Annotated in this window: 47 protein-coding genes and 1 pseudogene (2 of these 48 cut by a window edge); 26 read left to right on the plus strand and 22 right to left on the minus strand. The window is 73.7% G+C overall.

The genetic code is table 11. The features are described 5' to 3' along the window. On the minus strand, positions 1–2,515 hold the 5' portion of the coding sequence (locus ACIQ9P_RS21300; protein ID WP_402358131.1) for a polymorphic toxin-type HINT domain-containing protein. It extends 2,069 nt beyond the left edge of the window; only the first 2,515 of its 4,584 coding nucleotides appear in the window; the start codon lies at positions 2,513–2,515; its stop codon lies beyond the left edge, outside the window. Between the two features lie 150 nt (positions 2,516–2,665). After that, positions 2,666–4,675, minus strand: coding sequence for a trypsin-like serine protease (locus ACIQ9P_RS21305; RefSeq protein ID WP_402358134.1), 2,010 nt, complete (start codon positions 4,673–4,675; stop codon positions 2,666–2,668). 574 nt (positions 4,676–5,249) lie between these two features. On the opposite strand from ACIQ9P_RS21305, the gene ACIQ9P_RS21310 reads away from it, so the two are divergent. Further along, positions 5,250–5,723, plus strand: coding sequence for a phage tail protein (locus tag ACIQ9P_RS21310; protein ID WP_402358137.1), 474 nt, complete (start codon positions 5,250–5,252; stop codon positions 5,721–5,723). Positions 5,724–5,786: 63 nt separating this feature from the next. Here the strand turns inward: ACIQ9P_RS21310 and ACIQ9P_RS21315 are convergent, their stop codons facing one another. Next, entirely contained in the window at positions 5,787–6,137 is a 351-nt protein-coding gene (locus ACIQ9P_RS21315; protein WP_402358140.1) for a DoxX family protein, read from the minus strand. A 95-nt stretch (positions 6,138–6,232) separates the two neighbouring features. Between ACIQ9P_RS21315 and ACIQ9P_RS21320 the strand changes: the two genes are divergently transcribed. Then, positions 6,233–6,655, plus strand: coding sequence for a winged helix-turn-helix transcriptional regulator (locus tag ACIQ9P_RS21320; RefSeq protein ID WP_402358143.1), 423 nt, complete (start codon positions 6,233–6,235; stop codon positions 6,653–6,655). 14 nt (positions 6,656–6,669) lie between these two features. On the opposite strand, the gene ACIQ9P_RS21325 is transcribed toward ACIQ9P_RS21320, so the two are convergent. From ACIQ9P_RS21325 to ACIQ9P_RS21335, 3 genes are all read right to left on the minus strand, one after another. Further along, positions 6,670–7,281 carry a chloramphenicol phosphotransferase gene (locus ACIQ9P_RS21325; RefSeq protein WP_402358146.1) on the minus strand — a complete coding sequence of 204 codons (612 nt, stop codon included), beginning with the start codon at positions 7,279–7,281 and terminating at the stop codon, positions 6,670–6,672. A 258-nt stretch (positions 7,282–7,539) separates the two neighbouring features. Next, a complete protein-coding gene (locus tag ACIQ9P_RS21330; RefSeq protein WP_402358149.1) occupies positions 7,540–8,046 on the minus strand; it encodes an ATP-binding protein in 507 nt (168 codons plus the stop codon). Between the two features lie 133 nt (positions 8,047–8,179). Then, a complete protein-coding gene (locus ACIQ9P_RS21335) occupies positions 8,180–8,569 on the minus strand; it encodes a hypothetical protein (protein ID WP_402358152.1) in 390 nt (129 codons plus the stop codon). 480 nt (positions 8,570–9,049) lie between these two features. Here ACIQ9P_RS21335 and sigK point away from each other — a divergent pair, with 480 nt between their 5' ends. The 7 genes from sigK to ACIQ9P_RS21370 all read left to right on the plus strand — a co-directional run bounded on the left by sigK (position 9,050) and on the right by ACIQ9P_RS21370 (position 24,311). Beyond that, a complete protein-coding gene (gene sigK / locus ACIQ9P_RS21340; RefSeq protein ID WP_402358155.1) occupies positions 9,050–9,634 on the plus strand; it encodes an ECF RNA polymerase sigma factor SigK in 585 nt (194 codons plus the stop codon). After that, positions 9,631–10,452: an anti-sigma factor domain-containing protein gene (locus ACIQ9P_RS21345; protein WP_402358158.1), complete on the plus strand. Its 822-nt coding sequence runs from the start codon at positions 9,631–9,633 to the stop codon at positions 10,450–10,452. The genes sigK and ACIQ9P_RS21345 overlap by 4 nt, the downstream gene beginning before the upstream one ends. 193 nt (positions 10,453–10,645) lie before the next feature. Then, positions 10,646–11,578, plus strand: coding sequence for a phosphorothioated DNA-binding restriction endonuclease (locus ACIQ9P_RS21350; RefSeq protein WP_402358161.1), 933 nt, complete (start codon positions 10,646–10,648; stop codon positions 11,576–11,578). 62 nt (positions 11,579–11,640) lie between these two features. Then, entirely contained in the window at positions 11,641–13,182 is a 1,542-nt protein-coding gene (locus tag ACIQ9P_RS21355; RefSeq protein WP_402358164.1) for a hypothetical protein, read from the plus strand. Positions 13,183–13,189: 7 nt separating this feature from the next. Then, on the plus strand, positions 13,190–17,803 hold the full coding sequence (locus ACIQ9P_RS21360) for a hypothetical protein (protein ID WP_402358167.1): 4,614 nt from the start codon (positions 13,190–13,192) through the stop codon (positions 17,801–17,803). Between the two features lie 441 nt (positions 17,804–18,244). Continuing rightward, positions 18,245–23,179 carry an RHS repeat-associated core domain-containing protein gene (locus ACIQ9P_RS21365; protein ID WP_402358170.1) on the plus strand — a complete coding sequence of 1,645 codons (4,935 nt, stop codon included), beginning with the start codon at positions 18,245–18,247 and terminating at the stop codon, positions 23,177–23,179. A gap of 103 nt (positions 23,180–23,282) precedes the next feature. Continuing rightward, positions 23,283–24,311 (plus strand): hypothetical protein, encoded by a 1,029-nt coding sequence (locus tag ACIQ9P_RS21370; protein WP_402358173.1) that lies wholly within the window; start codon positions 23,283–23,285, stop codon positions 24,309–24,311. Between the two features lie 76 nt (positions 24,312–24,387). Here the strand turns inward: ACIQ9P_RS21370 and ACIQ9P_RS21375 are convergent, their stop codons facing one another. Further along, positions 24,388–24,720 carry a hypothetical protein gene (locus ACIQ9P_RS21375; RefSeq protein ID WP_402358176.1) on the minus strand — a complete coding sequence of 111 codons (333 nt, stop codon included), beginning with the start codon at positions 24,718–24,720 and terminating at the stop codon, positions 24,388–24,390. Between the two features lie 288 nt (positions 24,721–25,008). Here ACIQ9P_RS21375 and ACIQ9P_RS21380 point away from each other — a divergent pair, with 288 nt between their 5' ends. Next, positions 25,009–25,434 (plus strand): nuclear transport factor 2 family protein, encoded by a 426-nt coding sequence (locus ACIQ9P_RS21380; protein ID WP_402358179.1) that lies wholly within the window; start codon positions 25,009–25,011, stop codon positions 25,432–25,434. After that, a complete protein-coding gene (locus tag ACIQ9P_RS21385) occupies positions 25,431–26,279 on the plus strand; it encodes an NAD(P)H-binding protein (RefSeq protein WP_402358182.1) in 849 nt (282 codons plus the stop codon). The genes ACIQ9P_RS21380 and ACIQ9P_RS21385 overlap by 4 nt, the downstream gene beginning before the upstream one ends. Before the next feature lie 58 nt (positions 26,280–26,337). On the opposite strand, the gene ACIQ9P_RS21390 is transcribed toward ACIQ9P_RS21385, so the two are convergent. Together ACIQ9P_RS21390 and ACIQ9P_RS21395 are read right to left on the minus strand one after the other, a co-directional pair. Next, positions 26,338–26,988: a response regulator gene (locus ACIQ9P_RS21390; RefSeq protein ID WP_402358185.1), complete on the minus strand. Its 651-nt coding sequence runs from the start codon at positions 26,986–26,988 to the stop codon at positions 26,338–26,340. Then, positions 26,985–28,196, minus strand: coding sequence for a sensor histidine kinase (locus ACIQ9P_RS21395; RefSeq protein WP_402358188.1), 1,212 nt, complete (start codon positions 28,194–28,196; stop codon positions 26,985–26,987). Before ACIQ9P_RS21395 ends, ACIQ9P_RS21390 begins: the two co-directional genes overlap by 4 nt. Before the next feature lie 153 nt (positions 28,197–28,349). On the opposite strand from ACIQ9P_RS21395, the gene ACIQ9P_RS21400 reads away from it, so the two are divergent. The 3 genes from ACIQ9P_RS21400 (at position 28,350) to ACIQ9P_RS21410 (ending at position 32,119) form a co-directional block, all read left to right on the plus strand. Further along, positions 28,350–28,832, plus strand: coding sequence for a hypothetical protein (locus ACIQ9P_RS21400; RefSeq protein WP_402358191.1), 483 nt, complete (start codon positions 28,350–28,352; stop codon positions 28,830–28,832). A gap of 102 nt (positions 28,833–28,934) precedes the next feature. Then, entirely contained in the window at positions 28,935–31,133 is a 2,199-nt protein-coding gene (locus ACIQ9P_RS21405; RefSeq protein WP_402358194.1) for an MMPL family transporter, read from the plus strand. Between the two features lie 128 nt (positions 31,134–31,261). Beyond that, entirely contained in the window at positions 31,262–32,119 is an 858-nt protein-coding gene (locus ACIQ9P_RS21410) for an S-methyl-5'-thioadenosine phosphorylase (protein ID WP_402358197.1), read from the plus strand. On the opposite strand, the gene ACIQ9P_RS21415 is transcribed toward ACIQ9P_RS21410, so the two are convergent. Then, complete coding sequence (locus ACIQ9P_RS21415) at positions 32,085–32,588, minus strand: hypothetical protein (RefSeq protein WP_402358200.1); 504 nt, start codon at positions 32,586–32,588, stop codon at positions 32,085–32,087. The genes ACIQ9P_RS21410 and ACIQ9P_RS21415 overlap by 35 nt on opposite strands. Then, complete coding sequence (locus ACIQ9P_RS21420) at positions 32,585–33,721, minus strand: molybdopterin-dependent oxidoreductase (RefSeq protein ID WP_402358864.1); 1,137 nt, start codon at positions 33,719–33,721, stop codon at positions 32,585–32,587. The genes ACIQ9P_RS21415 and ACIQ9P_RS21420 overlap by 4 nt, the downstream gene beginning before the upstream one ends. A gap of 228 nt (positions 33,722–33,949) precedes the next feature. Between ACIQ9P_RS21420 and ACIQ9P_RS21425 the strand changes: the two genes are divergently transcribed. The 3 genes from ACIQ9P_RS21425 (at position 33,950) to ACIQ9P_RS21435 (ending at position 36,696) form a co-directional block, all read left to right on the plus strand. Next, positions 33,950–35,287, plus strand: coding sequence for a glycosyltransferase 87 family protein (locus ACIQ9P_RS21425; protein ID WP_402358203.1), 1,338 nt, complete (start codon positions 33,950–33,952; stop codon positions 35,285–35,287). Positions 35,288–35,351: 64 nt separating this feature from the next. Then, complete coding sequence (locus tag ACIQ9P_RS21430) at positions 35,352–36,065, plus strand: molybdopterin-dependent oxidoreductase (RefSeq protein ID WP_402358206.1); 714 nt, start codon at positions 35,352–35,354, stop codon at positions 36,063–36,065. Beyond that, the gene (locus ACIQ9P_RS21435) at positions 36,049–36,696 is read left to right on the plus strand and encodes a cytochrome b/b6 domain-containing protein (protein WP_402358209.1); all 648 of its coding nucleotides are present in this window, start codon (positions 36,049–36,051) and stop codon (positions 36,694–36,696) included. The genes ACIQ9P_RS21430 and ACIQ9P_RS21435 overlap by 17 nt, the downstream gene beginning before the upstream one ends. A 56-nt stretch (positions 36,697–36,752) precedes the next feature. Here the strand turns inward: ACIQ9P_RS21435 and ACIQ9P_RS21440 are convergent, their stop codons facing one another. The 3 genes and pseudogenes from ACIQ9P_RS21440 to ACIQ9P_RS21450 form a co-directional block, all read right to left on the minus strand. After that, positions 36,753–37,424 (minus strand): SAM-dependent methyltransferase, encoded by a 672-nt coding sequence (locus tag ACIQ9P_RS21440; protein ID WP_402358212.1) that lies wholly within the window; start codon positions 37,422–37,424, stop codon positions 36,753–36,755. After that, positions 37,421–38,065: a DUF2064 domain-containing protein gene (locus tag ACIQ9P_RS21445; protein ID WP_402358867.1), complete on the minus strand. Its 645-nt coding sequence runs from the start codon at positions 38,063–38,065 to the stop codon at positions 37,421–37,423. Before ACIQ9P_RS21445 ends, ACIQ9P_RS21440 begins: the two co-directional genes overlap by 4 nt. A 6-nt stretch (positions 38,066–38,071) precedes the next feature. Further along, positions 38,072–38,800: pseudogene (locus ACIQ9P_RS21450) on the minus strand (glycosyltransferase family 2 protein); the annotation flags it as partial. A gap of 311 nt (positions 38,801–39,111) precedes the next feature. Between ACIQ9P_RS21450 and ACIQ9P_RS21455 the strand changes: the two are divergent. Together ACIQ9P_RS21455 and ACIQ9P_RS21460 are read left to right on the plus strand one after the other, a co-directional pair. After that, positions 39,112–39,870, plus strand: coding sequence for a response regulator transcription factor (locus tag ACIQ9P_RS21455; protein ID WP_402358215.1), 759 nt, complete (start codon positions 39,112–39,114; stop codon positions 39,868–39,870). Then, positions 39,867–41,024 (plus strand): sensor histidine kinase, encoded by a 1,158-nt coding sequence (locus ACIQ9P_RS21460; protein ID WP_402358218.1) that lies wholly within the window; start codon positions 39,867–39,869, stop codon positions 41,022–41,024. Before ACIQ9P_RS21455 ends, ACIQ9P_RS21460 begins: the two co-directional genes overlap by 4 nt. A 51-nt stretch (positions 41,025–41,075) precedes the next feature. On the opposite strand, the gene ACIQ9P_RS21465 is transcribed toward ACIQ9P_RS21460, so the two are convergent. The 4 genes from ACIQ9P_RS21465 to ACIQ9P_RS21480 form a co-directional block, all read right to left on the minus strand. Then, positions 41,076–42,131, minus strand: coding sequence for an NAD-dependent epimerase/dehydratase family protein (locus ACIQ9P_RS21465; protein ID WP_402358221.1), 1,056 nt, complete (start codon positions 42,129–42,131; stop codon positions 41,076–41,078). Positions 42,132–42,264: 133 nt separating this feature from the next. Then, positions 42,265–43,236, minus strand: coding sequence for a glycoside hydrolase family 6 protein (locus ACIQ9P_RS21470; RefSeq protein WP_402358224.1), 972 nt, complete (start codon positions 43,234–43,236; stop codon positions 42,265–42,267). Between the two features lie 230 nt (positions 43,237–43,466). After that, the gene (locus tag ACIQ9P_RS21475; RefSeq protein ID WP_402358227.1) at positions 43,467–44,387 is read right to left on the minus strand and encodes an NADP-dependent oxidoreductase; all 921 of its coding nucleotides are present in this window, start codon (positions 44,385–44,387) and stop codon (positions 43,467–43,469) included. A gap of 167 nt (positions 44,388–44,554) precedes the next feature. Continuing rightward, a complete protein-coding gene (locus ACIQ9P_RS21480) occupies positions 44,555–45,631 on the minus strand; it encodes a Gfo/Idh/MocA family protein (protein WP_402358230.1) in 1,077 nt (358 codons plus the stop codon). Positions 45,632–45,917: 286 nt separating this feature from the next. Here ACIQ9P_RS21480 and ACIQ9P_RS21485 point away from each other — a divergent pair, with 286 nt between their 5' ends. Next, on the plus strand, positions 45,918–47,450 hold the full coding sequence (locus tag ACIQ9P_RS21485) for an AMP-binding protein (protein WP_402358233.1): 1,533 nt from the start codon (positions 45,918–45,920) through the stop codon (positions 47,448–47,450). Positions 47,451–47,576: 126 nt separating this feature from the next. On the opposite strand, the gene ACIQ9P_RS21490 is transcribed toward ACIQ9P_RS21485, so the two are convergent. Next, positions 47,577–47,951, minus strand: a complete 375-nt coding sequence (locus tag ACIQ9P_RS21490; RefSeq protein WP_402358236.1) for a hypothetical protein — start codon at positions 47,949–47,951, stop codon at positions 47,577–47,579. A gap of 276 nt (positions 47,952–48,227) precedes the next feature. Between ACIQ9P_RS21490 and ACIQ9P_RS21495 the strand changes: the two genes are divergently transcribed. Beyond that, the gene (locus tag ACIQ9P_RS21495; RefSeq protein WP_402358870.1) at positions 48,228–48,722 is read left to right on the plus strand and encodes a hypothetical protein; all 495 of its coding nucleotides are present in this window, start codon (positions 48,228–48,230) and stop codon (positions 48,720–48,722) included. Positions 48,723–48,772: 50 nt separating this feature from the next. Here ACIQ9P_RS21495 and ACIQ9P_RS21500 read toward each other — a convergent pair whose 3' ends face one another. Then, on the minus strand, positions 48,773–49,267 hold the full coding sequence (locus ACIQ9P_RS21500; protein ID WP_402358239.1) for a DUF1269 domain-containing protein: 495 nt from the start codon (positions 49,265–49,267) through the stop codon (positions 48,773–48,775). A 274-nt stretch (positions 49,268–49,541) separates the two neighbouring features. On the opposite strand from ACIQ9P_RS21500, the gene ACIQ9P_RS21505 reads away from it, so the two are divergent. Next, entirely contained in the window at positions 49,542–50,465 is a 924-nt protein-coding gene (locus ACIQ9P_RS21505; RefSeq protein WP_402358242.1) for a polyphosphate kinase 2 family protein, read from the plus strand. 72 nt (positions 50,466–50,537) lie between these two features. Here the strand turns inward: ACIQ9P_RS21505 and ACIQ9P_RS21510 are convergent, their stop codons facing one another. After that, positions 50,538–50,777, minus strand: coding sequence for an amphi-Trp domain-containing protein (locus ACIQ9P_RS21510; RefSeq protein WP_402358245.1), 240 nt, complete (start codon positions 50,775–50,777; stop codon positions 50,538–50,540). A gap of 309 nt (positions 50,778–51,086) precedes the next feature. Here ACIQ9P_RS21510 and ACIQ9P_RS21515 point away from each other — a divergent pair, with 309 nt between their 5' ends. Beyond that, positions 51,087–53,684 carry a collagenase gene (locus ACIQ9P_RS21515; RefSeq protein WP_402358248.1) on the plus strand — a complete coding sequence of 866 codons (2,598 nt, stop codon included), beginning with the start codon at positions 51,087–51,089 and terminating at the stop codon, positions 53,682–53,684. Between the two features lie 215 nt (positions 53,685–53,899). On the opposite strand, the gene ACIQ9P_RS21520 is transcribed toward ACIQ9P_RS21515, so the two are convergent. Beyond that, on the minus strand, positions 53,900–54,691 hold the full coding sequence (locus ACIQ9P_RS21520; RefSeq protein ID WP_402358251.1) for a class I SAM-dependent methyltransferase: 792 nt from the start codon (positions 54,689–54,691) through the stop codon (positions 53,900–53,902). 240 nt (positions 54,692–54,931) lie between these two features. Between ACIQ9P_RS21520 and ACIQ9P_RS21525 the strand changes: the two genes are divergently transcribed. The 3 genes from ACIQ9P_RS21525 to ACIQ9P_RS21535 form a co-directional block, all read left to right on the plus strand. After that, positions 54,932–55,276 (plus strand): 5-carboxymethyl-2-hydroxymuconate Delta-isomerase, encoded by a 345-nt coding sequence (locus ACIQ9P_RS21525; protein ID WP_402358254.1) that lies wholly within the window; start codon positions 54,932–54,934, stop codon positions 55,274–55,276. 267 nt (positions 55,277–55,543) lie between these two features. Next, the gene (locus ACIQ9P_RS21530) at positions 55,544–55,951 is read left to right on the plus strand and encodes a hypothetical protein (RefSeq protein ID WP_402358257.1); all 408 of its coding nucleotides are present in this window, start codon (positions 55,544–55,546) and stop codon (positions 55,949–55,951) included. A gap of 632 nt (positions 55,952–56,583) precedes the next feature. Then, positions 56,584–57,353: the 5' portion of a hypothetical protein gene (locus tag ACIQ9P_RS21535; RefSeq protein ID WP_402358260.1), read on the plus strand. It continues 454 nt past the right edge of the window; the window shows 770 of its 1,224 coding nt (coding positions 1–770); it begins with the start codon at positions 56,584–56,586; its stop codon lies off the right edge, out of view.

A 57,353-nucleotide genomic window follows, 5' to 3' on the forward strand; every position in this document is an offset into this window, starting at 1 on the left:
CGCTGACGCGGGCCTGGGCGGCGTAGGTCGCGGCCTCGCCGGCGGCGCCGCGTGCGGTGGCGTAGGACCGGGCGGCCTCCAGCGCGTACCGGCGGGCCTCGGCCACTTGGCCGTCGATGGCGGAGAGGTACGACTGGACGGTGGCCACGTGGGTCGCGGTCGTCGCGTCGCGTTCCTGTGCCTCCAACCGGCCGCTCTGCAGGAACGGTTCGAGCCGGTCGGCCGGGCCGGACAGCACGGCCTGGGCGGCCGCTCTGACCTCGGGTCCGCCGGTGGCCAGGGTCTGGGTGACCAGGACCCGGTTGTCGTCCTCCCGGGCCCGGTACTGACCCGTCTCCAGGAACGCCCGGACGTCGGCGACGGTGCCGTCCAGGGCCTTCCCGGCGGCCTCCTTCACCCCCGGGCCGCCCACGGCCATGATCTGCGCCAGCAGCACCCGGTCGTCGTCGTCCTTGCCGGGGTACTGGCCGGTGGCGAGGAACGCGCGTACCGCCTCCGGTGTGCCGACGGCGGCAGTCTCGGCCGCGAGGCGCTTCTCCGGCTTGCCGGGGCTCCGGGCGATGGCCATGACGCTGGTGCGGTCGTCGCGGTCGCGGGCGAGGGGCAGACCGGAGGCGAGGAACTCGCGGACGGCGCCGGCGTCGCCCTCCAGGGCGCCCTGGGCGGCGGCCCTGACCCACGGGCCGCCCGCGTCGAGCAGGCGCAGGGCCGCCCGGCGGCCCTTGAGCACGGCGACCTCGGGGTCGACGCCGGGCGCCGTGGCGTCCTTGACGAGCTGTTCGGTGTCGGCGGCGAGCCGGGTGACCCGGCCGGCCTCCCAGGCGGCGGTCCTGGCCTTGAGGTCGGCCGCGCGGGCGGCCTCCTCGGCGGCGGCGCTCTCGACGGCCTGCTGGGCGTCGAGGCGCTCCTGGTCGGCGGCCCGGGCGATGTCCGTGACCTTGTGGGCCTGCGCGGCGGCGTTCGCCGCGGTGTCGGCGGCGGCCCCGGCCGCGGTGGCGGCGGCCTGGCTGGTGGTCGCCCACCTGGACGCGTCGCCCGCGTGCGCCGCCGCCTCCTCGGCCGCCGCGGCCGCCGCTTCGGCGTGCGCGGCGGCGGCGTTGGCGGCGCGCTGGGCGTCGCCGGCGGCCGAGGCGGCCTCCCGGGCGATCCTGACGGCGGCCTCGGCGGCGCGCCTGGACTCGGCGGCGGCGCTCCTGGCCCGGGCCGCGGCCTGGCGCGCCCGGTAGGCCGCGGTGTCCGACACGCCGGCGTAGCTGGCCGCCTCGGCGGCGGCGTCGGCGGCGACGGTGGCGTTGGTGCCCGCCGAAGCCGCGGCCTGGGCGGCCGCTCCGGCCTGGGAGGCCGCCAGTCCGGCCCACTGGCTCGCCTCGGCGGCGGTACGGGCGTTGACGGCCGCGTCGCGGGCGGTGACCGCCGCGGCACGGGCGAGGGCGGCCTTGCCAGCGTCGCCCGCGGCCTCGGCGGCCGCGGCGCGGGCCCGGGCGGCTGCGTCGCCGGCCTTCGTCGCCGCCGAGGCGGAGGCGGCCGCCGCACCGGCGGCCTGGCGGGCGGCCTCATTGGCGGCCCTGGCGGCCGTGGAGGCGGTCCTGGCCGCGTCGGCGGCCCGGCCGGCGGCGTCGGCGGCGCGTGCCGCCGCGTTGGAGGCGGCCCCGGCCTGGCCCTGCGCCTGCTTCGTCTCGGCCGCGGCCCGTTCGGCGGCGGCCTTGGCGAGGGCGGTGGCGTCGAGGGCACGTCCGGCCGCTTCCCTGGCGGTCCGGGACTGCCGGCCCGCCTGGGTGGAGGCGTTCCTGGTGAGGTCGGCGAGCTGGGCGACCGTCAGGGTCTCCTGGTCGTGGGCGGCGGCCGTCTCGTAGCCGTACTGGAGGAACCACTGGACGTCCTCCGTCCCTCCGTCCAGTGCGAGGCCGGCGGCCCTGCGCACCTCGGGGCCGCCGGTGGCCATCAACTGCACGAGGCGAATGCGGTCGTCGTCGTCCTGCGCCTTGGACCGGCCTTCGGCGAGGAAGGCGTTGACGTCGTCGACCGTGCCGTCGAGCGCCTTGCCCGCGGCTTCCCGGACGGCGGGGCCGCCGTCCGCCATGACGTTCACCAGCTCCACCCGCTGGTCGTCGTCGAAAGCCTTCTGGGCACCGGCGGTGAGGAACTTCTGCAGGTCGGCCGCGGTGCCGTTCAGCGCGGCCGTGCCCGCCTCGCGCACCCCCGGGCCGGCCGTCGCGACGAGTTCCTCGATCCTCGTCCGCAGGTCCTGTTCGGCCGCGGCGGCCTGACCGGTGGCCAGGAACACCCTCGGATCGTCCGGGGCGCCGGTCAGCGCGCTCTCCGCCGCCTGCCGGACCGCCGGACCGCCCGACTGCCGGGCGGCGACCGTCCGCACCCGGTCCGGGTCCGGCCCGGTCGCGGGTGCGGCGTGTGCCGTTGTGGCCGGGACCGTGAGCAGTCCGGCCAGCAGACCGCCGAGCACGAGGCCGGCCGCGGCGCGTGATCTCCGGCGTCGGGGGACCGATGGCACTCTCATCGCGTTCGCCGTCCTGTTCTGTGCTCGGGCAACGGAGTTCCGGCCCGTGCCCGCCGAAAGCGGGCACGGGTACGGCGGGGCGGGGACGTCCGGTTCCCCGTCGGGGAGTCGGCAGGGGAACCGGACGCGGGACCGGACGCGGGACCGGGGTCAGTGGCCGCCGGTGACGGCGGTCCCGCTGTGGTCGCCGCCGGGTACCCCGGTCAGGTTCAGGGGGGTGGCGGTGTCCCACGCGGTGGAGCCGGTGTAGCGGCGGGTGAGCAGGACGCGGTTGTCGGTGGTGGTGACGGTGAGGAACGCCTCGGCGGGCACCGGGGTGCCGAGGCTGATCGAGGTCGCGCGGATCCCGGGGAACACGGCGCTCAGGGGCCGGAAGAGCTGCCAGGTGCCGCCGGGGGAGCGGAGGGTGTGGAACTGCGCGCCGGTGTCGGTGACGACGGCGAGGTTCAGGCCGTCCGTCTGGGAGGCCAGAGCGAGGGAGGTGACGCGGCCGGGGGCAGTCGCCTGGGCCTCGACCGAACTCCACGGTCCCGCTTCGCCGTTCTGGTCGAGGCTGGTCCACTGGACGTGGCCGCCGGCGCTGACGGCGAGGTGCGTGGTGGCCCCGTCCCCGGCGACGGCGAGGGCGGTGACGTCGGCGGCGGCTCCGGCCGGGGGGAGGACGGCGGAGAAGCCGGCCCACCACCCGCCGCCGGAGGTGTAGCGGAGGCTCTCGTACAGCAGACCCCCGGCGAGGACGACGACCCGGATGTCGTCCCCGACGGCGGCGACGGCTACCCGGGTGACGCCGGTGATGTTCCCGGCATCGCGGTTGACGTCGCTGAAGGCGCTCCAGCTGCCGTCGGGGGAGCGTACGGCGTGGTGCAGGCGGCCGTCCCCGCCGAGGGCGACGACGTGGGTGCTGCCGCGGACGTCGGCGGTGCCCATGGTCCGGATCCCGCCGATGTCGCCGGCCTGGGCCTGGACGTCCTCGTACGGTGTCCACGCGCCGTCGACCAGGCGGGTGGCGTGGAACAGGCCGGTGCCGCTGGTGACCAGGGTCTGGAGCTTGCGGCCGGGTGTGGTCGCCCGGACCTGCTGCACCCAGCCGGCCACGTCGTCGACGCGGGTGGCGGTCACACCGGCGCGGGTCTCGCTCGGGGGTACGCCGACGCAGCCGGCCTGCCAGGAGCTGCTGGCGATGGCGAAGAGTTCGTACGAGTCCTCGTTGTCGCGGATCAGCGGGGCACCCGCGTCGCCCAGGCAGATCGGGGCGGCGGCGCCGCTCCCCGCGAGCACGGTGTCGACGGTGGTGGCGCCGACGGCGGCGACCGTGTGCGCGCTCTCGTGCGCCTTCGACGGCATCCAGCCGGTGGCGGACCGGCCGAGGCCGACGTAGGTCGCGAGCCCGCCGGTCCTCGGCGTGGCCGTGCCCACCTGGAGGGTGATGGTGCTCGGGATCGGGGTGGCCAGCCGCAGCATCATGAGGTCGCGCTCGCCATGGGGGACGAGCTGGTCCACGGCGACGTTCTGCTTGGGCGTGACGACGCGGGTCCGGCCCATCGGCGCGGTCAGGCCGGTGAAGCAGCTCGCGGCGGTCAGGACCCAGGACTGGTCGACGAAAGTGCCGGTGCACGACCGCGCGCCGAACCCCGGCTGGCCGATCGTGACTTTGGCGACGGCCGCGGGCGGCCACTCGTCGGGGACCGCCGGGCCGCCCCAGGCGTTGAGCTCCAGCAGGGTGGTGCTGCTGCCACCGGGATTGCCCTCGCCGACCTGGGTCCAGGCGTTCTTGGGCACCGCGACGTACACGGGGTTGCCCTCGCTGGTGAAGGTGGCGGTGACCGAGTGGTCGGCGTCGCCCTTGATGGAGTAGACCTTGGGGATCTCCAGTTGGAGGCTCCCGGTCGCCCCGGTGATCCTGAAGCACGTCTCACTGGGCGTCGCGGCACGGCTGAACAGGCGTAACAGGTTCGAACCGGCCGCGCAGTCGACGAGCTGGATGTGCCCGTCACCCGACCTGACGGTGATGTGCCGGTCCGCGAGGATGCTAGCGGCACCCGGGTGGACGTAGTTCTCCACGAGTGCGGGGGCGTCGCTCGCCGAGGCCGAGGCCGGCGACGGTGCCGCGGTGGCGAGGCCGGTGGCGAGCAGGGGTATCGCGAGAGCCGCACCGATCAAGGAGGAAAGTCTTCGGACGGTATGCATCAGAACTCCCGGAAGGGTCGCCCGGGAGACGTCGAGCCGCCCCCCGAGCCGCTGACTGATGAAGAAGAACCTGGGCGGACGGTAGGAGCCGGAATGTTTCGTCGTCAAACAGGATGGCCGTGATGCGGCCACAGTTCCGACCGGAGAAAAGCCCCGTGGCGGCGCCGTCGCGGTGTGCGCAGCGGGACGGTATCGACGCGCGCGGGAACCACCGATGAACGGGGGGCAACCGCGGCGGAACCTCTTCCGACGGTTCTCCCGTCGTTCTCCGGTGGCGGGATCACCGCGCGCCACTCCCACCCCACCCGCGCCAGGTGCCCCCGGTCGGTCGCACCCCGGGAGATCGACGCGTTCTCACCGGACCGGCTGGGGTCGGGCGCCGGGAGGCGGCGGCATGGACGCCGAGGGGTGGCGGCGTGCCGCCGAGGGGTGGAAACACGCGTCCGCCCGGGCCCGAACGTCCCGCCACCACCGGGGCGGCGGCATAGGATCACCGCCCGGAAGGCCCTCGCCCGCCCCCGCCCACGCTCCTGCGGAGGAACCCGCCATGACCCACACCGTGGACTTCGAGACGGTCTCGACCGTCGGCCTGGAGTCGTCCCCCGTCGCGGACGCGCTCGCCGGGCTGCGGGCGAACGAGGCCCGGTACTTCAAGAACAAGTACGACCACACCTTCACCGTCGAGCCCGCGGCCGAGGCCGCCGGAGCCGTCGACTGGGTGCACCGGATCCTCCGGGAGGAACGCGAGATCGTGATCGAGTCCCGGCCCCTCGAAGCCACCGCCTTCGAAGTCGACGGCATCAGGATGGCGTATGTCTTCTACGAGAGCGGCTTGTCGGTCAATGTGATGTACACCGTCGAGGACGCCAAGAAGCGGGCCGTCGGATTCAAGCTCTCGGACGGAATGGAGGTCCCGGCGGAACTCGCCGAGCGATTCAAGTTCGCCCGTCAGAAGTCCAAGCTCGCCGGGACCATCCGCGGCTCGTTCTTCGTCATCAAGAACGAATACGGCGACCTGTGAGGCGCGCCGCGTGCGCGTGGCCGGGCGCCGTGGCGCCGGCACACGTCGTCACGGCGGAGCGGATCAGAGGGTGACCGCGCGCAGCACGATCAGGGCGAGGGAGGCCAGGGCGAGCAGCGCCGCCGGAGACGCGCCCCCGCGGTCGCCGACGCGCAGGTGGAAGGTGACCGCTCCGGCGAAGTAGAGCGTCAGGCCGATCGCGGCCGCGATCCCGACGCTCCCCCACCGGAGGCCGGCGATCGTCCCGGCCGCGCCCGCGATCTGAGCGCCGATCAGGAACGCCATCATGCTCTGCGGCACTCCGAGGGTGGACATCTGCTCGGTGATGTGGCGCGTCCGCAGGGACTTGGCCCCCGCCGATATCAGGAGCAGCGCCGACATGATCACGGTGGCGACGAGAAGGCAGACGAACACGGCTGGACCTCAATCATGCGAGATGCGAGTAAGGGTGTGTGCGCACCTCGACGACGATAGGCGGCCGACAGGAACCTCCAGGTAACCTTCGCGGCATGAGCCTGCGACCCGGAATCGCCTTCCTCGCCGACTGCCCCGCCCTGCTGGCCATGGAGCTCATCGCCAGCAAGTGGTCCATGGTCACGCTTTTCGCGCTCACCGACGGCCCGCTGCGCCACGGCGAGTTGGTCGAGCTGAGCGGCGGCATCTCGCGCAAGGTCCTGACCCAGACGCTGCGCCGGCTCCAGGCCAGTGGGCTCGTCGAGCGGCACGCGTACGCCGAAGCGCCGCCCCGGGTGGAGTACGCCCTGACCGAGCTCGGTCGGACCCTGGAGGAGCCGATCAGGATGCTCACCGCATGGGCGCGGGAGAACGGCGAGGCGGTCGTCGCCTTCCGGGAGGCGGCCGGGCCGACCGGCGCCGACGGGGCGGACCGGACGGGCCCGGTCGGGACCCCTCCTGGTGGTCCGGGCAGGTGACCGTCGGCCCGCGATCACGCCTCCGGATACTCCTGGTCCAGCCAGCGGCACACGAACGCGGCCACCTCGGCGGCCGACATACCGCTCGTCTCGACGACGAGATCGGGTTCGGCGGCCTGCTTGGGAAGGGTGTTCTGATGGAGTGCGAGGCCGACCGGGTGGGCGTGACGACGCTGCCGGTCGGCGAGCGGCTCGTCGCTGACCGACAGCTCGATGACGGCGACCCGGGCCAGCCCCCGTGCGCGCAGGTCCAGGAGCCGGGTTTCGAGGTCCGCGTTCACGACGGGCTCGAACGCCTGACCGTCGACGATCACACCGACGCCCGCGCCGAGGATTCCGACGATCCCCGCGTTCATCGCGTGGAGCATGGCGATGGCGTCGACGCCGTTGTCGATCCGGCGGGCCCCGGGCATCGACGGGACGTCCTGGTAGGTGAAACCGCGTTCGGCGAATCTGGCGTCCGCAACGCCACCGGCCCACTGTCCGGGCACCATCCGGTAGAACTCGTCCACTCCGAACCGCAGGAGGGGCTCACGGGCGTGCTCCTGGACGGCGGTCGCCAACGTCGACTTCCCGGCAGCGGAAGGTCCGGTGATGACGACGCACAGTGGGGGCCTGCCATCCATACGAGAACCCTTCGTTCCGATGCTCAGGAGGTGCGGGCCGGGCCCCTCGGTGAGGATGGACCGGCCGTGGGCCGACTCGCCGTTCGGCTGCGGTCCGCGGGGCGCGGTCCGTGAGGCGCTCCGGCGTCGACCGTACCTCCTTCGACGCTCGCCGGACACGACTCCGGTCCTGGAACGGCGGCGGTCTCCTGGCACGGCGTCACCCCGGCCTCCGCCGTGCGCGGTTGTTCCCGATCGTGGGTCGGTCTCGCCGCCCCCTCACCAGGTCCGGTGGGCGCGCGGGCCCGCGTCCGGGTCGGGCGCGGACGGTGTTGTCGAGGGATCGGGCAGGTGGGCGTGGACGGTCTTGCCGCTGCCCGGGTCGAGGGTCAGGGTGAGGCTGTCGGTGAGCGCTGCCACCAGGGCGAGCCCTCTGCCGTGGAGGTCCTCGGGGGTCAGCGGCGCGGGGGAGGGCAGGGCCCGGCTGGTGTCGCTGACGTCGATGTCCAGACCGTGACGGTGGGCGGTGAGGGTGAGCCGCCCCGGTCCGTCGGTGTGTTGGACGACGTTGGTCGCGAGTTCCGTGACGACGAGGAGGGCGTCCGCGAGCAAGGTGCGGTGGTGCGGGTGGGTACGCCGTAGGAAGGCCGAGGTGGCCGAGCGGATCGCGGCCACGCAGGCCGCGTCGTTGGGGAACGACAGACAGGTGCTGTCCGTCGGCGGACGGGGGTTCTTCCGGCCGGGGTTCTTCCGGGTGATGGACGGGGACTCGATCGCGGTGTTCATGGTCGGCGGGTCCTTCGGGGCCCGTCCGTCGGGCCGGGCGGGCGGAGGCGGTGATGCGTGCGGCGCGGCCCCCGGGGCGGGGGCCGCGCGGTCGCGAGGACCGGGACGGGAGGGCCCGGTCGGCGATGGCGTTTCAGTGCTGGCAGGTCCAGTAGCCGTTGTGCCAGACCTTCTCCCAGTGGGCGGGCTGCCAGACGTTCTTCCAGCCGGCGTCGTGCCAGACCTTCTGCGAGTGGCCGTGGTGCCACTGGTGGTGACCGTCCCACCAGCCGGCATGCCACTGGTACTGCCACCAGCCGGGGTGCCAGTCCTTGGACCACTGCCCGGGGACGAGCTTGTTCTCCCACCAGCCGGGGTGCCAGGTGCACGCGCCATGGCCGTGCTGGTGCGTCTGGACGGTCGAGGTGACGGCCGCGGTGGGGGCCGCGGAGGCCGAGGTGGCGGTGGTGAGGGCGGCGCCGCCGGCCAGCATGGCGCCGGCCATGGCGACGGCCAGCGAGCGCCGGGTACGCGTTGCGCGCATGGGGGTACACCTCCTTTCTGGGACGTGGGTGACGAGGTGAGCGGTCGGAATCCCGGCCTTCGCGGGTCGCGGGTCGCGGGTCGCGCGTCCTGGACGCGGTTCGCGGTTCGCGGTTCGCGGTTCGCGGTTCGCAGTTCGCGGTGCCCGTGTGCTTGCCGGAGCTCTGTCCGGAGCGGCCGGTCTCCCGGGGACTTCCTGCCCCTGATTCGCCGTGGCCGAGGGTGTGGATTGGACGAGCCGTTCGTGGGCCCCGGCGCTCGGCGGACCTCTCCGGACGGGTGGCCGCGCGGGCCGGACCCGGGCCGGGCAATCCGCCCGGGCGCCGGCTGCGAATACGGTGCGAGTGATGGACGAGAGTCCCTACGATCCGAACAGCACCCGGGAGGCCGCCATGCGTGCCGCGCCCCGTCCCGTCGGCAACCGTCCGAGGAACCGCCGCCCACCCGGTCGCGGACGCGACCGGGGCCGTAGGCGGGAGCGGTGAACTCCGTCGTTCTCCTCCACGGCCGCCCCGAGCCCCCCACCGACCTGAAGACGGTCATGGCGCAGGTCACCCGGGGTGATCACCAGGCGTTCGCCGAACTGTACGACGCGGTCTCGGGCCCCGTCTTCGGACTGGTCCGCCGAGTCCTGCGGGACGAGGCCCAGTCGGAAGAGGTGATGCAGGACGTGATGCTGGAGGTGTGGCGCGCGGCGGCCCGTTACGACCCGGACCGCGGCGACGTGATGCCCTGGGTGATGACCATCGCCCACCGCCGGGCCGTGGACCGGGTGCGGCGCTGCCGCGCGGCCGCCGACCGTGACCGGAAGGCCGCCGTCGGCGCGCAGGACATTCCGTTCGACGACGTCGCCGAACGCGCCGAGGCGCACCTGGACCACCAGCAGGTGCGCCACTGCCTGCGCCGTCTCACGGACCTGCAGCGTGAGTCGGTCCTGCTGGCGTTCTACGCGGGCCTGAAGTACCGGGAGGTGGCCGAACGGCTCCACACCCCGCTGGGCACCGTCAAGACCCGCCTGCGCGACGCCCTGATCCGCCTGCGCGACTGCCTGGGAGCCCAGCCATGAGCACCTCCGCCGACGACAGCCTCCACCTCCTCACCGGCGCGTACGCGCTCGATGCCGTCGACGACGACGAACGCGCGGCCTTCGAGGCCCACCTCTCCGGCTGCGACGTCTGCGAGGCGGAGGTCGCCGGCTTCGCCGGGGCCCTGGCCCGGATCGCCACCGCGCAGGCCGTCCCGCCCCCGGCGGACCTGCGGGCCCGGATCCTGCTGCGGCTGGGCCACGAACCCCAGCTCGCACCGTCGCCCCGGCCCGCGCCGTCGCCCCGGCCGGCCGTGCCGGCACCCCCCGCACCCGTGGCCCCGCCGCGGACGGCCCGTGGGCGGCACCGGTGGCAGCATGTCGCCCTGGCCGCTTCCCTCACCGCCGCGACCGCCCTGGGAGCCCTCGCCGTGCAGCAGCACGAAGAGGCACGGCAGGAGCGCGCCGCGGCCGAGCAACTGCGCTCCCAACAGGTGGCCTTCGGGGAACTGCTGACCGCCCCCGACGCCCGGGTGAGCACGTCCACCGCGGCCGCGACCGAACCGGGCACCGCCGGCACGGGCACCGTGGTCTGGTCCGCCAGCCGCAACCAGGCCGGCTTCCTGGCCGCTGGGCTCCCCGACCCCGGCCCGGACCGCGTCTACGAACTCTGGCTCGACCACAACGGCACCCTCACGCCGGCGGGCCTGCTGCCCGACGGCGACGGCGCCCTCGTCCTGAGCGCGCCGCTCGACGGCGCGCGCGCCGTCGGCGTGACCGTGGAACCGGCGGGGGGATCCGATCGGCCGACCACCCAGCCGGTCATGGCCCTGCGGCTGACCCAGAGCCGCTCGGCCTGAGCGGAGCTTCCGGCCGGTCGGTCGCGGCGAAGCCCGGCCGGTCCCCGTGCCGGTCGGACCACGGCGTCGGCCGGCGAGCAGGCACAGGTGACGAGGACCGGACCGGTCGGTGTCCGAAGGCGACACCGGGACGGTGCCCGGCCGGGGACCGGGGCCCGGGTGGTGTCCGGGGCCCGGAATAGGCTGGGCGGCCATGGACTGGCTGGAGCGGGTGGCGAAGCTGAGACGGTGGACGAGCAACGACGTTCGGGCGCCGCACAAACCGTTGCTGCTGCTGTACGCGCTGGGCAGCTTCCAGCGCGATGCCGACGGCGAACTGCGGTACAGCGCCGTCGAGGAGGAGCTGAAGCGGCTGCTGGAGGAGTACGGGCCGTCCCGTGCGACCACTCCCGCGTACCCGTTCCACCATCTGGTCAGTGACGGCGTCTGGGAGGTCAGGACCGACCAGGGGCTCGGGAGCCCGGGGAGCGGTGTGCGGGTCCTGCGCTCCAGCGGTGCGGCCGGGAGGCTCGCGCCCGAGCTGCGGGCGGCCCTGCGGAGGGATCCGGCGCTCCTGGGCCGGCTGGCGCGGGTGCTGCTGGACTTCCACTTCCCGCCGTCACTGCACACCGACCTCTGCGAGGCCGTCGGCCTCGACCTGGACCCGGCCGAGGCCGCGGGCGTCACCGGAGGCGGCCCGGGCGGGACGGGGCGTGCGGCGCGACGGCAGCGGGACCGGCGGATGCGCGAACTCGTGCTGACCGCGTACGAGTTCCAGTGCGCCTTCTGCGGCTACGACGGGATGCTGGGGGCGAGCACGGTCGGCCTGGAGGCGGCGCACGTGCGCTGGTGGTCGTACGAGGGTCCGGACGAGGTCGACAACGGTCTGTGCCTGTGCTCGCTGCACCACAAGCTCTTCGACAAGGGCGTGCTGGGCCTGGGGGAGGGGCGCCGCATCCTCGTCTCCCAGCGCTTCGTCGGGCGCGGCGAGGCCAGCAGGCAGCAGGTGCTCGCGTTGGCCGGGCGGCCGGTCATCGGCCCGCAGGCGGGGGTCCCACCGGTCGCGGGCCGGCACCGGCAGTGGCACGCCGAACAGGTCTTCCGGGGCGTACCCCGAGAATCCCTGAGCCCCGCGCCGACCCGCTGACCGGGCGGTGTCTTCGGCGAAGTCCCCGCCCGGGCCGGGGTGTTCCCCTACCGTCGGGTGGCATGGGGACTGTGGGGGACGACGGGTCGGGGTACGGGGTGCCGTACGCGGGGGTGCCGCCGGTGTTCGACGACCGCACCGGGGACGCGTGCGTCGTCGTGCCGGGCATCATGGGGAGTGTGCTCCAGGACGCCGCGACGGGCCGCGCGCTGTGGGGAGCGGACCTGTCGATGCTCACCGACCCGCTGCTGGGCCGGGGCCTCCTGGGCGCGCTGCACGCCGACGAGCGGGAACGGGCCGCCGACGCGGACACCGTCCGGCGGGCGCCGCTGGCCCGGATCCGGGCGACCGGACTCGTGTCGAAACCGTGGTGGCTGCCCGTGCTGGCGGGCCTGGAGCCGTACACCCGGCTGACCACGGCCCTGCGCGGGGTCACCCTCGCGCCGGAGGCGGTCCTGCCGTTCCCGTACGACTGGCGCCTGGCCGTCGCCTACAACGGGGCGGTGCTGGCCCGGACGGCCCGCGCGCACCTGACACGGTGGCGCGAGCGGGCCGCCGCTCGACCCGGGTGGCGGGCGGCCGGGGACCGGGAACCGCGGCTGCTGTTCGTGGCGCACTCGATGGGCGGCCTGGTGGTGCGCGCCGCCCTGGAGCGGGATCCGGAACTCGCCGCCGACACCCGGGCGGTGATCACCGTCGGCACGCCGTTCCTGGGCTCGGCCGCCACGGTCCTGACGCTCAACCTCCTGCACGCCGAGGCCCGGCCGGGCTGGCTCCAGCGGCAGGTCCAGGCGATGGCTGCGACGCTTCCGGGCGTGCACGATCTGCTGCCCGGCTACCGGTGCCTGGACCTGGGCCTGGACGTCGAACGCCTCACCCCGGCGGACGTCGCCCGCTTCGGCGGAGACCGGGACCTGGCCGCGCGCTCCCTCGCCGAGCACACCCGGCACTGGGAGCGGCCGTTCCCGCTGCCCGGGCACCGGGCGATCGTCGGCGTCGCCCAGCCCACCGTCCAGACCCTGGACGAGCAGCGGCGTTCCGGGCTCGCGGTCGTCGTGGGCCGCCACCACGCCTTCGACGTCGACGACGACGGCGAACTCCTGCGCGACCCGCACACCGGCATACCCGCCCGCCGCAACACCTACGGCGACGGCACCGTCCACACCCCCTCCGCGCGGACCGGCACCGACGCCGTCGCCTACGTGTACGGCCAGCACGGCACCCTGACCTGCCACGACGAAGTCCTGCGCCAGGTGCGCAACATCGCCCTGGAACGTCGGCCCGGCGGGCGCCTGGCCGGGGACGGTCCGCGGCCCGGACTGGAGACGCCCCCGCTCGGCGGGACGCTCGGCGCCCCGCTCACCCTCGCGGTCACCGGCCTCGCCACCCCGGCCGGGGTCACCCTGGGCGTGCGCTCCGCCACCACCGGCCGACCCGGTCACCCCCTCACCCTCGCCCGCGAGCCCGACCGGGCGGACGACGCCCTGACGGCCCGGTTCACCGCTGACGCGCCGGACCTGTACCGGGTCACCCTGGAGACCGGCACCCATCCGCCGATCACCCAGCTCGTCCTCGTCGGCCCGCCCGACACCGGAACCCGGTAGCCCGGCCATGACCGGATCCGACATCCCGTCCGACTCCCCGTCCGACACTCCGGCCGACAGCTGGTCCGACACCTGGGACACGACCGCACCCGGTCAGGGGGACGCGGACGGGGTCGAGTTGTTCCCGGTGAACTTCACCGCCTACCGCCACCATCCCGACCTCGACACCGAGGAGCACGTCACCGCGATCGCAGAACTGCTCGCCCCGTTCGGCCCCCGGCTGCGGCGGTGGACGGTCTCCGGTCACGAGCGGAACCGGCAGGCGGTCGAGGACCGGCTCGCCACCTGGAAGCGACCCGCCGCCAGCCACGGCAACTCCCTGCTGTACTGGGTCGGCCACGGCAGTTCCGACCACCTCGCCCACCACCGCACACCCGCCCCCATCGACGACGGCGTCCTGCCCCAAGAAATCGCCCACGCCATCGGCGGCCGACAACTCCACCCCGACAGCGCGGACAACTGGGTGATCGTCGTCCTCGACGCCTGCTTCTCCCAGGAGTTCGCCCGAAACGTCCACCTCGCACTCCTGGACCGGCACCGCGCCGCCGGCCGGTACCTGCTGCTGTCCACCGCCGCCCGCGGCTACGCCGAACTCGGCGCCTTCACCCACGCCCTGAAGCGGGCCCTGACCGTCACCTTCCGGGGGAGGACCGCCATCGGGCTCGCCGAGTTCGGGCAGGAACTCGCCCGCGACCTGGGCGGCTACAGCGGCACCAGCGCCGACGACCACCGCGACCGGCTGCTGCGCCTCGACGACGACATCGCCTCCGCCGTCTCCGCGCCCCTCGATCAGCTCGACGAAGTCCAGGCCGTCATCGACCAACTACCCACCGACGAGCGCCGCCACTTCGTGCCCAAGGCATCCGGCGCCGAATTCGGCGAACTGGCCTGGTACTTCCACGGACGCACCCTCCAACGCAACCAGATCCTGCAGTGGCTCACCACCGCCCACCGTGGAGCCCTGGTCGTCACCGGCCCGGCCGGCGCCGGCAAATCGGCCCTCCTCGGTCACCTCCTCCTCCACACCAACACCCGCCTGCGCGACACCCTCCTGCGCCACGGCCACCTCACCCCGCTCCCGGCCGGAACCCCCTGCCCCGACGACCCGTTCGACCTCACGGCCCACCTCGCCGGCCTCACCCTCAACCGCACCGTCCAGCTCATCGCCGACGCCGCCGGCCTGCCCGACCTCGCCCACGACGCCGCCCAGGGCCAGCCGGTCGGCGCCCTCGCGAGCCGGCTGGTCGCCGAGCTGCGCGTCCGGCCGACCCGCCTGACGCTGCTGTTCGACGCCCTCGACGAGGCCGACCAGCCCCTGCTCATCGTCGACACCCTCCTGCGCCCGCTCGCCGCGCTGCCGGGCGTCCGCCTGGTCGTCGGCACCCGCCGCTCCACCCGCGAAGGCCCCGACCGGCCCGCACCCGCCGACACCGACCTGCTCGACGCCCTTTGGCCCCGACCCACCGGCGCCGACCCGGTGCCGGGCCCGGTCCTGGTCGAGGTCGGCCAGGACCAGGAGGCTCTCGCCGGATACCTGCGGGCCAAACTCACCGCCGCCAAGCACCGCGGCGCCCTGGACGCCGACGACACCGACATCGCCACCGCCGTCCACCGTCTGGTCACCGACCACCCCCGGGGCGGCGGCGAGCCGCAGCAGTTCCTCTACGCCCGCCTCGCCGCCCACGAACTCCTCCACGACCCCCGCCTGATCACCGACCCCGCGCCGCTGATCGGCCGCACCCACCGCCAGCTCTTCACCCGCGCCCTGGAACGCCTCCACCGCGCCGACCCCCACTACGGGCCTCTCCTCCAGGCCCTCGGCCTCGCCCAGGGCCGCGGCCTGCCCGACCAGGACGGCATCTGGGCCACCACCGCCGACGCCCTCGCATTCGTGCCGGTAAAGACCCGCGACAGCACCCAGGCACTGCTGCGCGACGCCGCCCCCTACCTCGCCCTCGACCAGGAGCACGGGCAGAGCGTCTACCGCCTCGCCCACCGCACCTTCACCGAACACTTCACCACCACCCCCGACGCCGGGCATGCGCACGCCGACATCACCACGGCACTTATCCACCACGCCACCTCGGTCCTCCAGCAACCGAGCGCCCACGACAGCACCGGCACACGCGCGGCACCGGCTGCCGCCGTCAGCCCCTACATTTGCCACCACCTCGCCGCCCACGCCCGCCTCGGCCGCACCGCCGGAGCACTCCACACCTTGGGTGAGAACCTCGCAGTTCTGGACGCGCTCGACCTCACCAGCATCACCACGGCGGTCTTCGGCCATGGCCTTCCCGCACGCGACCTGCCGCCCGCCGTCGCCGGCACCGCTCTCCTCCAGCACCACGTGCGTGACACCACCCGGGACCGACCGACCGGCACCGCGCTCGCCTGGCGCCGGTGGTGGCGCCGACTCGGCACCACCTACATCCAAGGGACCCCACCACCCGCCGAACCACCGCACCACGGTCCCGGCACAGGGCTTCCCGACCTGCTCACGGGATTGGTCCGGCGACACCAGCTCCATCTCCAACTCGTCGGCCACACCGACTCGGTGCAAGCCATGGCGGTGTTCGCGGCGCCGGACGGTACCCCTCGCCTCGCCACCGGGGACAGCGACGGGGCAGTGCGGGTCTGGGACCCGGTCACTGGTACCCAGGTGGGAGAAGCCCTTACCGGCCACACCGACTCGGTGCAAGCCATGGCGGTGTTCGCGGCGCCGGACGGCACCCCCCGTTTCGCCACCGGCAGCTACGACGGGACCGTGCGGGTCTGGGACCCGGTCACCGGCACGCAGGTGGGAGAGTCCCTCACCACCCACACCGGCTGGGTGCTGGCGATGGCGGTGTTCGCGGCGCCGGACGGTACCCCTCGCCTCGCCACCGGGGACAGCGACGGGGCGGTGCGGGTCTGGGACCCGGTCACCGGCACGCAGGTGGGACAGCCCCTCACTGGCCACACCGGCTGGGTGAGCGCGGTCGCGGCGTTCACAGCGCCGGACGGCACTCCCCGCCTCGCCACCGGGGACAGCGACGGGACCGTGCGGGTCTGGGACCCGGTCACCGGCGCTCAGGTGGGTGAGCCCCTCACCACCCACACCGACTGGGTGAGCGCAGTAGTGGTGTTCGCGGCGCGGGACGGTGCCCTCCGCCTTGCCACCGGAAGCCACGACGGGGCGGTGCGGATCTGGGACCCGGTCACCGGCACCCAGGTGGGTGAGCCTCCGACCGCCCACACCGGGGCGGTGATGGCGACTCTGGTGTTCACCGCGTCGAGTGGCACCCGCCGCCTCATTTCGGCCAGCATGGATCGGACGGTGCGGGTCTGGAAACTTGCCTCCGGCGCTCAGGTGGGAGAGCCCCTCACCGGCCACACCGGCGGGGTACGAGCGCTGGCGGTGTTCGCCGCTCAGGACGGCGCTCCCCGCTTGGCCACCGGCGGTAACGACGGGACGGTGCGAATCTGGGACTCGGTCTCCGACACCCAGATGGGTGAGCCCCCGACCGCCCACACTCACGGGGTGAGCGCGCTGGCGGTGCTTGCCGCCCCGGACGGCACCCCCCGCTTGGCCACCGGCGGTAACGACGGGACGGTGCGAATCTGGAACCCCGCCACCGGCGCCCAGGTGGGTGAGCCCGTCACCACCCACATCCCCGGGGTGCGGTCGGTGACGGTGCCCGCCGCGCCGGTCGGGACCCCTCGCCCCGCCACCGACGGCAGCGACGGCACAGCGTGGATCTTGGACCCGCCCCCCATTCGGCTGGGCGAGCCTCCGACCGCTCACCCCCACGAGGTGCTGGCTCTGGCGGTGTTCGCCGCGCCGGACGGCTTTCCCCGCTTCGCCACCGTCACTTGCGGTGACGACAGGACGGTGCGGATCTGGGCTCCCGCCACCGGTAGCCAGGTGGGTGAGCCGCTCACCGGCCACACCCGCAGGGTGAACGCGGTGGAGGTATTCGCCGAGCCGGACGGGACCCCTCGCCTCGCGACTGGCAGTAACGACGGGACGGTGCGGATCTGGGACCCGGTGACCGGTACTCAGGTGGGCGAGCCCCTCACCATCCACCCCGGCGAGGTTCGGGCGCTGGCGGTGTTCACGGCGCCGGACGGGAGCCTCCGCCTCGCCACTGGAGACAGCGACGGGACGGTGCGGATCTGGAACCCGGTCAGCGGTGCCCAGGTGGGAGCGTCCCCTGACGGGCACGCGGGCTGGGTGAGGTCGGTGGCGGTGTTCACGGCGTCGGACGGCGGCCTCCGCCTCGCCAGCGGCGGGAGAGACGGGACGGTGCGGATCTGGGACCCGGTGACCGGTGCCCAGGTGGGAGCGTCCCTCACCGGGCACGCCGACGAGGTTCGGGCGCTGGCGGTGTTCACGGCGCCGGACGGGAGCCCCCGCCTCGCCAGCGGCGGGAGAGACGGGACGGTGCGGATCTGGAACCCCACCACCAGAACTGGAATCGCAGTGCCAGTGGCAACACCGGTCAACTCCCTGGCGGCAAGCCACGGCCTCATCATCGCGGGAACCGAAGAGGGCTTCCTCTACCTCGATCTCTCCTCGATGTACAACGATCCGACGGACACCGAACCCGAGGAGACAAGGAGCACCGGAGCCAGACCGTAGAGAAGCGGTCAGTCCTCCGGGGACCGCCCGGCCACCCATGAACCACATCGGTCACGACCGCACCCCGCGCCGAGCCGACCGCCACACCGGTCCCGGCCGAGCGCCGACCGGCCGGAATCCCCGCGGGGAGGCCGCGCGTGCGGCAGCACCTGCGCCTCGCGCGCGGCGACGCGCGACCTGCGCCGATCCGCGCGGCCGGCCGACTGCGCGACGTTCGCCGGCAGAGGAACCCCCATCACGGAAATCAGCCATTCTGGGTGTGCCGAGGACGCGGGGCCCGATGTCACGTCAAAGTGAGGGGAAAGCCGCGGGGCCCTCGGACAGATCATGAAGTCCGTATGCGGATCCCCGCAGACCGGTTTTCTGTCGCACGGGTGCGTGAACCGGCTCCTACGGCGAGCCGGGTCCTTTCCTGTTGTCCGTCCTCCCGGGAGCCTCAGCATGAGTTCCATGTCGTCGTTCTTCACCCAGGCCGGAAGCTTCGGAAGCGCGGTGTCCGGGGGCGTGGATCCCCGCACCGGCCTGTTCAACGTCCGGATCGAACTGGGGAACCCGGTCGGCAACCGCAACCTCGGACCGTCGTTCCCGCTGACCCTCGGCTACTCGCCGCTGACCAGCGCCGATGTGGGCCTGGGGCAGGGTGTCTCGCTGGGACTGACCACCTTCGACCGGGCCGCCCGGCTGCTGTCCCTCTCCTCCGGCGAGCAGTACAAGGTGCTGGAGACCGACACCGATGTCTTTCTGATGCAGAAGAAGCTCGACACGGTTCGTGTGACGAAGGACGACGATTCCTACCGTGTGGTGCACAAGTCCGGTGACGTCGAGATCCTGACCGGGCCGGACAATGGATTCGATCTCAAAGTTCCCACGGCGCTGATCACACCCGCCGGACATTCCCTGACCCTGACGTGGGATTTCGGCAACGGTCCGCTTCCGCGTCTGCAGGAGGTCCGCGACGAGAGCGACACCCTGCTGACGGTGGAGTACGCCGACGACGTCAAGGCCACCCTGAACGTCCTGCCCGACCGGTCCGAGGGATTCCGCGTCGAGCTGCGGTTCCAGAACGACCTGCTGGCCGAAGTGCTCTTTGTCGGGCCCGGCGTGGACGAGCCGTTGGCGTGGAGCCTCTCCGCCGAGCCCATGGGCCCGGACGGCCTCTGGGGGTCGTGGATCACCGGGGTGAGCGCCCCGGGCGGGATGTCCGAGACGGTCGCCTACCGGCAGGACGAGTCCGGCCACCGGTTCCCGGACTCCGCCGGCCTGCCCGCCCTGCCCTGCGTGGAGCGGTACGTCCGGGCCCCCGGCGGCGGGCAGCCGCAGATCGAGGTGGCGTACGACTACACCGACACCAATTTCCTCGGCGGCTACTCCGGCGCCGCCTGGGACCCGGACCAGGACACGCTCTACGGGATCATGAGCGACTACTCCTACGGGTCCACCGAATCGGTGACCTGTGGCGGGTCGACCACGACCACCACCCGCTCGTACAACAGTTACCACCTGCTGACGGACGAGACGACCGGCCGCGACGGCTCCTCCCGGAACGTCCGGACCGACTACTACGCCGCCGTCGGCCTCCCGTTCGACGAGCAGGACGAGCGGTTCCAGCTCCCGAGCACGCGCACGGTCACCTGGACCGGACCCACCGGAGCGACGCGCAGCGAAGTCACGCTGACCGGATTCGACGAGGCGGGCAATCCGCTGAGCCGGACCGATCCCGACGGGACCCGGACGGACTGGGAGTACTACCCGACGGAGGGGAGCGGCACGGACTGCCCGCCCGACCCGTACGGGTTCAGCCGGTGGCTCAAGGGCGTCACCCGCACCCCGCCGTCGACCGGCTTCGACGCGCCGGTCCAGCGGACGTCCTACAGCTACACCGCCTGCTCGACGCCCGACGCGCGGGTGCCCACCGCGGTGCTGAAGTCCTCGGAGCGGCGCTACGCCGACGACCGGCTCCTGCAGCGGGACGACTTCGCCCACAGCACCTCGGGCGCGGAGTTCGGCCGCCTCACCGGGCTGGACGAGGCCGAGTTCCCGGACGGCGAGGGCGGTGGCTCGTACACCGCCTCCCAGACCTTCGACTTCCGGACGGACGGCGAGGAACTCGTCCAGACCCACACCCTGACGACGCACGACCGCCTCACCGTCACACGGTCGCAGCGCCGTTCGCGGTTCACCGGGCGACTGCGGTCGGCCACCGACCCGCAGGGCAACGTCGTCGCCACCGCCTACGACGGCCTGGGGCGCCCGCTGACCCGCACCACCGGTCCGGGCACCGCGTACGAGGCGACCGAGAGCTGGAGCTACGAGATCGGCACCTCCGCGCCGTTCGTGGTGACCTCCACCGACGTGCTGGGCAACCAGCAGCGCGCGAGCTTCGACGGAGCCGGCCGGCCGGTCCTGGGCGAGCGCCGGGACACCGACGGCGGCGGCGGCTGGTGCACCGTCCAGCGGACGGCCTACGACGAGCAGGGCAGGACGTCCTCCACCACGGCGGCGGACCACCTGCCCGGCGGGGGCGGCCAGGTGGTGGACCTGACCCAGACCTACACCTACGACGACTGGGGCCAGGTGTCGGGTTCCGCGTGCAGCGACGGTACCGGCCGGATCGCCGCGACCGATCCCGTCGCCCTCACGACCACGGTCCGACACCTGGGCGGCGGCCTCCCGGTGACCGGTACCTGGGTGACGACGCACGACCTCCGGGGCGATCCGGTGGCGGTGGAGCGGTTCGACCTCCGGGGCGCGTCCGCGGGCCGGCGCGTGCTGGAACGCGACGGCTGGGGCCGGGTGCGCCGCGCGACCGACGAGGCGGGCAACACCACGAGCTACGACTACGACGCCTACGGCCGTCCCACCCGCACCACCCTGCCGGACGGCACGGTCACCGCCCGCGGGTACGCGCCGTTCTCCTCCGACAGCCTGGCCACGGGCCTCAGTGTGGGCGAAGTGCCCTACGGGAAGCAGGAGTTCGACGGACTGGGCCGGTCGACGACGGCGAGCTCGGGTGGCCGCACCTGGTCCTACCAGTACTCCCGGGACAGCGACCCGCTGCCCGCCGTGGTGACCGTGCCCGACGGGCAGCAGATCGCCTTCACCTTCGTGCCGGAGCTCGACAACGCCGTCTCCGCGGTCCGGGCCGGGTCCGTCACCCAGGCGCTCGGCCACGACCCGCGTTCCGGCGTCCTGACCAGCGCCCAGGAGGGGGAGGTGACCATCACCCGCGAGTACACCACCGCCGGCCTGCCGCGCACGGAGACCACGGCCCGGTCCGGGCATTCCGACGCCGCGGCCAGTTGGAGCTTCACCCTGGGCGGTCTGGAGTACGACTACGTGGGGGTGGACGGTTCCGCGCGGCGGACCACGCGCGACGTCCACGGCCGGGTCACCGCCGTCACGGATCCGGCGGTGCGGGTGCTGCCGAGCTACGACAGCGCGGGCCGGGCGACCGGGTGGACCGCCGAGGACCAGCAGAGCGGGTACACGCTGACCACGGCGCTGACGTTCGACGACTTCGGCCGCGAGGTGCTCCGCGCGACGAGTGACAACCTGGGCGGCACCTGGTCGCTCGTCCAGCACTGGCAGGACAACGACCTGCTCTCCCGCCGGACCTTCTCCGACGGCGGGAACCCGCTGCGCGACGAGACCTTCGGCTACGACAGCCGCAACCGGCTCGCCACGTACGCCTGCGACGGCCCGGCCCCGCCCACCGACGTGGACGGGAACGAGGTCGTCGGGCAGACCTTCGCCTACGACGCCTTCGGCAACGTCACCCAGTGCCGGTCGCGGTTCACCGACGGCTCCGGCACCGCGACCTACCTGTTCGAGAACCCGTCGGACCCGTGCCAGCTGACCGGCATCCACCGCACGGGCGGCAAGGGGCCGTCGCGCACCGACCTGGGCTACGATGCGGCCGGACGGCTGACCACCGACGACGCCGGCCGCGGTCTCGGCTACGACGCCCTCGGCCGGCTGCGGTCGGCGGGCCCGGCCAGCCGGTACGGATACGATCCGCTCAACCGACTGCTCACCCAGGAGGCCGGCGGGAGCACCGACGTCCGGTACTACCGCGGCGAGGCCCTCGCGGCCGTGGTCGAGGACGACCGGCCGGGCCGTCTCGTCCAACTCGCCGGCGGCACCTACGTGGCGCAGGTCCGCGGGGGATCGACCGGGCTCCTCGCGACGGACGGCACCGGGACGGTACGGCTGGCGGCCGGCGCCGACGGCCGGGAGCAGTACGTCTTCACCCCCCACGGCCAGCGTCCCCCCGGGGCGACCGGCAGCCTGCTGGGCTTCACCGGCCAGCCGTGCGACCCGGTCACCGGCGCGCACCACCTCGGCAACGGCACCCGCGCCTACAACCCGGCGATCCTGCGGTTCAACACTCCCGACACCCTGAGTCCGTTCGGCGCGGGCGGTGTCAACCCCTACCTGTACTGCGAGGGCGATCCCGTCAACCGGATCGACCCCTCGGGTCACCTGAGCTGGCAGGCGTGGCTCGGGATCGGCCTGGGCATCGCGGGCCTCGCCCTGACCGTGGTCACCGGAGGCATGGCGATCGCCGCCGCCGGTGGCGTCATGGCCGCGATCGGCGCCGCCTCCGCCACCACGCTGGTCGTCGGCGCCCTGGGTGTCGCCTCCGACGTCACCGCCATCGTCGGCGGCGCGCTGGAGTCGGCCTCGCCCAAGGCGTCCTCGATCCTCGGGTGGGTCTCGCTCGGCACCGGGGCGGCCGGACTGGCCGCGGGCGGCCTGGGCTTCGCCCGCACGGCGGCCGGGCGCGCCCCGGCGCTCTCCGGAGGAGCCGCCCGCGGTCTCGGTCTGTCGGAGGAGGCGGGCGGGTCGTCCGCCGGAGTGCTGGCGCGGTCTTCCGGCCCCGAGATGCTCGGCCGGCCGATGATCCGGCCGGGACGGCGGATCTGGAGCTTCCAGTCCGTCGAGAACGCCAGGGGCGAACGGGTGTGGGTCAGCCAGGACCCGGTCAACGGCACCATGGTCGAGGACGTCGCCCGGGACGCGCTGAAGCGCGGGAAGCGGGTCCACGTCCTCAGTGGAACGCACGGCGACCCGCTCGGCGCCAGGACCGTCCGCCACACGGAGTACGGCTTCTTCGTCGAGGACCTCGGCCGGACGCCCCGGACGCTCAGGAGGGCGCCGAACCGGCCGCTGCGGACGACCTGGGCGAACCAGGTGTACGTCCACAACACACCCGACCTGACGATCGACCGGATCGGGGAGATCCTCAACAGCGATCCGGGGTGCGAGGTGATCGTGGGCTTCTGCTTCAGCCGCAACGACGACCTGGTCCGTGAGTTCCTGGGCCTGGAGGCCACCTACTCCTACGTGCCTCGGCGACCGGGAGCGCCGCGCTGAGCACTGCTCGGGACCGCACCGGCCCCGGCACACCGAGCACCGCCCGGCACCGTCCCGGCCCCCGCACGACCCGCACCGGCCCGCACGAACGAAGGAGACGACTGTGCCCATCTGGACGAGCGTGTCGAAGCTCTCCGTGGTTCTGGAGAGTGGCGAACAGAACTGCGACGTCTACGCGAACGGGCAGAACATGATCGGCGTGACGATCAGCGTCGCGCCGGTCGACGAGCACGGCAAGAGCATCGAGGTCGACCCGAAGGTCCTGGCCGCCAATCTCTGGCTCGTCGACTACGTCGACGAGACGAAGCTCAACTGGCGCGGCGGCACGGGGTGGGGCTACACGGACGTCGCCAACGACTTCGTCGCGATCCCCGGCGGATCCGGCGAACGCCCCGGGACGTCGGCGGCGGACCAGGGGACCCAGCAGGTCAAGTTCTACGTCTACTGTCAGCCCGGGACGAACCCGAAGTCGATCGGTGTGCGGGTCGTGACCGATGCCGGAAGCGCCGTCACCAGCTCCCAGAACGGGAGCTACCACAGCAAGGTCGCGCTCACCCCCAAGGCGGCCGTGACGTACATGCTGGGGGACATCACCTGGAACTACTCGCGTGCCACGACCCAGTTCGGCAACGTCACGACCGACGTGACGACGGACGCCTGGAACTACTACCTCTCGCTGAACGCGCCGGGCAACTACTTCGTCACCTTCCGGGTGCACGGCCACTACAGCGACGACGGTTACGACGGACTCGTCGCGTACACCATCCCGTCCGGGCGCGACGACTTCTACGGCGCCTACATCTGGTACCAGGAGCCGCACGGCTCCGCGTACTACGACGAGGACGACGGCAGCAGCCTGGGGCAGATCGTCGACTTCCCCGAGGGCAACCTCTGGTCGGACTGGGCGAGGATCTACGACCGGGACTACCCCGAGCGCTACCTCTGCTGCACCTGGGTCCACTCCACCACCGGCGGCGACGGCTGGGTCATCCCGAACGGCCCGCTGACCAACTGGTCGGCCTGGTTCACCTCGCGGATCGTCGCCTGGGACCGCTACGGCAACAAGGGCACGTTCTGGATGAAGGGGTCGGACATCACCAGCGCGCTCAAGCTCTACGACCACGTGCCGTAGCAGCGAGCCGGACCCGGCGAGGGGCCGGGGCCGCCGACCGGGCAGCCCCGGCGCCCCGGCCCCGGGCGTTCCGGGCTCAGCGCGGGCCGGGGTTGCCGACCAGCACCCGCTCGCCGAGGTGCTCGGTGTGGTGGCCGGCGTCGGCGAGCAGCGCTGCCAGACGCAGGGTGACCTGGAAGTGCCGGGACCGGACGGCGGAGCCGCCGCGGGCGCGGGCGGAGGTGGTGGTCGCGGGGGAGTGCGGGGCGACTGCGGTGCTGCGCGGCCCCGGCTCCCAGGAGACCGTCGCGCCGTGGGACTCGCTGGACACCGTCGCGCCGCCGGTCCCGTTGCTCTGACTGGCGAGCGGGAATCCCGCGTTGCGCAGCGTGTCGGTGATCGAAGTGAGCAGAGTTCGGTGGTCCGGCATGGGCGCAAGTCTACAGGTTGAAAATTATATGAACCGTCAGTGAATCCGTGAGCTGCCCCTTGTGCGCGGGCCGCCCGGTGGCTCGGCGCCGAATCGGATCGCGAGCCGCACGCCCGGGCTTGAGAAGCGGACTGGCGGTCCGTATGCTCTCATTCATCCGGACCACCGGTCCGTTTCATTGCGGTCCTGGGACACCGCCAGTGCGGGACGTCGTGCTCCTCGTGCCAACGGGGGCCGAACCCGGCGGCCCGGACCGCCGTGTCCGAGAGCAGAACGGAAGCCTCGACCATGACAGTGCCGATCACAGCCGCGGAGCTGTACCGCCACGGCCTGCAGCTGCTGCTGCGGAAGGACATCCCCGGATGGGTGGAACTGTGGGACGAGGACGGCGTCCAGGAGTTCCCCTTCGCGCCGGAGGGCTGGCCCGGGCGGCTGGAGGGCAAGTCCTCGGTCGCCGAGTACATGCGCCACTACCCGGACCACGTCGACCTGCACGCCTTCCCCGATGTGAAGATCCACGAGACCACCGACGCCGGGACGATCGTGGTCGAGATGCGCGGGGTCGGTCGCCTGGTCAGGAGCGACACCCCCTTCGACATGACCTACATCGCCGTGGTCACCGTCGTGAACGCGCGCATCACCTCCTACCGCGACTACTGGAACCCCCTCGCCGTCCAGCAGCCCGGCGCCGACTTCACCGGGGTGCGCCGATGACCGCACCCGGCACCACCCTCGTCATCGGCGCCACCGGCACCACCGGCCGCCGTGTCGCCACCGGCCTGGCCGCCGAGGGTCACAGCGTCAAGGCGGCCGGGCGGAGCGCCACTCCGGTGGAGGGCGCCCGGGCCGTCCGCTTCGACTGGGACGAGCCCGGGACGTGGGGCGAGGCCGTCGACGGCGTCGACCGCGTCTACCTCGTCCCGCCCATCGGTTCCTCGGATCCGGCCGCCGCCATGCTGCCCTTCCTCCGCCGGGCCCGTACGGCGGGCGTGCGCCGCGCGGTGCTGCTCAGCTCCTCGGCGATCCCCGCGGGCGGCCCCGCGGTGGGTCGGGTCCACCAGGCCCTGCCCGACCTGTTCGAGCAGTGGGCGGTGCTGCGGCCCTCCTGGTTCATGCAGAACTTCGCCGGCGCCATGCCCCACGCGCGCAGCATCCGGGAGGAGGGCGTCATCCGGACGGCGTCCGGTGACGGCCGGGTCGGGTTCATCGACGCGGACGACATCGCGGCCGTCGCCGTCCGCGCGCTGACGGGCGAGCGGGCACCCAACACCGACCTGATCATCACCGGGCCGCAGGCGCTGAGCTACGACGACGTCGCCGCGACCGTCACCGAGGTCACCGGCCGGCCCGTCGCGCACCGTAACCTGACCTTCGAGCAGCTGCGTGACCGCTGGGCGGCCGAGATCCCCCTCGAATTCGCCACCATGCTGGCCGGCATGGACCGCGCCATCGCCGACGGAGCCGAGGACCGCACCACCGACACCGTCGAGCGCCTCACCGGCCGCCCGCCGGGTACGCTCCGCGCGTTCGTGGAACGGGAGCTGCGATGCGGTAGCTGATGTTCCACGACGATCCGGCGTTCCGGTCCGAGGCACCGCGCGGCCTCGGACCGGTCGGTCAGGACGTGGCCAGGCCCTGCTGGATCGCCAGTACCGCCAGCCGCACCCGGTTCGGGCTGCCGGTCTTGGTCATCAGGTTCGACACATGGGTCTTCACCGTGGTGACCCCGATGTGCATCCGTTCGCCGATCTCGGTGTTGGAGAGCCCCTCCGCGACCAGGCGGAGCACCTCCTGCTCGCGGTCGGTGAAGTGCACCGCGTCGCGGCGCCGGTCGCCCTCGCTGTCCCAGGCCGAGGAGGCCCGGGACACCACCCTCCGCAGCACGCTCGGGCTGTAGGGGCTCTCGCCCTGTACCGCCCGGCGGATCGAGTCCAGTACCGACTCCGGGGACACGTCCTTGGCCAGGAAGCCGCAGGCACCCGCGGCGAGCGCCGGGTAGAGCCGGTCGTCGTCGTCGAAGGTGGTCAGCACCACTACCTTGGTGGCGGGCCGGACCCGCAGGATGTGACGCGTTGCCGCGATTCCGTCCATGCCCGGCATGTGCAGATCCATCAGGACCACGTCCGGTCGCAGTTGCTCGGCGAGTCGCAGGGCCTCCGCGCCGTTCACCGCCTCGCCGGCGACCGTGATGTCCTCCGTGGATTCGCAGAGCATCCGCACACCTGCTCGCACGAGCTGCTGGTCGTCGGCGATCAGCACGCTGATCACGGTCGGCTCCGTTCCGGGGCGGCGGAGGCGGGCAGACTGGCGGTGAGGCGCCAGCCGCCGGGAACCTTTCCCACGTCGATGGTGCCTCCGACCAGGGCGACCCGTTCGCGCATGCCGAGCAGCCCGTAGCCGGTGCCGTCGTGCTGTGGCAGGTCCGGCCCGTCCGTCCGGTGCCGGCGCGGCAGGTCGTTCTCCAGGTCCAGTTGCAAGGTCCCCTCCTCCATCCCTACCCGGAGCCGTACCGCGGCGTACGGTCCGGCGTGTTTGGTGACGTTCGCCAGACCCTCCTGGACCAGCCGCAGCACGGTCAGACTCCGGATCGCGTCCAGCTCCGAGATCCGCGGGCCGATCTCGGCCTCGATCCTCAGCCCGGCCTGCCGGGACCGCTCGACCACCCCCTGCACCGCGGCCGGCAGGCCGGTGGTCTCCGCGAGCAGCGGCGCCAGATGCTGGGGCGGCAGGTCCTGATCGGCGGGTTCGCGCAGCGCCGCGAGCAGCCGCCGCAGGTCGGTGAGCGCGGTGGTGGCACTGGCGTGAACGTCGTCCAGGACCTCGGCGAGCCGCTGGTCGGTTCGTGGCAGGACGTGCCGCGCCACGCCCACCCGGAGCACGGTGGAAGCCAGATGGTGCGCCACCATGTCGTGCAACTCGCGTGCGATCGCGGCTCGTTCACCCATTCGGGCGCCCCACTCGGCGAGGTCCCGGCTGTGCTCGGCCTCGCGGGCACGCTCCTGGGCGGTGCGGGCCGCCGACTCCGCCGAGCGGATGTAGCCGGCCAGCAGGACCGGCACGCTGACGATCACCGCCGCCCGGTAGAGGGCGGATCCGATGCCGTCGGCAGTGTGGCCGGCGGAGACCAGCTGGGCGGCCAGCAGTGCGGCCGCTGCCACGGTCGTCGGTAGGCCCCACCGGCGCACCGCCAGTTCGAACAGCGCGGCGCTGGCGCCGACCTTCACCTCGACCAGCACGGCCGGCGCGGACAGCTCGGCCAGCGCCAGCATCCCGGCCTGGCCGAGCGCCACGGGCAGCAGCCGGAAACCGCCGACCGAGGCCAGGACCAGGACGGCCAGGCCGATGGACCAGTCCGCCGTGTCCAGCTCGGCCGGCCTCCGCAGCAGCAGCAGATAGCCCAGGCCGAAGGCCACCAGTGCCAGCCGCATCGGCCCGAACCGGCGGTTGAAGAGACGTCTGATCCACTCCCGCGCCACAGAGGGGACTGTACGGTGATCGGCGCGCTTTCATGATCCTCCCCGAGGGGGAGGGCGGTCTCCTCCTTCAGGCCGCCTACTACGGTCCTTCGGGCCGGTTGTTCCGGCCGGTCGCCCGAAGCCCCGAGCCGGTTCCGCCGGAAGTCTGGGCACATGACCAAGGTTCGTACTGTCGGCGCCCCGTCGGATGTGGCGCTTCTCCCGCTTGCGGCCCACCGGGGCGAGGCCGAGCGGGCCCCGGCCGAGAACGCCCGGATCGAGAGCCGACACCTCCGCAGGCAACGACCGTTCGCCGGATACGCCTTCGCACTGTCCGCCCTGGTGGTGACGGTCTGGGCGGTGACGCTCGGCGTCCACGCCGAGCCGGACCGCCGCGCGCTCTGGGTCGGCTTCGACGCCCTGGAGGCCGCCGCGATGGCCCTGGCCTCCCGGCTGGCCCTGCGGCGCGACGCCCGGGTGGGGCTGGCCGCCGCCGGGATCGCCGTCTTCATGGTGTCCGACCTGTGGTTCGACGTGGGCACCGCGTCCTCGGACCAGTTGCCGATGGCCCTGCTGACCGCCGTGACGCTGGAACTGCCCTTCGCGGCGGGCTGCGTGGCCTACGCCCTGCGGGTGCACCACCGTGCGGCGGCCTGACCGGCCGTACGTGCCCCTTCCCCACTCCCCACTCTCTGAAGGAGCGCCCAAGTGATCGCGTCATTCGGGAGATTCGCCGCCGCGAACCGGCGGTGGGTCCTCATGGCCGCGGCCCTGTTCACCCTGGTGGCCGGCACCTGGGGCACCGGCGTGTTCGGTGCCATCACGGGCGGGGCCGGGTTCGACGACCCGGCCAGTGAGTCCGCCTGGGCCGACAAGGTGCTCGCCGGACCCCTCGGCCGCCGGGCCGACGATGTCGTGGTGATGTACCGCAGCGCCGACCGTCCGGTCACCGACCCGTCCCTCGCCGGGCCGATCCAGGCGGCGGTGGCCGCCGTGCCCCGCACCGATCTGGTCCGGGCGGACACCTACTGGTCCACCGGCGGCAACCCGGACTTTCTCGGTGCGGACGGTCACGCCACCTATGTGTCAGTGCAGTTCAAGTCCTCGGACGACCAGGAGCGGGTCAAAGCCCTGCAAGCCGTCAAGGCCGCCTTCGAAGTCCCGGGGACCGAGGTCCGGTTCGGCGGCGTCACCGCGATGACCGAGCAGGTCAACGGACTGACGGTGAAGGACATCGGGCGGGCCGAAATGCTCTCGGTGCCGCTGTTGCTGGTGCTGCTGGTCCTCGTCTTCCGCAGTTCCGTCGCCGCGTCCCTCCCCCTGGCCGTCGGCGCTGTGGTGGCTCTCGGGTCCTTCGCGGTACTGCGCCTGCTCACCCTCTTCGTCGGCGTTTCGAGCAGCGTGATCAACGTGGTCACCATCCTCGGGCTCGGACTCGCCATCGACTACGCGCTGTTCATGGTCAACCGGTTCCGGGAGGAACTCGCCGCCGGATCGTCCGTGGACGCCGCCGTCGAGCGCACCAGCGCCACCGCGGGCCGCACGGTGGCCTTCTCCGGCCTCGCGGTCGCCATCTCCTTCGCCGGCCTGACGCTCTTCCCGTCCCGCTTCCTGAGCTCGATGGGCTACGCGGCGGTCTCCGTGGTCGCCTTCGCGGTGATCGGCTCGCTGACCCTGATCCCCGCGCTGCTCCGGGTCACCGGGCACCGGATCGACTCGTGGCGGGTGCCGATGCCGTGGGATCGACGGGGCGCGGCACCCCGACCGGAGAGCCGGGGCCGGTGGTACCGCACGGCGGAGGTCGTGATGCGCCGTCCGCTGCTGACCACGCTCGCGGTGGTCGCCCTGCTGGTCGGCCTCGGCGCGCCGATCCTCGGCGCCAACTGGGCGCGCCCCGGCGACTGGGTGCTGCCCGCCGGTTCGGACGCCCGGGTCGTCACCCGGCAGTTCGCCGCGGACTTTCGGCAGGACCCGACCCGGACCGTCACCGCCGTCGTCACGCTCCCGGGCCCCGCGAGCGGCGCGACCGGAGAACTCGGCGCTTACGCCGCCCGGTTGAACTCGGTCCCCGGTGTGCGGGGCGCCGAGGTGACCAACACCCACGAGAACCTCGCCCGCATCACGGCGTACTACTCGATGGACCCGATGTCCCGGGAGGCCCGCACCATGGTGGAGGGTCTGCGGGCGAGTGCGCCGCCGACATCCGCCACCGCCCGGTTCACCGGAATGCCGGCCTCCAGGGTGGACATCGTGGACATGATCGGCTCCCGGGCGCCGTGGATGGCCCTGTTCGTCGCGGTGGTGTCCGCCCTGGTGCTCTTCCTGGCCTTCGGCTCGGTGACGATCCCGCTCAAGTCGGTACTGCTGAACCTGCTGTCGCTCTCGGCCGCGTTCGGCGCGATCAAGCTGATTTTCCAGGACGGCCATCTGCACGACCTGCTCGGCTTCACCCCGATCGGCGCGATCGACGCCGACTTCCCGGTGCTGATCGTGGCGATCGCCTTCGGCCTGGCGATGGACTACGAGGTCCTCCTGCTCTCCCGGATCAAGGAGAGCTACGACCGTACCGGTGATCCGGTCGGGTCCGTCGCGATCGGCCTGCAACGGACCGGAAGGATCATCTCAAGTGCCGCCCTTCTGATGGTGGTTGTCGTCTGCGGCTTCCTGGTCTCGTCCATTGCCTTCCTGCAGATGATCGGCGTCGGCCTGGTGATCGCCATCGTGGTGGACGCGACCCTGGTCCGGGTCGTGCTCGTTCCGGCGACGATGAAGCTGCTGGGACACCGCGCCTGGTGGGCGCCGGCTCCCCTGCGGCGGATCCGGCGCCGCCCCGCTCTCCCACCGGCCGCGCGTGGTGCTCGGCGGACCGGGGGAGCGGGGCCCGTGCGGCCCGGCAGCACGGACGGGCCACGGCCGGGCGCCGAGGACCGCCGCGCGGTGGACGTCCGCGATTCGTAAGCACCGATGGCCCGGATCCGGCCCGGTCCGTTCCTACAGTGGCCCGGGGACTGTGCCCGAGAAGACCGGATGAAGACCGGAGAGGGTCCGGGCAAGATCCGGAGAAGACCGGAAGAGAGGGGACCGCGATGACGGTCGACCAGAACGTCCAGCCCAGGGCCGACGTGGGAGTGATCGGCGGATCGGGGCTCTACGAGCTGCTGGACGACGTGACCGAGGTGCGGGTGGACACCCCGTACGGCGCGCCGAGCGACGTGCTGTTCGTCGGGGAGGCGGCGGGCCGCCGGGTCGCGTTCCTGCCCCGGCACGGACGGGGTCACCGGCTCCCGCCGCACCGGATCAACTACCGCGCCAACCTGTGGGCGCTGCACACCCTGGGCGTGCGCCAGGTGCTGGCGCCCTGCGCGGTCGGCGGGCTGCGGCCGGAGTACGGGCCGGGCACCCTGCTGGTGCCCGACCAGTTCGTGGACCGGACCTCGGGGCGCCCGCAGACCTTCTACGACGGCCTGCCGCTGCCGGACGGCACGGTGCCGGAGGTGGTGCACGTGTCGATGGCCGACCCGTACTGCCCGGCCGGGCGGCGGGCGGCGATGACGGCCGCCGGGGAGGCGGCCTGGGAACCGGTCGACGGCGGCACCCTGGTGGTGATCGAGGGCCCGCGCTTCTCCACCCGCGCCGAGTCCCGCTGGTTCACCGCCAACGGCTGGTCGGTGGTCGGCATGACCGGGCACCCCGAGGCCGTGCTCGCCCGTGAACTCGGCCTCTGCTACACCTCGGTGGCCCTGGTGACCGATCTCGACGCGGGTGTGGAGAGCGGTGCGGGCGTCACCCACGGCGAGGTGCTGGAGGAGTTCGCCCGCAACGTCGACCGGCTGCGCACCGTGCTGTTCAAGGCGGTGGAGTGCCTCCCGGCGGTGCGCGAGTGCACGTGTCCGCACGCCCTGGACGGCCTCACGACCGGTCTTCCCGGGGTGCCCGGCGCCTGACGGCCCGATCGCGGTGCCCAGCGGCCCGGTCGCGGCGCCCGGCGCCCCGACCACGGCGCCGCCACCGTCCGACGAGCGCGACCAGCAGCGCGAGTCCGGCGGTGGCGGCCAGCACCAGCAGCCAGTTGCGCAGATAGGGCAGCGGCAGCACGGACGGGTTGCCGCCGTCGTCACCGGCGCGCAGCACGGCCGGCAGGCCGACGGCGGTGACGGCCGCCGCGACGACCAGCCAGCCGCGCAGTACCGGCACGAACGGCCGGCCGCGCAGCACCGGCCCGCCGACCAGGAACGCGCCCAGCAGGCACACCAGCGGCACCCACAGGCCGTCGTGGAGCACCAGCCCCCCGAGCCCCCAGACCAGGACGTCCACCGGGTCGGTGATGTACGGGTCGCCGAGCAGCCCGTACAGGCCGTAGCCGGTGAGGGCGAGGCCGGCCGCCAGCAGCAGGCCGCGGATCACGGCGGTCATGCGACCACCTCGATCCGGGTGACCCACTTGGTCTGCAGGACACCGGGCCGGTCGGGCGCGATGATCCGCGCCGGGAAGCCGTGGTCCGCCGTCAGCACCTCGCCGTTGACCCGCAGGGCCAGCAGGCTGAGCGGATCGTCGGCGTACCGCGCGGGCATCTCCATCACCCGGTAGGGGCCCTCGGCCTCGAACGAGGTGACCCGTACGGAGGATCCCGCCGGGGCTCCGGCCCGCGCCAGCAGGTCGGAGACCCGGACCCCGCCCCACCGGGCGCCGGCGCTCCAGCCCTCCACGCAGGCGATGGGCAACTCCACCTCGTACTGGGGGAGTTCACCGAGCTCGCCGAGCGTGAGCTCGTACGGCCTGGGCCCGTCGACCGCGAGCCGCCAGCCGGCCGGCACGGTGACCGTGCCGGCCTGGGCGGCGGTGCGGTTCACCGGCAGGCCCTGGGCACCGAGGTCCGGGCGGCGCGGCGCCAGCAGGTCCAGGGTCCGCAGCCACGGCACCGTCTGCCCGGCCGTGACCAGGGTGACCGCACCGGTCGCGGCGAAGACCGAGGCGAGGAACGCGCGGCGCCCGGCCAGGACCGGTGCCGCCCGGCGCCACCAGTTCGCCGCGATCAGCGGTGCCTTGACCGCGAGGTGGACCAGCAGCCCGCCGGTGGCCAGCCAGCCCAGCCAGAAGTGGGTCTGCCGGAACGGGAACGGCCACGGGTACCACTGCAGGGTGTTCAGCAGACCGGTGAACAGCTCCAGCAGGACGGCCCCGACCAGGACGGCGATGCCGAGCCGCTCCAGGGCGTGCAGCACGCTGCGCGCCGGCGGCCACTCGAACAGTCGGGGGTAGACCGCCCACAGCTTCGCGCCGGTCAGCGGGATCGCGGCCAGACCGGCGATCACGTGCAGCCCCTGGGTGACGCGGTAGCCGTTCACCGGGCGGGCGGGCAGGTGGGGGGCGAGCCAGGCGGGCGGGTCCTGGAGCAGATGGCTGACGAGGCCGGTCAGGAAGCACAGCAGCAGGGCCGCGCCCAGCCACCGTCCCACCACGACCACGGTCCGCGGCTCGTGCAGCGGCGAGCCGAACGCGCCCGCGCGGAACGGCCCGCGCCGCAGGAACGACGGGGGAGCGGGCAGCGGCGGGTCGTAGCGGCGGCGGGCGGGCGGGGTGCCGGGGCCGGCGGGCTCGGCGGGGCCGGGGAGTTCGGCGGGGCCGGGGAGTTCGGCGGGGCCGGGGAGTTCGGATTCCACTCGTCCATCGAAGCGCCCCGGCGCGTTCCTCCGGTGCTGCGACGTGCTTACGGAATCCGAACGGCGGCCTCGCCGCCCCGCCCGCGGGACCTCGCCGGTGGGAGGGTGGCCGACGTGATCCCCCGTACCGCGCCGCCCTGCGTCCTCGCCCTCGCCGCCCTGGTCACCGCCCTGGCGCTGACCGTCGCCCAGGTCGGCGCCCTGCCGCGCCACGGCTGGTACCTCCTCGACACCGGCCTGTTCGCCGTAGCGGTCCTGCTGCTGCGCGGGGTGCCCGGCCGGGAGGCCGTGCCCCTGGTCCTGGCGGGCAGCGTCGCGGTGGCCGCCGTAGGGCTGCTGGCCCCGCCGCGGACCAGCGACGACGCCTACCGCTACGTCTGGGACGGGCGGGTCCAGGCCGCCGGCATCTCGCCCTACGCCCACACCCCGGACGACCCGGCGCTCGCCCGGCTGCGCGATCCCGGCCTCTTCCCGACGGGCGACGGCTGCACCGGCTGGGACGAGCGGCCGACCGCGGCCGGGGACTGCACCCGGATCAACCGGCCGGCCGTGCACACCGTCTACCCGCCGGTGGCGCAGGCGTGGTTCCTCGCGCTGCACCCCCTCGGCGGCGGGGTGCGCGGGGTACAGGCCGGCGGGGCCCTGCTGGCGGTGGCCACCACCGGGCTCCTGCTCGCGGCGCGACGGGAACCGTGGCACGCCGCGCTGTGGGGGTGGTTCCCCGGCCTGACCGTGTGGGCCGTCAACGACGCGCACGTGGACACCCTCGGCGCGCTGCTGACGGTCGCCGCCCTCGGCTGCGCGGCGCGGGGGCGGTCGGTCCGCGGCGGACTCCTGCTGGGCGGCGCGATCGCCACCAAACTGCTGCCCGCCCTCGCCCTTCCCGGCGCGCTGTCCGGTCTGCTGGCCCGCCGCCCGACCCGCGGCGACGTGCTGCTGCTCGGATCCGCGCTGGGCGCCTTCGCCCTCTCCTACCTCCCGTACGTCGCGGCCTCGGGCACCTCCGTCATCGGCTACCTGCCGGGCTACCTCCGGGAGGAGGGCTACGAGCAGGGGCACATCGACCGGTTCGGGCTGCTGCGCCTGGTCCTGCCGGACCGCCTCGCGCCGTGGGCGGCGGGGCTGGTGCTGGCGGTCGTGGTGCTCCGGGTGGTCCGCCGGGGCGACCGGGACCGGCCGTGGGCCGGCGCGCTCCTGGTGACGGGCACGGCGCTGTTGCTGGTCGCCCCCGGTTACCCCTGGTACGGCCTGCTGGTGGTCGCGCTGGTCGCCCTCGACGGCCGCTGGGAGTGGCTGGCCGTCCCGGCCGCCGGGCAGGCGCTCTACCTGACCGGCGGCGAGAGCGCCCAGCGACTCGCCTACGGGACGGCGCTGTGCGTCGTCCTCCTGGTCCCGCTGCTGCGGCAGTACCTCGCCCGGCGGGCGGTCGTGGCGGTGGACGGCCGGATGTGACGGAAGTCTGACGGGACGGGGCGGACCCTGGCCCAGAAGCCTCCGGACTGGTCGGATCAGCCGTGTGAGCGAACAGAACGAAGAGGGCCGCGGCACCCCGGTCGGCCGCCGCGTGGTGCTCGGGCTGCTCGGGCTCGGCGCGGCGGGAGTCGCGGTCGGTCCGTACCTCCAGCGGGCCCAGGACGCGGTGGCCGGCAAGGACCCGACGGGTCTCACCGGCCTGCTGCCGGGAGGAGGCGGCTTCCGGTACTACTCGGTGGTCGCCTCGGTGCCGACCCGGAGCGCGGACACGTACGCGCTGACGGTCGACGGGCTGGTGGAGCGGCCCGGCCGCTACGGCCTGGCCGACCTGCGGGCGATGCCGCAGCGCCGGATCGTGCGGGACGTGCGGTGCGTGACCGGCTGGCGGGTGCCGAACACCCCCTTCGAGGGCGTGCCGCTGGCCCACCTGCTCGACGCCGCCGGGGTCACGGCGGGCGCCCGGGCGGTGCGGTTCAGCTGCTTCGACGGCGAGTACACCGAGAGCCTCACCCTGGAGCAGGCCCGGCGCGACGACGTCCTGGTCGCGCTCAAGCTCCAGGACGCCCCCATCTCCCACTCCCACGGCGGCCCGGTGCGGCTGTACGTGGCGCCGATGTACTTCTACAAGTCGGCCAAGTGGCTGTCCGGGATCACCGTGACCGACACGGTGCGGCCGGGCTACTGGGAGGAACTCGGCTACGACACCGACGCCTGGGTCGGTCGCTCGAACGGACGTGACGATGCGCCGACCGCCTGACCTCCTGCTCCGCTTCACCCGGGCCGAGCGCTGGGTGCACCGGGCCACCGCCGCGCTGATGCTGACCTGCCTGGCCACCGCGGCCTGCCTCTACCTGCCGCCGCTGGCCGAACTGGTCGGCCGCCGCAGGCTGGTGGTCACCGTGCAGGTGTGGGGCGGCCTCGCGCTGCCGGTGCCGCTGCTGCTCGGGCTGGCCTTCCGCGCGGTGCGCGCCGACGTGTCGCGGCTGAGCCGGTTCGGTCCCGCGGACCGGGCGTGGCTGCGGGCGGTCCGGGCGCGCGCCCCGCACCGTCCGGCGGGGAAGTTCAACGCCGGGCAGAAGCTGTACGCGCAGTGGACGCTCGGGGCGATGCTGGTGATCGTCGGCACGGGCCTGCTGATGTGGCTCGTCCACCTGACGCCGCCGGGCTGGCGGACCGGTGCGACCTTCGTCCACGACTGGCTCGCGGCGGCGATCGCCGTGGTGACCGCCGGACACGTGCGGATGGCGATCCGCGATCCCGAGGCCCGGCGCGGGATGCGGACCGGCCTGGTGGACCGGCACTGGGCGGAGCGCGAGCATCCGCAGTGGGCGCCCACGCCGGTCGCGGACCGGGAGCACCCGGTCCGCGGCGGAGCACCCCGGCCGTGAGTCGCCCGGCGGGGTGCTCCCCGGTGCGGTGACGGGCTCAGCGGGCGGGGGCGGGCTCAGCCGGCGGGGGCGGCGCGTCGGCGCAGGGCGAGGAAGTGGCGGCCGTGGGAGGTCCAGCGTTCCGCCTCGGCCAGCCCGGCGGCGCGGGCCCGGCGGGCGGTGGCTCCGGTGCCCAGGCGGGCCCAGGCGAACGGCGGGCCGAGCCGGCCGTCCGGGCCCTCGACCCGGACGGTGACGCGCTCGTCGACCTCCCGCGGTTCCACCTCCACCAGCAGCAGCCCGTCCGGGGCGATCAGTTCGGCGGCCCGCCGCAGCAGGGCCTGCGGGTTCCCGCCGATGCCGAGATTGCCGTCCGCCAGCAGGGCCGCGCCCCAGCGGCCCTCGGCCGGGAGCCGGTCGAAGACCGAGCGGCAGAGCGCCGCGCCGCCGAGGCCCAGGGTGCGGCTGACGGCCGCCGGGGTGACGTCGACGCCGAGGGCCGGGACGCCGAGGGAGAGCAGCGCGGCCACCAGCCGGCCGGGCCCGCAGCCGAGGTCCACGACGGGAGCGGACAGCTCCAGGCAGCGCAGCAGCAAGCTGTGGTCGCCTCCGTCGGCGGGCGCGCACCAGCGTTCGATGTCGAGCGGGATCCGGTGGCCGTCGGCGCCCCGCAGCCACAGCGGGCCGCGTCCGGTGCGGACGGCGTCGGCGAACGGGTCGTCGGTCCACGCCGTCGCGGTGCCGCTCAACCCGCCACCTCGGGGGCGGCCGGGAGCGCCGTCCCGGGGGCGGTCCGGAACGAGCCCAGGCGGGCGGCGAACCGACTGTGCGGTGCCTGGGCGGCGACCAGCCGGGCGTCCTCGACGGTGTCGACGTCGGTGGCTTCGGGCAGCCGGCGGACCGCCAGGCCGGCCGCCCCGAGCCGGTCCAGCAGCATCCGCCCGGTGTCCGGGGTCGACATCGGCACCCCCAGGAGGAGTCGGCGGGCGAGGTCCTCGGTGGGCCGGGCCAGGCCGAGGGCCCAGAATCCGCCGTCGGACGCGGGCCCGTACCAGGCGTCCGCCCCGACCCGGCGGGCGGGGGCGAGCGGCTCGGCCAGGGTGGCCGCGCTCACCTGCGGGGTGTCCATGCCGACGAGCAGGGCGGGCGCGTGCGGGGCGAGCCGGGCCGCGTGGCCGAAGGCGGCCGCCAGGCGCGCGTCCAGTCCGCCGCCGCTCTGCGGGACCACCTGCCACCCGGGGGGAAGCCAGCGGCCCGGTTCGCCGTCCAGGACCAGCAGGCGCCGTCCGGCCGGGACGGTCGCCAGGGTGTGCAGGGTGTCCACGAGCGAAGCCTCGGCCAGCTCCGCCGCCTGCCCGGGCGTGCAGGCCGGGGTGAGCCGGGTCTTCACCCGGCCGGGGACCGGCGCCTTGGCGATGACCAGCAGGGTGGGCGGCGGGGCGGCCAGCACGGCCCGCATGTCGCGGATCGCCTGCCGGGTGCCGCGCAGTGTGCCGGTGACCTTCGACCGGCCGGCGCGCGGCAGGTAGTCGACCGGGGTCTCGGTGATCCGCATGCCGGCGGCCGAGGCGGCGAGCACCATCTCCAGCGGGTAGCCGGAGCGGCGGTCGCCCAGCCCGAGGGCGAGCAGGCGTTCGCGCCGGGCGGCCCGCATCGGGCCCAGGTCGTGCAGCGGCGCGCCGGTGCGGGCCCGCAGGCGCCGGGCCAGCACGGTGTTGGCGAGCCGGGCGTGCAGCGGCCAGGCGTTCACGGTCACCGGCCGGCGGCGGCCGAGCACCAGGTCCGCGCTGCCGTCGGCGACCGGATCGGTGACCCGGGGCAGTTGGGCGGGATCGAGGGAGCCGTCGCAGTCCAGGAAGCAGACCAGCTCGGCGGTGGCGGCGAGCAGCCCGGCGTGGCAGGCGGCGCCGAACCCGCGCCGGGACTCCTCGACCACGGTCGCCCCGAGCGATCGGGCCAGCTCGGCCGAGTCGTCGCGCGAACCGTTGTCCACGACGATCGCCCGCCAGCCCGGCGGGATCCGGCCGAGTACCCAGGGCAGGGCCGCCGCCTCGTCGAGGCAGGGCAGCACGACGTCGACGGCGGGGGAGAGAACGGCGGGGGAGAGAGGGGATACGGAGGTCACGCCGGTCACGCTAGGGGCCGTTCGGCCCCGCGCGGCGGTGCGGCGGCCTTACGGAAGTCGAACGTCGCGCCGACGGCCCACCCGGGGCGCCGACGTCGGCCCGCGCTGTCCTCGGCCCGCGCCGGAGCGCGGAGCCGTCCCAGGAGCGTACGGAGGTCGGATCCTAGGAAGGTCGGATCGTACGGAGGCCGGAATCCCGCGGGCGTCGAATCCCACGGAGCTCGAATCCTACGGAGGTCGAATCTTACGGAGGTCGAACGGCGGACCGCGGTGGCGTCCGGACCGGTGCGGGGGCACCTATCCTCGGCGGGGTGAACGAGCCCCCCGCCACCACCGGACCGCCGCCCGCCGGCCGCGTCCTGGTGATCGACGACGACCCGACCGTGGCCGAGGTCGTCGCCGGCTACCTCGCCCGAGCCGGCCACCAGGTCGACCACGCCGCCGACGGCCCGCAGGGGCTCGCCCTCGCCCGCGCCCACCGCCCCGACCTGGTGGTGCTCGACCTGATGCTCCCGGGCATCGACGGCCTGGAGGTGCTGCGGCGCCTGCGCGGCCAGGACAGCGGGGCGCAGCTGCCGGTCGTCATGCTCACCGCCAGGGGCGACGAGGCCGACCGCATCCTCGGTCTGGAACTGGGCGCCGACGACTACGTCACCAAGCCGTTCAGCCCGCGCGAGCTGGTCCTGCGGGTCCAGTCCGTGCTGCGGCGCTCGCGGGCGGGCGCACCGGCGCCCGGCGGCCCGTCCGGGCCCGTCCGCTCCGGGGACATCACCCTGGACGGGCCGGCCCGTCGCGCCCATCGCGGAACCAGGGAACTGTCACTGACCGCACGGGAGTTCGACCTGCTGGCGTTCCTGCTGCGGAACCCCGGGACGGTGTTCTCCCGGCAGGAGCTGATGGCCCGGGTCTGGGGCTGGGACTTCGGCGACCTCTCCACCGTCACCGTCCATGTGCGGCGCCTGCGCGAGAAGATCGAGGACGACCCCGCCGCGCCCCGCATGATCAGCACGGTGTGGGGCGTCGGCTACCGCTACGACCCGGCGCCGGGCGTCGAGGAGGACCGCTCGTGAAGGACCTGCTGCTGATCGCGCTGTTCGCCGCCCTCGGGGCCGGCGGGGCGGGCCTGCTCGGCTGGCCCGTCGTCCGGCTGCTGCGCCGGCGCTCGATGGCGCTCTCGCTGTTCTGCGTCGCCGCCGTCACCGTGCTCGCCGTCACCTCCGGGACCTTCGCCGTCGCGCAGGCCATGTTCCTCTCCGCCCACGACCTCGGTGTCGTGATAACGGTGCTCGCCATGGCCGCCGTCGTGTCGCTGTGCACGGCGGCGCTGCTGGGACGGCAGGTGGTCGCGGGCAGTCGGGCGCTGACCGCGGCTGCCCGGACTGTCGGCAGCGACACCGGCTTCACCGCGCCCGCCCACCCGCTGGGCCGCGAACTCGCCCAGCTGAGCGGGGAGCTCGCCGCCACCAGCGCCCGGCTCGCCGAGTCCCGGGCCCGCGAACAGGCCCTCGAACAGTCCCGGCGGGAGCTGGTGGCCTGGATCTCGCACGACCTGCGCACCCCGCTGGCCGGGCTGCGGGCGATGGCCGAAGCGCTGGAGGACGGTGTCGCCGAGGAGCCCGGGCGCTACCTCGGGCGGATCCGGACCGAGGTCGAGCGGCTCACCGGCATGGTGGACGACCTGTTCGAGCTCTCCCGGATCCAGGCCGGTTCCCTCTCCCTCTCGCTCTCCCGGGTCTCCGTCTACGACCTGGTCGACGACGCCCTGGCCGGCGCCCACGCGTTGGCCCGGCAGCGCGGCGTGCGGCTGGAGGGGCGGCAGGTGGAGCCCGAACCGGTCGAGGTGGACAGCCGGGAGATCACCCGGGTGCTGGGCAACCTCCTGGTCAACGCGATCCGCTCGACCCCCCAGGACGGCGTGGTCGCCGTGTCCGCGCGGCGGGAGGCGGACGAGGTGGTGCTCTCCGTCACCGACGGCTGCGGCGGCATCCCCGCCCAGGACCTGGGCCGGGTGTTCGAGACCGGCTGGCGCGGTACCGCGGCCCGTACGCCCAGGCCGGCCGATCCCGGGGAGCGGGCCGACCGGCCCGAGGCCGGCGGCAGTGGCGCGGGCCTGGGCCTGGCCATCGTCCGCGGCATCGTCGAGGCCCATGCCGGGCGGGCCCGCGTCCACAACGTCGCCGGCGGCTGCTGCTTCGAGATCGCCCTGCCGTCCGCCCGCGCCTGACCCGCGGCCGACCCCGGGGCTCGGGGGTCCCGAGCCCCGGGCCCCGGAGCCTCAGACCCGCAGTGGTGCGGCGGCGAACTCCGCCATGCCCCGTTCGAAGGACACCCGCGGCAGCCAGCCCAGCTCGGCGCGCAGCCGGGCCGAGTCGGCGGTGACATGGCGCACGTCGCCGAGCCGGTACTCACCGGTCACCACCGGGTCCGGGCCGCCGTGGGCCGAGGCCAGCGCGGCCGCCATCCCACCGACGGTGCGCACCTCGCCGCTGCCCACGTTGTACGCCCGGGCGCTGCCCGGCGGCCGGGCGCCCACGGCGGCCAGCGCCGCGAGGTTGGCGGCGGCGACGTCCTCGACGTGGACGAAGTCCCGTCGCTGGCCGCCGTCCTCGAAGACCCGGGGCGCCTCGCCCCGGGCGAGGGCCGACCGGAACAGCGAGGCCACCCCCGCGTACGGGGTGTCGCGCGGCATGCCGGGTCCGTACACGTTGTGGTAACGCAGCGTCAGGACGGCTCCGCCGCAGGCACGGGCCCAGGCCGCGGCCAGGTGCTCCTGGGCGAGCTTGGTCACCGCGTAGACGTTGCGCGGGTCGGCGGGCGCGCTCTCCGCGACCAGGTCCGGCCGCAGGGGCGCGCCGCAGCCCGGGCAGGGCGGCTCGAACCGCCCGGCGTCCAGATCGGCGGGCCGCCTCGGCCCCGGCGCCACCTCGCCGTGCCGCTCGCAGCGGTAGCGGCCTTCCCCGTAGACCACCATGGATCCGGCCAGGACCAGTCTGCGGACGCCGGTCCGCGCCATCACGGCCAGCAGTACGGCGGTGCCGAGGTCGTTGCAGCCGACGTACTGCGGCGCGTCGTCCAGGTCCAGTCCCAGTCCGACCATGGCCGCCTGGTGACAGACCGCGTCCACCCCGGCCAGCGCCTCCTCGACGGCCGCCGGGTCCCGCACGTCCCCGTGCCGGAAGTCGACGCCCGGGGGCAGCACGGGCGGCCTCCCGGCCGGATGGACCGCCGGCAGCAGGGCGTCCAGGACCCGCACCTCGTGCCCGGCCGCGACCAGGGCGCGGACCACGGACACGCCGATGAAACCGGCACCGCCGGTGACCAGGATTCTCATGCCGCCGACGCTAGCGGCCGTTCGGACCCGCGGCGCCCCGACACGGGACGGCGTCAGGGATCGGTAAGACGCGACCGCCGCCCGCGCCGGGGAGGCGCTCGGTGGCGGGCCGCGGCGGTGGTACGGACGTCGGTCAGTAGCCGTGGACCATCCGGTAGGCGACCTCGGGCAGGAACTGCCCGCCGGTCGATCCCGCGCCGACCCCGCAGTTGCCGTCGGACTCGCCGGGAACCTTGATCCACAACAGCATCTCGGCGCCGCCGCCCGTCTGCGGGCGCTGGCCGATCCTCCGCCCCGCCGGATTGCACCACGCGCCGTTGGAGCCGTCCCCGTTGCGGCTGGTGTCGACGACGTACGGCTTGCCGAAGCCCTTCGTCGCCCTCAGGACGGTGTTGACCGCGTTGCCGTAGGCGATGTTCTCGGCGGTGGTGAAGTAGTTCGACACGTTCAGGGAGAAGCCGTGGGCAGCGGCCACCCCTGCCGCCGCCAGGTGCCGGGCCATGGTGTCGGCACTCAGCCAGCCGGGGTTGCCGGCGTCCAGGTAGACCCAGGCGTTCGGCGCCTTGGCCCTGAACTGCGCGACGGAGTCGTTCAGCAGCGTGTTGCGGGCGGCGATCTGGGCCGGGGTCATGCAGCTCTCGTCGCCGAGCGAGTCGGGTTCGAGGACCACCACCGCCGACCGGTTGCCGATACCGGCGGCGAAGGCGGCGATCCAGTTCCGGTACTCGGCGGCGCTTCCCGCCCCGCCGCCGGACTGACCGCCGCAGATGTCCCGGTCGGGGATGTTGTACGCCACCAGGACCGGCCGCTTGCCGGCGGCGGCCGCCGCGCGGGTGTAGGCCGCGGTCGCGGTCCCGACGGCACCGCTCCAGTTGCCGAACCAGCGTGCCATCGGCACATTGGCGATCGACGCCTGGATCGCGGGCGCGCGTCCGTCGCCGCGGTTGGCGTCGACCCATTGCCGCACGCTGGAGCCGGGGTCGACGTAGAAGTCGTCGGCCCCGACGGTGGGGGCGGCGTGGGCGGGCCCGGGGAGGAGCCCGAGCAGGACGGCGGTCAGGGCTGCTGCCGTCAGCGAGGGCGGCCGGCGGTCCGATCGGCGCATGGGGAACTCCTCCGTGACGAGGTGGGGGGGCGGGTACGAACACGGCGGGTCTTCGTCGCACACCCTGCCCCTGCCCAGTCGTCGAAGTGTTCGAATCGTCGAAGGTGTCGAGCAAGTGGCCGAATGCTGCGGGAAACCTAGGTCCGCCCCGACCCCTCGTCAAGAGCGCCGACCGGAACGCGACCGCCCCCGGCCGCGCGATCGCGGCGCGGGGGCGGGGGCGGAGCCGGTCACGGTACGACGACCAGCTTGCCCCGGGTGTGGCCGGTCCGGCTGGCGTCGAAGGCTTCGCCCGTCCGCTCCAGCGGGAAGGTCTGCGCTACCTCGACGGTCAGGGCGCCCCGGTCGACCACCGTCGCCAGTTCGGCGAGCCTGGCGCCGTCCGGGCGGACCCAGATCCAGTGGCCGCCGTGCTGTTCGACGGTCGGGTCGGCGACGGACACGTGCCGTCCGCCGGCGGCGAGCACGGCCAGGGTCGACTCCAGCTGGCCGCCGACGAAGTCCGCCACGGTCGACACGCCGCCGGGAGCCAGCGCGCGGACCCGGTCGGCCAGGCCGTCCCCGTAGCTCACCGGCTCGGCGCCCAGTGCGCGGACGAAGTCGTGGTTGCGCTCCGAGGCGGTGCCGATCACCCGGGCCCCGCGGTCGCGGCCGAGCTGCACCGCGAGGCTGCCCACGCCACCCGCGGCGCCGTGCACCAGCAGCACGTCGGCCGGGCCGACCCCGAGCCGCTCCAGGCTCCGCAGCGCGGTCAGCCCGGCCAGTGGCAGTCCGGCCGCCTGCGCCCAGTCGAGGCCGGCGGGCTTGCGTGCCACCGCGGGCGCGTCCACCGCGACGAACTCGGCGAAGGTGCCGCCCTGCACCACGTCCTTGCGGGCGTAGGCCATCACCTCGTCGCCGGGCGCGAACTCGGGCGTGTCGGGGCCGGTCCGCGCGACCACGCCGGCCACGTCCCAGCCGGGGACGACGGGGAAGACCGCGTCCATCATGCCGTCCAGACCCCCGGCCATGACCTTCCAGTCGACCGGGTTGACGGAGGCCGCCCGCACCTGGATGAGCACCTGGCCGGGGCCCACCTTGGGGTCGGGCACCTCGCCGTACTCCAGCCGGGAGTTGTCCTTGGCGTACGAGCCGTATGTCACCGCGCGCATGATCGGGCCTCCAGCAGCCGACGGCGAAGCCTCGCGCACCGCCCCCGGTGGGCGGGTGCTGTCGGCCTCGCTACGTCGGCCACGCTATGTCGAAGGCGGGCGCCCGGCACCCGGACGGCACGGGCCCCGGCCGCGTTCTCGTCCGGCCGGGGACGGAAGGCGGCCGGTCACTCCCCGGGGAAGACGACTCCCAGGTCGCCGCGGATGCCGTCCAGCACGCGCATGATCTCCAGCGTCTCGGCGAGCGGCATCAGCTCGGACTCCAGCCGCCCGGCACCGATGCAGCGGGCCGCCTCGGCCGCCTGGTGGGCCATGCCCCCGTCGGGCCGCGGCGGGACGTACGTGTCGAGCAGCTCGTTGTCCCGGCCGATGAGCCGGACCGGGGCGGCGCCGTAGAAGGAGCCGTCGATCTCCAGCCGGGCCCGCGTGCCGGAGACCGACGCGGAGGTCGGAGTACGGGCGAAGAGCGTCGTGTTGAGCACGCCGTGTGCGCCGGACCCGGTGGTGACGATGATCGACGCCTGCCCGTCGACACCGGTGAACGCCTTGGTGCCCACGGCCGTGACCGAGGCGAAGGGCCCGAGCACCATCGAGGCGAAGGAGACCGGGTACACGCCGAGGTCGAGCAGGGCTCCGCCCGCCAGCTCGGGGGCGAAGAGGCGGTGCGCCGGGTCGGGATCCATCCGCTGCCCGTGGTCGGCGGTGACGGTCCGCACCTCGCCGAGCAGCCCGGACCCGACGGCCTGGCGGACCACGTCGATGTGCGGCAGGAAGCGCGTCCACATCGCCTCCATCAGGAACACCCCGCGCTCGCGGGCCGCCTCGATCAGCTGCTCGGCCTCGCGGGCGTTGCGGGTGAACGCCTTCTCCACCAGGACGTGCCGGCCCGCCTCGATCGCCTGCATCGCGTGCTCGAAGTGGGCCGAGTGCGGGGACGCGACGTAGACGATGTCCACCTCGTCGTTGTCGACGAGATCGGCGTACCGCCCGTGGGCGGTGGGGATCGCGAACCGGTCGGCGAACGCGCGGGCGCGGGCGGCGTCGCGCGAGCCGACCGCCACCACCCGCTGCCCGGTGTGCTTCTGCAGGGTCTCCGTGAAGTGGGCCGCGATCCCGCCGGGTGCCATCACGCCCCAGTTCAGGGCCGGAGCCTCACGGGGGGAGGGGGTACGGGGCGCGGGCAGCACGGCGCCCGCCGTCCCGTCCGCCGCGGCGTCTGCGACGACCGGCCGGTCCTGCGTCATGGGGATTCCTCTCGGTGGACGGGCGGAGGCGGTGCGTGTGCGGCCCCGGGGGTGTTCGGACCCGCCGCACGCGGCCCCGGGATCGGAGCGAGCGTCAGACTACGACGGCCGCGTCCGCCCACCGGAAGCCGCCCCTCCGGAAGCCTCCCTCCGGCTCGGGAGTCACCCGCCGAGGCGACCGCGCCGGTCCGGACCGGCGCGGTCGTGCGTGAGCGCCGGTCCGCGGAGCCGCCCGCTGTCCGGATAGCCTGGGCCCATGGTTGCCGCCTACCAGGAAGAAGTGGCCATGAGCGATGCGGAGTTCATCAGCGGGCCCGCCCTCGTCCTGCGGTCCCTCGCGCGGGACCCCGACCGGCCCGCCGTCACCACCGCCGACGGCGTCACCCTCACCGCCGGTGAGTTGGCCGCCACCGCCTACCGCCTCGCCCACGAGCTGGTCGCCCGCGGCGTGACCCGGGGCGACACCGTCGCGCTCCTCACCGGCAACACCCCCGAGGCGCTCGCCGCCCGCTACGCCGCCGGTGTCGCGGGCGCCCGGGTGGTCAACCTCTACGACGGGATGAGCACCGCCGTCCTCGCCGGGATCGTCGCCGGTGTCGACACCGCCGTCCTCCTCGTCGACGCCGAACGGTACGCGGAAGCACCGGAGTTGATCGCCCTGGTCGACGTGCCGACGGTGCTCGCCCTGGGCCCCGGCCCCGCCTCGGTCGGCGAGGACGTGATCGCCGCCTCCGCCCACCGTCCGGCCGAACCCCCGGCCGTGCGGATCGGCCCGGCGGACCACCTGGGCATCCGGCACACCGGCGGCACCACCGGGATCCCCAAGGGCATCCTGAGCCTGCACGGCCCCTACAGCCGGGTGTTCGACGTCCCCTTCGGTCCGGACGGGAAGGCCCCCCGCTTCCTCGCGTCCACCTCGATCGCCCATCTGGCCGGAGTCCTCAGTGATCTGACGCTCCATCATGGTGGAACGGTGTTCCTCCAGCGTTCCTTCGACCCCGGTGAGGTGCTGGCCGCCGTCGAACGCGAGCGCATCACCGACCTGTGGGTCCTGCCGCCGCTGCTCCACCGGTTGCTGGACCACCCGGCGATCACCGGCACCGACCTCTCCAGCCTGCACCGCGTGAGCTACGGCGGCTGCGTCGCCTCCCCGAGCCGGGTCCGCGAGGCCATGAAGGTCTTCGGGCCGATCCTGACCAGCGGTTACGGGATGTCGGAGGCGCAGAACATCGCCGTCCTCACCCCGCAGGACCACGACCGGACCGGGCCCGACGGACAGCTCTCCGTCGGCCGGCCACTGCCGGGCGTCGAGGTGGTGATCCGCTCCGCCGACGGCGACCGGCTGCCCGCCGGGGAGCAGGGCGAGATCCACGTCCGCTCGCGCTCCCTCATGGCGGGGTACTGGAAGCGGCCCGAACTCACCGCCGAGGTGCTGCGCGACGGCTGGCTGCACACCGGCGACATCGGCCACCTCGACCAGGACGGCTACCTCTACCTGGCCGACCGCCGCACGGACCGGATCATCGTGGTCGGCGGCCACGTCTACCCGTCCGAGGTGGAGGAACTGCTGCTCACCCACCCGGCCGTGGCCCAGTGCGCCGTCCTCGGCGTGCGCGACGCGCAGCAGAACGAGCACGTTCACGCGGTGGTGGTCCCCGCGCCCGGTCTGCGCCCGGACCTGGAGGAGGTCCGCGCCTTCGTCGCCACCCGCAAGGGCCGAATCTATGCTCCCGAGGCGCTGCACCTGGTGCCGGAGATCCCGCTCACCTCCGCGGGCAAACCGGACAAGAAGCACCTGCGGGCCACCCTCGCGGGTTGACCCCCACGTCGGTCGGGGCCCGGCCGTCCGCATCCGCCGACGGCCGGGGGCGTCCGGGGCGTTCGGAGGCCGTCCGGGACCGGGCTCCGGCGGGGGTGCTCGGAGCAGGCGCCCGGAGCGGGGCGCTCAGAGCGGGGTGAGCTGCTCCTGGTGCGCCCCGTCGAGGACGAGGCCGTTGTCCCACCGGACCCGGACCGTCACCCGGTCGCCCCGCTCGCGGTGGGCGGTCCACTCCGGCTCCAGCTCGGCGATCTCCGCCTCCAGCCGCTCCCGGCTGGCCGCCGGCATGGTGTGCCCGTAGTCCTCGAACAGCGCCTTGAGCCGCTGGTACTCGCGGACCTCCTGGCTCTCCGGGAGGACCCCGTCCACCCGCTCGACGGTGCCCTCGATCCCGGCGCCCAGCGAGAGGAACCCGGCCGGGGTCCCGGACTCCCCGGCGAACGCCTCGCCGATCCCGAGATCCTCCGCCAACCGGACGCGCCGGCCTTCCTCCAGGGTCATCCGTCCGCTGCCTCTCCGTCGTCGCGGTGCCGCCGCCGACCCGGCGGGTCCGCGACCCGGCCATTATCCGCGCCGCGGGCCGTGTCCCCGTCCGGGGCTCCGCACCGGGCCGGTTCGACGTACGGCCGTCACGCGAAATTCACAGACCGACATCTACTCGCATAGACCGGCGATGGGCCATCCTGGTGCGGCGTTCACGGGCGAGTCCGAGGTCCACCACACCCTCACCTGGAGAAGCCGATGAAGCCGATCAACCCGATGAAGCGGACGACGCGGATGAGGCGGCCGGCGCCGCGAACCGCGGCCGCCGCGGCCACCGTCGTCGCCCTGGCCCTGGCGGGCCTCGCCGTCTCGGCGCCCACCGCCGGCGCCAGCGGCACCAAGCTGTCGCAGGCGACGGCGGCCGGCCAGTTCCGCGGCGCCGGCATCACCTGGAGCTCCAGCGGCGGCTGCACCACCCGCTCCAACTCCACCTGCACCTCGTTCGAGCAGATCAACTCGGGCACGGTGAGCACGATCATCACCCTCAAGCAGTCCAGCGGCTGCGCCGTCAACATCACGGGCGGGACCGAGGTCGGCCACGCCGCCGGGACCTACAGCCACTACAACGGCTACAAGGTCGACATCTCCCGCAGCTCCTGCATCGACGGCTACATCCAGAACAGCTTCACCTACATCGGCCTGCGCGGCGACGGCTACCCGCAGTGGAAGGCCGCCTCCGGCAACCTCTACTGCAACGAGGGCAGCCACTGGGACATCCTGGTCTACTGACGCGGTGCCACGGGGCCGGCTCACGGGGCCGGCCCCCTCCGGCGGGCCGCTCACTCGCCCTCGGTGAACGCCTCCCGCAGCCGGGCCTCCTCCTCCGCCGAGAGGTTCGTCTCCAGCAGTTCGGCGTGCCGTCCGGTGAACTCCGCCCTGACCCGGTCGACCACGGCGTCCGAGCTGAGCACGAACAGCGCCGAGGTGCCCGGGGTGACCTTCTCCCGCACCTGACGTACGAAGTCGTCGTCGATACCGACGTGCGCGAGGTGCCCTCCGAGCGCGCCCCCGGCCGCGCCCAGCGCCGCGCCGAGCAGGGGGACGAAGAAGATCAGCCCGAGAAGGAAGCCCCAGAAGGCGCCGCCCACCGCGCCCATCCCGACGAGGTCGCCCAGATGACGGGTCCTGGGTTTCCTGGCACCGTCCGGCCAGCTGACCACGGCGCCGTCCTCGACCTTGATCAGCTCCTGCCGCTGGAGCTTCTGCAGGGTGTCGAGGGCTTCGTCCGCCCCGGTCGCGGTGGGGAAGCGCCAGACCGTCAGGGTCGCCATCATGGACTCCGATCGCAGGTGAGTGCCCGAAACCCCATCGTCGCCCCGGGCACCGGCCGCCGCCACGCACGGCCCCCGGGCGGGCGACCGGGACGTCCCCGGCGCGCGCCCAGGCCCCGCCCCGGACGGACGAAGGCGGGTTGACGCCGCGACCGGGCGGCCACAGCCTGGCAGATGGCACTCCTCCGCAGGCCCGTCCGGCCCCGCCGGCCGTCCAGGTCCACTCGGCCGCGCGGGCGGAGCGACCGGCGGACGGCGAGAGGAACCGGTGCTGGCGATGTCGGACGGACGGGCGGCCGAACGCGTCGCGAAGTTCATCAAGCCGCTGCAGGTGAAGCCGGGGTCGACGGTCGACCTCACGGAGGACTTCGACCCCCGGTACAAGGCGGGCCTGAAGAAGAGCGAGAGCGCCGAACTGCTGCGCACCGGGGTGTCGCTGCTGGCCGACCACCAGGCGCGACTGGCCGCCCAGGACACCTACGGCGTGCTGTTCTGCCTCCAGGCGATCGACGCCGGCGGCAAGGACGGCACGATCCGTCACGTCATGAGCGGCGTGAACCCGCAGGGTGTCCGGGTGAGCAGCTTCAAGGTGCCGTCCGCCGAGGAACTCGACCACGACTACCTGTGGCGGTACGCGCGCCGGCTTCCGGCGCGCGGCGAGATCGGCGTCTTCAATCGCTCCCACTACGAGGAGGTCCTCGTCGTGCGGGTCCATCCGGAGAACCTCGACCGGCAGAAGCTGCCCGAGGAGGCGAAGGGCCCGGACGTGTGGCACCGCCGCTACCGGGAGATCAACGACTGGGAGCGCTACCTCACCGACAACGGGATCAAGGTGGTGAAGGTCTTCCTGAACCTCTCCAAGGAGGAGCAGCGCCTGCGCTTCCTGAAGCGCATCGACCGGCCGGAGAAGAACTGGAAGTTCTCCGCGGCCGACGTCCGCGAGCGCGAGCACTGGGACGACTACCAGGAGGCGTTCTCCGAGATGCTGTCGGCCACCAGCACACCGTGGGCGCCCTGGTACGTGGTGCCGGCCGACCGCAAGTGGTTCGCCCGCATCTGCGCGGCCGCGGTGCTCGCGCACACGCTGATCGGGATCGACCCGCAGTACCCCACGCTCGACGGGCCGGCCCGCGAGGAACTCCTCGCCGCCCGTCTCGGTCTGGAGTCGGAGGCCCCCGGGGCGAAGCGCCGGTCCGACTGACGCGTCGGTCGGACCGGCGCTTCGGAACGGCCTTCCGGAACGGTCGGCCGGGGCCGCCGCCGGGGCCGGCGGTCAGTGGCCGGCGGAGTCGGTGCGCCAGGTCAGTTCGACCTCCAGCTCGACCTTGCCGTCCTCCAGCTCGACCTCGATCTCGACGCCGAGTTCGTCGGGGATCCGCAGGGTGAGTCTTCCCGGTCCGAGGTCGAGTTCGGCCTGGCCGCCGCGCCTGATCGCGGCCGCGAGGGCCTCCAGCTGATCGGCGGCCTCGGTGCGCGAGAGGGTGCGTTTCTGGGTGAATTCGAGGTCCTTCACGGATGCCTCCTGCTCCCGGTGGGATCGGTGGGCCTCAGCCCATTCTGGTTCCGTTCGCCCCCGGCGGCGCGTCGGCCCACCGGGCGGTGGGGGCGCGGACGGGCCGGGCGGGCCGGGCGTCACGGTGCCCTGGAAGTTGAGGACTTGGTTCCGTTCAATGTCTTCCACCGCAATGTGAAGTATGCAATTGTACATGCCACACTCCACCGCACCGATGGTGTGCCGATCCCCGCGGCCTGCCCTTCGACGGTCCCCACCCATGCCCGGACGTGACCCCACGACGCCCGGGTACAGCTCGGAGGCCCCCACTTGAGTTCCACCCGCATACCCGGCCTGTCCTACCTGGCAAGGCTGTTGACCCTCGTACTGGCTCTGTGCACGGTGCTCGCCGTGTTCGCCCCCGGCAGCCACGCCGCTCCCGCGGCCACCCCCACGGCCCCGGGCGGTACCGGTACCCTGGCTCCGCAGCCCGCCGCCGGAACCTCCCCGTACACCGGGGAGGCCGACCGGGGCACGCCCGTACCGGCCAGGAACCGGGCACCGTTCTCCGCTCCGCTGGACGCGGTGGCTTCCGCCCAGTCCTTCGGCCTGAACACCAGCACCAACGGCCGGGCCCCGTCCTCCGGGACCGCCGCGAAGTCCCTCGGCAGTGCGGCGCCCTCGGCCACCGCGGCCGCCGAAGCCGCCTGCAACGCCTCGGACTTCACCTCCCGCACCGGTGCCGCCCTGGTCCAGCAGGTCAAGGCCGCCACCAGCGACTGCGTCAACCAGCTGTTCAACCTCACCGGCAACGACGCCTACTGGGCGTTCCGCGAGGCCCAGATGGTGAGCGTCGCCGACGCGCTGCGCTCCACGGCGTCGTCCTACCCGGGTGACAACAGCACCTCGGTCGCGCAGTTGGTGCTCTTCCTGCGGGCCGGCTACTTCGTGCAGTGGTACCACGCGTCCGACGTCGGCACCTACGGGACCGCCCTGCAGAACTCGATCCGCGGCGCGCTGGACTCCTTCTTCAACAGCGCCCGTTCGCGTGACCTGACCGCCGCCAACGCCGCCATCCTCGGCGAGACGGTCACCCTGATCGACAGCGCGCAGGAGAACGCCCGCTACCTGTCGGTGATCAAGCGGCTCCTGACCGACTACAACCCCGCCACCCACAACGGCGTCCGGGGCATGGCCGGAGCGGTCAACAACGTCTTCAACGTGCTGTTCCGCGGCCACCAGCTGGCCAACTTCCAGGCAGCGGTGGCCGCCGACCCGTCGCTGCTCGACACCCTCTACAACTTCGCCGCCGTCAACGGTTCCCTCTACGGCACCGACTTCGGCTACCTGCCCTACAATGCGGCCCGTGAACTCGGCCGCTTCGTCCAGTACTCGGCGCTGCAGCCCAAGGTCCGCCCGCTGCTCAAGGGCCTGGCCCAGCAGAGCTCCCCGACCGGACGGACGGCCTACCAGTGGGCCGCCGTCGCGGAGATGGCCGCCGAGTACGACGCGGCGAACAGCGCCTACTACGGCACCACCGACGCGGCCGCGCGCCTGCGCTCCGGCCTCCTCGCCACCACCTACACCTGCTCGTCCAGCATCCGGATCATCGCCCAGCAGGCGACCTCCGACAACCTGAAGGCCGCCTGCACCAGCCTCACCTCCCAGGACGCCTACTTCCACGCGGTCGCCAAGGACGGTGGCCCGGTGGCCGGCGACCTCAACAGCACCATCGAGGTCGTCGTCTTCGACAGCCCCTTCGACTACCAGGTGTTCGCCGCCTCCATCTACGGCATCAACACCGACAACGGCGGCATGTACCTGGAGGGCAAGCCCGGCGTGGCCGGCAACCAGCCGCGCTTCCTCGCCTACGAGGCCCCCGGCGCCAAGCCCGCGTTCGAGGTGTGGAACCTCAACCACGAGTACACCCACTACCTCGACGGTCGCTTCGACATGTACGGCGACTTCGACTCCGGCGTGACCACGCCCACCATCTGGTGGATCGAGGGCTTCGCCGAGTACATCTCCTACTCCTACCGCAAGGTCAACTACGACGCGGCGATCGCCGCCGCCGGCCTGCACACCTACAAGCTCTCCACCCTCTTCGACACCACCTACGAGAACACCAACACCGAGCGCACCTACCGCTGGGGCTACCTCGCCGTGCGGTACATGCTGGAGCAGCACCGCGCCGACGTCGACGCCGTCCTCGCCAAGTACCGCGCCGGTGACTGGAACGCCGCCCGCGCCGTCCTCAAGACCACCATCGGCACCCGCTACGACGCCGACTTCGACACCTGGCTCACCGCCTGCGCCGCCGGTGCCTGTGCCAACACCACCCCGCCCGGCAACCGGGCCCCCACGGCGGCCTTCACCGCCTCCGTCAACGGCGGCAGCGTCACCCTGAACGACCTGTCCACCGACCCGGACGGCACGATCGTGGGCCGGACCTGGAACTTCGGCGACGGCACCACCTCCACCTCCGTCAACCCCTACAAGACCTACCAGAGTCCCGGTACCTACACCGTCACCCTGACCGTCGTCGACGACAAGGGCGCCAAGGCCACCTCCAGCCGCAGTCTGGTGATCACCGCCGCGAGCGAGTGCGCCAACCCCGACACCCGCGTCCTCGACCGCAACTGCGCGCGCAGCAACGTCTCAGCCGGCACCGGCAACTACGCGCACTTCTACCTCTACGTGCCGGCCGGCACGCCGAACATCACCGTCAGCACCAGCGGCGGTACCGGCAACGCCGACCTCTACTACGACTGGGGCAGCTGGGCGACGAAGAACAGCTACGTCACCCGTTCGGCCAAGGCCGGCAACACGGAGACCCTGACCATCACCAACCCCCCGACCGGCTACGTCTACTTCAGCCTCCTCGCGGAGGAGGGCTTCACCGGAGTGACCGTCACTTCCCGCTACTGACCCCCGGCTCCCCGATGCCGGCCCCCTGACCCGGGCCGCGCAGTTCCACCCTTTCCCCGGCAGGCGGCCGGGGAACGGGCTCCGGGGACACCACCGGCCGCCCGACCCCGCTCCGGGGCCGGGCGGCCGGTGCCGTGCTGTGCCCTTGCAGCGCCAGTGCCAGTGCTGTGCCGGTGTCGCGCTGTCCCGTGCCGTGCGCTCCCGGGCGCGGGCCGTCAGGCGCGGGCGGTGAGGACCGCGACCCGCACGTGTTCGGGGAAGGTGTCCTGGCCGGCGGGCAGGCACTGCCGCACGTGCTCCGTGAACGCGGGGCGGTCCGCGGGCGCGGGCAGCCGGTCGGCGGGGACGGCGGAGAGGACGCCGCCGACGAGTTGCTCCAGGGTGAGTTCGTTGGTGTACTCCACGACGATCTCCCGGACCTCGGTGAGGCCGGCCGTGCGCAGGGCCTGCCGGTACCGGTCGCGTTCCTGGGGCAGAGTGCCGCACGACGGTGCCAGGCCGGTGCCGAAGTAGCGTTCCAGACCGGCCCGGAGAGCCGGTGACCAGCTGTTCTCCTGGAGCCAGAGCGGGGTGCCGTTGGCCGCGACGGCGATTCCGCCGCCGGGCCGCAGGAGTGGGACGAGCGCGTCGAACAGTTCGTCGTGCCGCATCCAGTGGATCGCGTTGCCGATCACGGCCATCGCCAAGGAGTTCCGGCCGAGCAGGGCCCGGAGGGCGGGGACGTCTCGGTCGCCGCCGAGTATCCAGGTGGCGTTGTCGACGCCCCGCTCGGCCGCCGCCTCGCCCGCGAGGCGGAGCATGTCGGGTTCCGGATCCATGCCGATCACGGACCGGACCCCGGCGGCCAGGGGCAGGGCGAGCTGGCCGGTGCCGCAGCCGAGGTCCAGGACCACGTCGTCCGGGCCGAGTTCGAAGACGTCCCGCAGGGCGTCGACGGCCTGCGGCGGGTAGCCGCGGCGGTACTTCGCGTAGTAGCCGGCGACGTCGCCGCTGAATACCCGAGTCATGCCCGACACCCTGCCACCCGGGTGCGGGGGTGGGACAGGTCTCCGGTCCGCTGATCGCTGACGGCGGAAGTCCCCCGCGGCGGTGGGCGTGGCGCGCCGTCGGCCGGGTCGGGGCGGGGCCGACCGGGCCCGCGGGGGCGGCCGGGCCCGCGGGGGTGGCCGCTGCGGGGCGGATGCGGGGGCGGTAGCGTCGCGGGCACTGCCCGCCGGATGCCGGCGGGCCCGTCTCCGGAGGTTCCCTTGCCGCAGATCCTGGTCGACCACTCGACCGGTCTCGACTTCGACCGCGCCCTCTTCGCCGAGGAGGTGCACCGGGTGATCACCGAGGTGATCGACACCAGTGTGCCGGACTGCAAGACCGTCTTCCGCCCGGCCGCGCACCACGTGGTGGGCGACGGGACGACAGGGGAAGCGGTACTGCTGGTGGAGATCAAGATCCTGGCCGGACGCAGCACGGAGCAGCGTGCGGAGCTGACCGCCCGGGTGCTCGCCGTGCTGGAGTCCTGTGTCACCGTGCCCGCCGCGATCGGCGTCGAGGTCACCGAACTGGACCGTGCCACCTACCGCTTCGTTCACCACCGGTAGCGGGGTCCGGCGTCCTGCCGGGGTCCGACGGCGGCGGTGAGGGCCACCCCGGCGATGCGGCGAGGGAGTGAACCCATGGCTGTTCTCCACTGTCCTGGACCGGACGGTGCGGGGAACGGCACGTGCGCCGTCGTTGCAAGCAGGGACTGTAGCAACAGATGTGACGGTCCGACAGGGGGTCGGAGGGTCGGGATCGATCGGCAGGGGAGTGGGCGCGGAGGAGGTCTTCGGAACCCCGCTGTCGGTGGTGGGTGCGATGCTGCCGCCATGACGCCCTGGAACCTGCTCGCCCTCGACCGGGCCCTGCGCGCGAGCTGGGCCGCCGACACCTGCTCGCCGGACGACCTCGCCCGTGCGGGCTGGCGACCCGACAACCCGGCCTGGGGGCACTGCGACATCACGGCCCTGCTCGTCCACGACCTCCTCGGCGGCGACCTCGTGCTCGGCGAGGTCCACCAGGGCGGTGAGCGGCACGGCTTCCACTGGTGGAACGTGCTGGCCAGCGGGGTCGAGCTCGACCTGACGCGTGAGCAGTTCCGGCACGGCCAGACCGTCGGCGGGGCGCGCGTCGTCGTACGTCCCGAGGGGCCCACCCGCCGCCGTTGGGAGGAGTACCTCCTGCTGCGCGAGCGGGTCGCCGCGCACCTCGGGGAGCTGCCGGGCCCGGCCGTCTGACCGGGCGTCCTCGCGGCGGGGTCCCGGTGCGGGGCGCCGGCCCGCCCTGCGGCGTCCGGAATGCGCGGCGTCCCGTCGGGCCGCTGACGGGCCATCGGATGCGATTCATTTCAGTTTATATTCTGGCCGCGGCCTCGGGGTTCGCCGGGCGGTCGGGGCCGGACTTCGGGGGAGCCGGGCGCCGCCGGGGAAATCGGCCCTGACCTGCGTGCTCTACCTCCCCTTGGTCCGGGGTTTGCCGATCGGCGGTGTGTCGCTCCCTTGACGCGGGTGACACCGGTTCATCACTCTTGGCCTCGGCCAGCTGACATGGCTGGGATGCAAGGCGTTATTCATCTCAGCTCATGCCTTCTCGTGGCCTCGACCACCGATCGTGGAAGGAGGTGTCCGTCATGAAGAAGATCGTCGTCCGCAAGGCCGGTCCGGTCCGCCTGACCAGCACGGCGCGTGCGCTGTACCTGCCGTGGGACTGCATGGTGCAGGTCTGATCCACCCCGAGGGCAGGGGAAGGCGGTGCCGGTCGGGCGCATCACGACCGGCACCGCTCCCGCCCTCCGCCCGCCCGTTCGACCCGCCAGCCGGTTCGACCTTCTCGCCCGTTCCCTCCCGCCCACCTCCCGCAAGGAGGCCCCGTGCACTCTCCGGTGGACAGCAACCCCGACGCCCCGGGCCTCGACCTGGACCGACCGCTGCCCCTGCGCCGGCTCGTCTACCTGGAGGAGGCCGACGAAGTCACCATCGGCAGCCCGGAGACCGACACCTACGCCGTCTTCCCGGCCGACGGCGCGGAACTGGTCCGGATGCTGGCCGACGGCCTCACCCCGCGCGAGGCCGCGGAGCGCTACCTGAGCGCGCACGGCGAAAGTGTGGACATCGCCGACCTGGTCGAGGCCCTCGCGGACCTGGACCTGCTCCGCCCCGCCGACGAACCGACGGCCGGGGCCGCGCCGGCGCCGGTCCGCTGGCAGCGCCTGGGCAAACTGCTGTTCGGCCGCCCGGCGCTGGCCGCCTACGCGCTCGTGACGGTACTCGCCGCGATCGAGATGGTCCGGGTGCCCGCCCTGGTCCCGCGCACCGACAACCTGTTCTTCACCACCTCCTACACCCTCGTCGTCCTGGTCCTGTTCCTCGGCCAGGCGCCGCTGCTGGCGCTGCACGAGGCGTTCCACGCGCTCGCCGGACGTCGGCTCGGCCTGCGCTCGCGGCTCTCGGTCGGTCACCGCCTGGTGTACCTGGTGCTGGAGACCTCGCTCGACGGCCTGGTGAGCGTGCCGCGCCGACAGCGCTACCTGCCGATCCTGGCGGGCATGCTGGCCGACGTGCTGGCGATCGCCGCCCTCACCCTGATCGCCGACGCGACGCGCGGGGGCGCCGCCACCGTCTCCCGGCTCTGTCTGGCGAT

Source organism: Kitasatospora sp. NPDC094019, from assembly GCF_044764505.1.
Taxonomy (GTDB): Bacteria; Actinomycetota; Actinomycetes; order Streptomycetales; family Streptomycetaceae; genus Kitasatospora.

Coding starts and splice junctions, on each gene's coding strand:
- ACIQ9P_RS21365 (WP_402358170.1), top strand. CDS start 18,245: ATGAGTTCCATGTCGTCGTTCTTCACCCAGGCCGGAAGCTTCGGAAGC.
- ACIQ9P_RS21465 (WP_402358221.1), bottom strand. CDS start 42,131: ATGAGAATCCTGGTCACCGGCGGTGCCGGTTTCATCGGCGTGTCCGTG.
- ACIQ9P_RS21405 (WP_402358194.1), top strand. CDS start 28,935: ATGGCCGCGGCCCTGTTCACCCTGGTGGCCGGCACCTGGGGCACCGGC.
- ACIQ9P_RS21490 (WP_402358236.1), bottom strand. CDS start 47,951: ATGACCCTGGAGGAAGGCCGGCGCGTCCGGTTGGCGGAGGATCTCGGG.
- ACIQ9P_RS21385 (WP_402358182.1), top strand. CDS start 25,431: ATGACCGCACCCGGCACCACCCTCGTCATCGGCGCCACCGGCACCACC.
- ACIQ9P_RS21325 (WP_402358146.1), bottom strand. CDS start 7,281: ATGGATGGCAGGCCCCCACTGTGCGTCGTCATCACCGGACCTTCCGCT.
- ACIQ9P_RS21380 (WP_402358179.1), top strand. CDS start 25,009: ATGACAGTGCCGATCACAGCCGCGGAGCTGTACCGCCACGGCCTGCAG.
- ACIQ9P_RS21500 (WP_402358239.1), bottom strand. CDS start 49,267: ATGATGGCGACCCTGACGGTCTGGCGCTTCCCCACCGCGACCGGGGCG.
- ACIQ9P_RS21480 (WP_402358230.1), bottom strand. CDS start 45,631: ATGACGCAGGACCGGCCGGTCGTCGCAGACGCCGCGGCGGACGGGACG.
- ACIQ9P_RS21350 (WP_402358161.1), top strand. CDS start 10,646: ATGGACTGGCTGGAGCGGGTGGCGAAGCTGAGACGGTGGACGAGCAAC.
- ACIQ9P_RS21495 (WP_402358870.1), top strand. CDS start 48,228: ATGAGGCGGCCGGCGCCGCGAACCGCGGCCGCCGCGGCCACCGTCGTC.
- ACIQ9P_RS21375 (WP_402358176.1), bottom strand. CDS start 24,720: ATGCCGGACCACCGAACTCTGCTCACTTCGATCACCGACACGCTGCGC.
- ACIQ9P_RS21530 (WP_402358257.1), top strand. CDS start 55,544: ATGACGCCCTGGAACCTGCTCGCCCTCGACCGGGCCCTGCGCGCGAGC.
- ACIQ9P_RS21415 (WP_402358200.1), bottom strand. CDS start 32,588: ATGACCGCCGTGATCCGCGGCCTGCTGCTGGCGGCCGGCCTCGCCCTC.
- ACIQ9P_RS21330 (WP_402358149.1), bottom strand. CDS start 8,046: ATGAACACCGCGATCGAGTCCCCGTCCATCACCCGGAAGAACCCCGGC.
- ACIQ9P_RS21485 (WP_402358233.1), top strand. CDS start 45,918: ATGAGCGATGCGGAGTTCATCAGCGGGCCCGCCCTCGTCCTGCGGTCC.
- ACIQ9P_RS21320 (WP_402358143.1), top strand. CDS start 6,233: ATGAGCCTGCGACCCGGAATCGCCTTCCTCGCCGACTGCCCCGCCCTG.
- ACIQ9P_RS21505 (WP_402358242.1), top strand. CDS start 49,542: ATGTCGGACGGACGGGCGGCCGAACGCGTCGCGAAGTTCATCAAGCCG.
- ACIQ9P_RS21435 (WP_402358209.1), top strand. CDS start 36,049: ATGCGCCGACCGCCTGACCTCCTGCTCCGCTTCACCCGGGCCGAGCGC.
- ACIQ9P_RS21310 (WP_402358137.1), top strand. CDS start 5,250: ATGACCCACACCGTGGACTTCGAGACGGTCTCGACCGTCGGCCTGGAG.
- ACIQ9P_RS21520 (WP_402358251.1), bottom strand. CDS start 54,691: ATGACTCGGGTATTCAGCGGCGACGTCGCCGGCTACTACGCGAAGTAC.
- ACIQ9P_RS21475 (WP_402358227.1), bottom strand. CDS start 44,387: ATGCGCGCGGTGACATACGGCTCGTACGCCAAGGACAACTCCCGGCTG.
- ACIQ9P_RS21400 (WP_402358191.1), top strand. CDS start 28,350: ATGACCAAGGTTCGTACTGTCGGCGCCCCGTCGGATGTGGCGCTTCTC.
- ACIQ9P_RS21410 (WP_402358197.1), top strand. CDS start 31,262: ATGACGGTCGACCAGAACGTCCAGCCCAGGGCCGACGTGGGAGTGATC.
- ACIQ9P_RS21355 (WP_402358164.1), top strand. CDS start 11,641: ATGGGGACTGTGGGGGACGACGGGTCGGGGTACGGGGTGCCGTACGCG.
- ACIQ9P_RS21360 (WP_402358167.1), top strand. CDS start 13,190: ATGACCGGATCCGACATCCCGTCCGACTCCCCGTCCGACACTCCGGCC.
- ACIQ9P_RS21470 (WP_402358224.1), bottom strand. CDS start 43,236: ATGCGCCGATCGGACCGCCGGCCGCCCTCGCTGACGGCAGCAGCCCTG.
- ACIQ9P_RS21345 (WP_402358158.1), top strand. CDS start 9,631: ATGAGCACCTCCGCCGACGACAGCCTCCACCTCCTCACCGGCGCGTAC.
- ACIQ9P_RS21335 (WP_402358152.1), bottom strand. CDS start 8,569: ATGCGCGCAACGCGTACCCGGCGCTCGCTGGCCGTCGCCATGGCCGGC.